General features: G+C 41.6%; 54 protein-coding genes and 6 tRNA genes (2 of these 60 running past the window's edge). 13 read left to right on the top strand and 47 right to left on the bottom strand.

Features of this window, described 5'->3' with window-relative positions; genetic code table 11:
• From phhA to pspA, 7 genes are all read right to left on the bottom strand, one after another.
• Positions 1-42 carry the start of a phenylalanine 4-monooxygenase gene (phhA, locus tag PAARA_RS15280; RefSeq protein WP_228074484.1) on the bottom strand. The gene continues 792 nt to the left of window position 1, outside the view, so the window shows 42 of its 834 coding nt (coding positions 1-42); the start codon lies at positions 40-42; its stop codon lies off the left edge, out of view.
• A gap of 189 nt (positions 43-231) precedes the next feature.
• Entirely contained in the window at positions 232-1,413 is a 1,182-nt protein-coding gene (gene megL / locus PAARA_RS15275) for a methionine gamma-lyase (RefSeq protein WP_062569865.1), read from the bottom strand.
• A gap of 134 nt (positions 1,414-1,547) precedes the next feature.
• Positions 1,548-2,582 (bottom strand): YcjF family protein, encoded by a 1,035-nt coding sequence (locus PAARA_RS15270; RefSeq protein WP_062569864.1) that lies wholly within the window; start codon positions 2,580-2,582, stop codon positions 1,548-1,550.
• Positions 2,579-3,991, bottom strand: coding sequence for a YcjX family GTP-binding protein (locus PAARA_RS15265; protein ID WP_062569863.1), 1,413 nt, complete (start codon positions 3,989-3,991; stop codon positions 2,579-2,581). Before PAARA_RS15265 ends, PAARA_RS15270 begins: the two co-directional genes overlap by 4 nt.
• 62 nt (positions 3,992-4,053) lie before the next feature.
• Positions 4,054-4,455 carry an envelope stress response membrane protein PspC gene (gene pspC, locus PAARA_RS15260; protein WP_062569862.1) on the bottom strand — a complete coding sequence of 134 codons (402 nt, stop codon included), beginning with the start codon at positions 4,453-4,455 and terminating at the stop codon, positions 4,054-4,056.
• The gene (gene pspB, locus PAARA_RS15255; protein WP_036969793.1) at positions 4,452-4,685 is read right to left on the bottom strand and encodes an envelope stress response membrane protein PspB; all 234 of its coding nucleotides are present in this window, start codon (positions 4,683-4,685) and stop codon (positions 4,452-4,454) included. The genes pspC and pspB overlap by 4 nt, the downstream gene beginning before the upstream one ends.
• A gap of 58 nt (positions 4,686-4,743) precedes the next feature.
• Positions 4,744-5,406 carry a phage shock protein PspA gene (gene pspA / locus PAARA_RS15250; protein WP_062569861.1) on the bottom strand — a complete coding sequence of 221 codons (663 nt, stop codon included), beginning with the start codon at positions 5,404-5,406 and terminating at the stop codon, positions 4,744-4,746.
• Positions 5,407-5,594: 188 nt separating this feature from the next.
• On the opposite strand from pspA, the gene pspF reads away from it, so the two are divergent.
• The 6 genes from pspF to PAARA_RS15220 are packed head-to-tail and all read left to right on the top strand — an operon-like array spanning position 5,595 to position 11,961.
• Positions 5,595-6,668 (top strand): phage shock protein operon transcriptional activator, encoded by a 1,074-nt coding sequence (pspF, locus tag PAARA_RS15245; protein WP_062569860.1) that lies wholly within the window; start codon positions 5,595-5,597, stop codon positions 6,666-6,668.
• A 15-nt stretch (positions 6,669-6,683) separates the two neighbouring features.
• Positions 6,684-8,291 carry an ABC transporter substrate-binding protein gene (locus tag PAARA_RS15240; RefSeq protein ID WP_062569859.1) on the top strand — a complete coding sequence of 536 codons (1,608 nt, stop codon included), beginning with the start codon at positions 6,684-6,686 and terminating at the stop codon, positions 8,289-8,291.
• Positions 8,291-9,325, top strand: coding sequence for an ABC transporter permease (locus PAARA_RS15235; RefSeq protein WP_062569858.1), 1,035 nt, complete (start codon positions 8,291-8,293; stop codon positions 9,323-9,325). Before PAARA_RS15240 ends, PAARA_RS15235 begins: the two co-directional genes overlap by 1 nt.
• A complete protein-coding gene (locus PAARA_RS15230) occupies positions 9,312-10,205 on the top strand; it encodes an ABC transporter permease subunit (RefSeq protein ID WP_062569857.1) in 894 nt (297 codons plus the stop codon). The genes PAARA_RS15235 and PAARA_RS15230 overlap by 14 nt, the downstream gene beginning before the upstream one ends.
• A gap of 2 nt (positions 10,206-10,207) precedes the next feature.
• Positions 10,208-11,200, top strand: a complete 993-nt coding sequence (locus PAARA_RS15225) for a peptide ABC transporter ATP-binding protein (protein ID WP_062569856.1) — start codon at positions 10,208-10,210, stop codon at positions 11,198-11,200.
• Positions 11,200-11,961 carry an ATP-binding cassette domain-containing protein gene (locus tag PAARA_RS15220; RefSeq protein WP_062569855.1) on the top strand — a complete coding sequence of 254 codons (762 nt, stop codon included), beginning with the start codon at positions 11,200-11,202 and terminating at the stop codon, positions 11,959-11,961. Before PAARA_RS15225 ends, PAARA_RS15220 begins: the two co-directional genes overlap by 1 nt.
• A gap of 96 nt (positions 11,962-12,057) precedes the next feature.
• Here PAARA_RS15220 and PAARA_RS15215 read toward each other — a convergent pair whose 3' ends face one another.
• The 13 genes from PAARA_RS15215 to PAARA_RS15150 all read right to left on the bottom strand — a co-directional run bounded on the left by PAARA_RS15215 (position 12,058) and on the right by PAARA_RS15150 (position 22,603).
• Positions 12,058-12,399, bottom strand: a complete 342-nt coding sequence (locus PAARA_RS15215; protein ID WP_062569854.1) for a cupin domain-containing protein — start codon at positions 12,397-12,399, stop codon at positions 12,058-12,060.
• On the bottom strand, positions 12,396-12,794 hold the full coding sequence (locus PAARA_RS15210; protein WP_062569853.1) for a GNAT family N-acetyltransferase: 399 nt from the start codon (positions 12,792-12,794) through the stop codon (positions 12,396-12,398). The genes PAARA_RS15215 and PAARA_RS15210 overlap by 4 nt, the downstream gene beginning before the upstream one ends.
• A 67-nt stretch (positions 12,795-12,861) precedes the next feature.
• Positions 12,862-14,763 carry a peptidylprolyl isomerase gene (gene ppiD / locus PAARA_RS15205; protein WP_062569852.1) on the bottom strand — a complete coding sequence of 634 codons (1,902 nt, stop codon included), beginning with the start codon at positions 14,761-14,763 and terminating at the stop codon, positions 12,862-12,864.
• A 200-nt stretch (positions 14,764-14,963) separates the two neighbouring features.
• Positions 14,964-15,254 (bottom strand): HU family DNA-binding protein, encoded by a 291-nt coding sequence (locus tag PAARA_RS15200; RefSeq protein ID WP_175580427.1) that lies wholly within the window; start codon positions 15,252-15,254, stop codon positions 14,964-14,966.
• A gap of 193 nt (positions 15,255-15,447) precedes the next feature.
• The gene (gene lon / locus PAARA_RS15195) at positions 15,448-17,808 is read right to left on the bottom strand and encodes an endopeptidase La (protein ID WP_062569851.1); all 2,361 of its coding nucleotides are present in this window, start codon (positions 17,806-17,808) and stop codon (positions 15,448-15,450) included.
• 143 nt (positions 17,809-17,951) lie between these two features.
• Complete coding sequence (clpX, locus tag PAARA_RS15190) at positions 17,952-19,235, bottom strand: ATP-dependent protease ATP-binding subunit ClpX (RefSeq protein ID WP_062569850.1); 1,284 nt, start codon at positions 19,233-19,235, stop codon at positions 17,952-17,954.
• A gap of 134 nt (positions 19,236-19,369) precedes the next feature.
• Positions 19,370-19,987: an ATP-dependent Clp endopeptidase proteolytic subunit ClpP gene (gene clpP / locus PAARA_RS15185; protein ID WP_062569849.1), complete on the bottom strand. Its 618-nt coding sequence runs from the start codon at positions 19,985-19,987 to the stop codon at positions 19,370-19,372.
• A gap of 274 nt (positions 19,988-20,261) precedes the next feature.
• The gene (gene tig / locus PAARA_RS15180; protein WP_062569848.1) at positions 20,262-21,566 is read right to left on the bottom strand and encodes a trigger factor; all 1,305 of its coding nucleotides are present in this window, start codon (positions 21,564-21,566) and stop codon (positions 20,262-20,264) included.
• 440 nt (positions 21,567-22,006) lie between these two features.
• Positions 22,007-22,083, bottom strand: a tRNA-Pro gene (locus PAARA_RS15170).
• Between the two features lie 124 nt (positions 22,084-22,207).
• Positions 22,208-22,284 (bottom strand) — tRNA-Pro (locus tag PAARA_RS15165).
• Positions 22,285-22,300: 16 nt separating this feature from the next.
• Positions 22,301-22,376 (bottom strand) — tRNA-His (locus PAARA_RS15160).
• 23 nt (positions 22,377-22,399) lie between these two features.
• Positions 22,400-22,476, bottom strand: a tRNA-Arg gene (locus PAARA_RS15155).
• A 50-nt stretch (positions 22,477-22,526) separates the two neighbouring features.
• Positions 22,527-22,603 (bottom strand) — tRNA-Pro (locus PAARA_RS15150).
• Between the two features lie 327 nt (positions 22,604-22,930).
• On the opposite strand from PAARA_RS15150, the gene folD reads away from it, so the two are divergent.
• On the top strand, positions 22,931-23,785 hold the full coding sequence (folD, locus tag PAARA_RS15145) for a bifunctional methylenetetrahydrofolate dehydrogenase/methenyltetrahydrofolate cyclohydrolase FolD (protein ID WP_062569846.1): 855 nt from the start codon (positions 22,931-22,933) through the stop codon (positions 23,783-23,785).
• A 45-nt stretch (positions 23,786-23,830) separates the two neighbouring features.
• Here folD and PAARA_RS15140 read toward each other — a convergent pair whose 3' ends face one another.
• Both PAARA_RS15140 and cysS read right to left on the bottom strand, forming a co-directional pair.
• Complete coding sequence (locus PAARA_RS15140) at positions 23,831-24,715, bottom strand: DMT family transporter (protein ID WP_062569845.1); 885 nt, start codon at positions 24,713-24,715, stop codon at positions 23,831-23,833.
• Positions 24,716-24,852: 137 nt separating this feature from the next.
• Positions 24,853-26,232, bottom strand: a complete 1,380-nt coding sequence (cysS, locus tag PAARA_RS15135) for a cysteine--tRNA ligase (protein ID WP_062569844.1) — start codon at positions 26,230-26,232, stop codon at positions 24,853-24,855.
• A 177-nt stretch (positions 26,233-26,409) separates the two neighbouring features.
• Between cysS and PAARA_RS15130 the strand changes: the two genes are divergently transcribed.
• The 3 genes from PAARA_RS15130 to PAARA_RS15120 all read left to right on the top strand — a co-directional run bounded on the left by PAARA_RS15130 (position 26,410) and on the right by PAARA_RS15120 (position 28,535).
• On the top strand, positions 26,410-26,901 hold the full coding sequence (locus tag PAARA_RS15130; RefSeq protein ID WP_062569843.1) for a peptidylprolyl isomerase: 492 nt from the start codon (positions 26,410-26,412) through the stop codon (positions 26,899-26,901).
• 53 nt (positions 26,902-26,954) lie between these two features.
• Positions 26,955-27,686 carry a UDP-2,3-diacylglucosamine diphosphatase gene (locus PAARA_RS15125; protein WP_062569842.1) on the top strand — a complete coding sequence of 244 codons (732 nt, stop codon included), beginning with the start codon at positions 26,955-26,957 and terminating at the stop codon, positions 27,684-27,686.
• Positions 27,687-27,776: 90 nt separating this feature from the next.
• Positions 27,777-28,535, top strand: coding sequence for a substrate-binding periplasmic protein (locus PAARA_RS15120; protein WP_167346346.1), 759 nt, complete (start codon positions 27,777-27,779; stop codon positions 28,533-28,535).
• 64 nt (positions 28,536-28,599) lie between these two features.
• Here PAARA_RS15120 and PAARA_RS15115 read toward each other — a convergent pair whose 3' ends face one another.
• Both PAARA_RS15115 and miaE read right to left on the bottom strand, forming a co-directional pair.
• Positions 28,600-29,724 carry a hypothetical protein gene (locus PAARA_RS15115; protein ID WP_062569840.1) on the bottom strand — a complete coding sequence of 375 codons (1,125 nt, stop codon included), beginning with the start codon at positions 29,722-29,724 and terminating at the stop codon, positions 28,600-28,602.
• 245 nt (positions 29,725-29,969) lie between these two features.
• Positions 29,970-30,728, bottom strand: a complete 759-nt coding sequence (gene miaE, locus PAARA_RS15110; protein WP_062570042.1) for a tRNA isopentenyl-2-thiomethyl-A-37 hydroxylase MiaE — start codon at positions 30,726-30,728, stop codon at positions 29,970-29,972.
• A 229-nt stretch (positions 30,729-30,957) separates the two neighbouring features.
• On the opposite strand from miaE, the gene PAARA_RS15105 reads away from it, so the two are divergent.
• The gene (locus tag PAARA_RS15105; RefSeq protein WP_062569839.1) at positions 30,958-31,557 is read left to right on the top strand and encodes a Yip1 family protein; all 600 of its coding nucleotides are present in this window, start codon (positions 30,958-30,960) and stop codon (positions 31,555-31,557) included.
• Between the two features lie 73 nt (positions 31,558-31,630).
• Here PAARA_RS15105 and purF read toward each other — a convergent pair whose 3' ends face one another.
• From purF to PAARA_RS14995, 22 genes are all read right to left on the bottom strand, one after another.
• Positions 31,631-33,157 (bottom strand): amidophosphoribosyltransferase, encoded by a 1,527-nt coding sequence (gene purF, locus PAARA_RS15100; RefSeq protein ID WP_062569838.1) that lies wholly within the window; start codon positions 33,155-33,157, stop codon positions 31,631-31,633.
• An 18-nt stretch (positions 33,158-33,175) separates the two neighbouring features.
• Positions 33,176-33,670, bottom strand: coding sequence for a CvpA family protein (locus PAARA_RS15095; protein WP_036969851.1), 495 nt, complete (start codon positions 33,668-33,670; stop codon positions 33,176-33,178).
• A gap of 307 nt (positions 33,671-33,977) precedes the next feature.
• Positions 33,978-34,607 (bottom strand): SPOR domain-containing protein, encoded by a 630-nt coding sequence (locus PAARA_RS15090; protein ID WP_062569837.1) that lies wholly within the window; start codon positions 34,605-34,607, stop codon positions 33,978-33,980.
• An 11-nt stretch (positions 34,608-34,618) separates the two neighbouring features.
• Positions 34,619-35,884 (bottom strand): bifunctional tetrahydrofolate synthase/dihydrofolate synthase, encoded by a 1,266-nt coding sequence (folC, locus tag PAARA_RS15085; protein ID WP_062569836.1) that lies wholly within the window; start codon positions 35,882-35,884, stop codon positions 34,619-34,621.
• 25 nt (positions 35,885-35,909) lie between these two features.
• The gene (accD, locus tag PAARA_RS15080; RefSeq protein WP_062569835.1) at positions 35,910-36,785 is read right to left on the bottom strand and encodes an acetyl-CoA carboxylase, carboxyltransferase subunit beta; all 876 of its coding nucleotides are present in this window, start codon (positions 36,783-36,785) and stop codon (positions 35,910-35,912) included.
• Between the two features lie 158 nt (positions 36,786-36,943).
• On the bottom strand, positions 36,944-37,738 hold the full coding sequence (truA, locus tag PAARA_RS15075) for a tRNA pseudouridine(38-40) synthase TruA (protein ID WP_062569834.1): 795 nt from the start codon (positions 37,736-37,738) through the stop codon (positions 36,944-36,946).
• 103 nt (positions 37,739-37,841) lie between these two features.
• Positions 37,842-38,174 carry a Na+/H+ antiporter subunit G gene (locus PAARA_RS15070; protein WP_062569833.1) on the bottom strand — a complete coding sequence of 111 codons (333 nt, stop codon included), beginning with the start codon at positions 38,172-38,174 and terminating at the stop codon, positions 37,842-37,844.
• Between the two features lie 8 nt (positions 38,175-38,182).
• Complete coding sequence (locus PAARA_RS15065; RefSeq protein WP_062569832.1) at positions 38,183-38,452, bottom strand: K+/H+ antiporter subunit F; 270 nt, start codon at positions 38,450-38,452, stop codon at positions 38,183-38,185.
• Complete coding sequence (locus PAARA_RS15060) at positions 38,446-38,982, bottom strand: Na+/H+ antiporter subunit E (RefSeq protein ID WP_062569831.1); 537 nt, start codon at positions 38,980-38,982, stop codon at positions 38,446-38,448. The genes PAARA_RS15065 and PAARA_RS15060 overlap by 7 nt, the downstream gene beginning before the upstream one ends.
• Complete coding sequence (locus tag PAARA_RS15055) at positions 38,983-40,500, bottom strand: monovalent cation/H+ antiporter subunit D (protein WP_062569830.1); 1,518 nt, start codon at positions 40,498-40,500, stop codon at positions 38,983-38,985.
• Entirely contained in the window at positions 40,497-40,841 is a 345-nt protein-coding gene (locus PAARA_RS15050; protein WP_062569829.1) for a Na+/H+ antiporter subunit C, read from the bottom strand. Before PAARA_RS15050 ends, PAARA_RS15055 begins: the two co-directional genes overlap by 4 nt.
• Positions 40,841-43,633 (bottom strand): monovalent cation/H+ antiporter subunit A, encoded by a 2,793-nt coding sequence (locus PAARA_RS15045; RefSeq protein WP_062569828.1) that lies wholly within the window; start codon positions 43,631-43,633, stop codon positions 40,841-40,843. Before PAARA_RS15045 ends, PAARA_RS15050 begins: the two co-directional genes overlap by 1 nt.
• Positions 43,634-43,845: 212 nt before the next feature.
• Positions 43,846-45,048 (bottom strand): hypothetical protein, encoded by a 1,203-nt coding sequence (locus tag PAARA_RS15040; protein ID WP_157066214.1) that lies wholly within the window; start codon positions 45,046-45,048, stop codon positions 43,846-43,848.
• Complete coding sequence (gene nlpI, locus PAARA_RS15035; RefSeq protein ID WP_062569826.1) at positions 45,032-45,910, bottom strand: lipoprotein NlpI; 879 nt, start codon at positions 45,908-45,910, stop codon at positions 45,032-45,034. The genes PAARA_RS15040 and nlpI overlap by 17 nt, the downstream gene beginning before the upstream one ends.
• Before the next feature lie 128 nt (positions 45,911-46,038).
• Positions 46,039-48,171, bottom strand: coding sequence for a polyribonucleotide nucleotidyltransferase (pnp, locus tag PAARA_RS15030; protein WP_062569825.1), 2,133 nt, complete (start codon positions 48,169-48,171; stop codon positions 46,039-46,041).
• A gap of 240 nt (positions 48,172-48,411) precedes the next feature.
• Positions 48,412-48,681 carry a 30S ribosomal protein S15 gene (gene rpsO, locus PAARA_RS15025; RefSeq protein ID WP_054553172.1) on the bottom strand — a complete coding sequence of 90 codons (270 nt, stop codon included), beginning with the start codon at positions 48,679-48,681 and terminating at the stop codon, positions 48,412-48,414.
• Positions 48,682-48,790: 109 nt separating this feature from the next.
• Complete coding sequence (truB, locus tag PAARA_RS15020; RefSeq protein ID WP_062569824.1) at positions 48,791-49,735, bottom strand: tRNA pseudouridine(55) synthase TruB; 945 nt, start codon at positions 49,733-49,735, stop codon at positions 48,791-48,793.
• The gene (gene rbfA, locus PAARA_RS15015) at positions 49,735-50,139 is read right to left on the bottom strand and encodes a 30S ribosome-binding factor RbfA (protein WP_054553174.1); all 405 of its coding nucleotides are present in this window, start codon (positions 50,137-50,139) and stop codon (positions 49,735-49,737) included. The genes truB and rbfA overlap by 1 nt, the downstream gene beginning before the upstream one ends.
• Positions 50,140-50,249: 110 nt before the next feature.
• Complete coding sequence (gene infB / locus PAARA_RS15010) at positions 50,250-52,904, bottom strand: translation initiation factor IF-2 (RefSeq protein WP_062569823.1); 2,655 nt, start codon at positions 52,902-52,904, stop codon at positions 50,250-50,252.
• A 25-nt stretch (positions 52,905-52,929) separates the two neighbouring features.
• Positions 52,930-54,429 (bottom strand): transcription termination factor NusA, encoded by a 1,500-nt coding sequence (gene nusA, locus PAARA_RS15005; protein ID WP_062569822.1) that lies wholly within the window; start codon positions 54,427-54,429, stop codon positions 52,930-52,932.
• A gap of 38 nt (positions 54,430-54,467) precedes the next feature.
• Positions 54,468-54,923 carry a ribosome maturation factor RimP gene (gene rimP, locus PAARA_RS15000; protein ID WP_062569821.1) on the bottom strand — a complete coding sequence of 152 codons (456 nt, stop codon included), beginning with the start codon at positions 54,921-54,923 and terminating at the stop codon, positions 54,468-54,470.
• 309 nt (positions 54,924-55,232) lie between these two features.
• A tRNA-Met gene (locus PAARA_RS14995) sits at positions 55,233-55,309 on the bottom strand.
• 243 nt (positions 55,310-55,552) lie between these two features.
• Here PAARA_RS14995 and PAARA_RS14990 point away from each other — a divergent pair.
• Entirely contained in the window at positions 55,553-56,014 is a 462-nt protein-coding gene (locus tag PAARA_RS14990) for a globin (protein WP_062569820.1), read from the top strand.
• On the opposite strand, the gene PAARA_RS14985 is transcribed toward PAARA_RS14990, so the two are convergent.
• The gene (locus PAARA_RS14985; RefSeq protein ID WP_062569819.1) at positions 56,009-56,782 is read right to left on the bottom strand and encodes a DUF4124 domain-containing protein; all 774 of its coding nucleotides are present in this window, start codon (positions 56,780-56,782) and stop codon (positions 56,009-56,011) included. The two genes, PAARA_RS14990 and PAARA_RS14985, sit on opposite strands and share 6 nt — an antisense overlap.
• 114 nt (positions 56,783-56,896) lie before the next feature.
• Between PAARA_RS14985 and PAARA_RS14980 the strand changes: the two genes are divergently transcribed.
• Positions 56,897-57,671 carry the 5' portion of a cryptochrome/photolyase family protein gene (locus tag PAARA_RS14980; RefSeq protein WP_062569818.1) on the top strand. 779 nt of this gene lie beyond the right edge of the window, so 775 of the gene's 1,554 nt are visible here — the first part of the coding sequence; the start codon lies at positions 56,897-56,899; the stop codon falls past the right edge of the window.

The following is a 57,671-nucleotide window of genomic DNA, read 5'->3' as shown; positions in this document are numbered from 1 at the left end:
AGCCATAATAACCTTCTTCGTTAAATCGTGATCAGCATCGATCAGAGTTTCATTAACTTGTTGGTTGATACTATTTAAAAGTAAGCAAAAGTTTAATAGCTAGGGTTGTTTTCGAGACTTTCAAAAACAACCCATATGTAAACTTAAGAATACACCAAAAGATCAATAAGTTTACACAACCTTAAAATAAAGGGATTTAGGGTCAAACTCATGTAAACTTTAAATTACACACTAACCAATAAATGTAAATGCAGTTTTAAGATCGTTAATTACATCGTTAACATCTTCTAAACCAACTGATAAGCGAATTAGGCCATCACTAATACCTGCGGCTGCTCTTTCTTCAGGTGTATAAGGCGAATGGGTCATTGATGCAGGGTGTTGAATGAGGGTTTCAGCATCCCCTAAACTGACCGCAAGGGTGCAAAGTTGCGTGTTATTTATAAATGTTTCACCATCTTCTAGACTGCCCTTTATTTCAAAGGCAATTACACCACCGGGCGCTTTCATCTGTGAGCCAATAAATTTATGACCCGGGTGTGATTTAAGCCCTGGGTAATATACTTGGCTCACTAACGGGTGTTGCTCTAAATATTCAGCGACGACTTGGGCGCTCGCGCAGTGGCGCTCCATTCGTACAGCGAGAGTTTTTAAACCGCGATTAATTAACCATGCATCATGAGGGCTAATCGTTGCACCAATATCTTTTAATACCGTCATTTTTATCAGGTTGATATGTTCCTCTGTACCACACACAAGCCCTGCCACCACATCACCGTGGCCATTAAGATATTTAGTTGCACTGTGCACCACAATATCAATCCCAAACGAAGTAGGTTGCTGTAGCAAAGGTGTTAAGAAGGTATTGTCGATAACGCTTATCAGTTGATGCTGCTTGGCAACGTCGGCAATTAAACTTAAATCAAGCACTGCCATGGTCGGATTGATTGGTGTTTCTGCAAAAATCATTTTTGAATTTGCTTTAACCGCGCCACGTAGTTCAGCTTCGTTAGTCATATCAACAAAAGTGACTTCGATCCCAAAGCGCGGCAACATGTGAGCAAAAAATGCAAAGGTACAACCGTATAGCGCGCTAGATGCCACTAGATGGTCACCTTGTTGTAAAAAGCTAAGTACAGACGCAGAGACGGCTCCCATACCTGTCGCTGTTGCAGCCGCTGCTTCACAGTTTTCTAACTGAGCTACTTTTTGCTCAAGCTCTTGCGTTGTCGGATTACCTAAACGGGTATAAATAAAGCCCTGCTCTTCGCCAGCAAATCGGGCTGCACCTTGAGCGGCATTAGCAAATGCGAAGGTAGAGGTTTGGTAAAGCGGCGCACTGAGTGCGCCATGTGGGTCATTTGGTTTTTCTGGACCATGAATACATTGTGTATGTAAGTGATGCTTAGTCATTGTGTGTTCTCGTTTTTATTATCAGTACTTCATACTCATAAATAAAACGTAGATACCCACAATGCACAAGCATGCCGGATGCTCAGATGGCTAAATATCACTCAGCCATTTTTATTAACTGTACACAAAAGTTGTCATTTTGTGTTTTCGGTCTCTTTATCACTGGTGCGTGAAGCAATTTTACGGGCAATACTATTGGCGGTTTCTTTTAGCAAGCTGCGTTTATGTTCCAAGCGAGGTAACGGACGGCTTAGTTCCATCGCTTTATAGCCTATGCGCGCAGTAAAAATACCTGCACTTAACCCTTGTGCTGCACGGCCCGACAATTTCCCCAGCAATTCAGCACTTAGTGCCGTGGCAGCTAGATCAGATACCAACTCTGCACTGCCAACAAACAACACTTGCTTCACCAATAAGCGATACAATTTAATACGGCTTGCGTAACCAAAACCAATACCGTAAATACGGCCAATTTGCTCAATGAGCTTAGTTCCACGCCATAACACGGCCATCATATCCACTAGAGCCAGTGGACTGAGGGCAACTAACAAAGCTGACTCAGTCGCAAAACGGTTAATCAGTTTTTTTGCTTGCTGATCTTGGCTCACCAATAAACTATCGGCGTATAAGGTCATGATTTCTTTATCGGTATGATGACTCGCAATTTGCTGCTTGAAGTTTTCAAAGCCTGTTAACGCTTGATGTTTATTAAGCTTTTCAAGCCACGGCAGTGCTTCACCTACTTGCTCGCTATTAAGTAAGCGGTCGGCCTCGCTGCGGTGTAATTGGTTGCGCTTCAGGCTTCTCAGCATGCGGTACTCACGCCAGATAACACGGGCAATTAATAGCACACCACTGAGAACAGCCGTTAAATACACCGAACCAAGAATAATTGATTGCTGAAACGTCACAAACAGCGACATTGCAAACTCAAGTAACACTAAAACTAAAAAGCTAACAACAAATACCCCTTTTAGGGTTTGCCATTTCGACTTTTTATACACGGGTTCTAACTCAATGTCGTCTTGCAATACTTCGGCATCTTCGACGAACTCAGCATTCTCTATTACTTTCGCAATGGTTAGCTCATTTTTAGGCTCTTCATTGCTCGCAGAGCTTGAAATACGGCGACCTGCCTGAAAGTTCATCTCTTTTGTATGCTCGCTCATGTTAGTTTGTCTCCTATCAGGTACTGCATGACATGATCTAAACGAATATGCCTTAACCGTTTATCAGGGCATGGAAGTGGCGAGAACGATAAGAACTCAAATCCCTGTTTTGGCCACTCTTGTTTGTTGAGAAGGCGTGATGGTGGCTGTGGTGGTAAATACGTCAGCCATTCTTGCTCGCCTAAAGGCTTGCCATAAATACAGGCTAACTGCTGGCCTTTTTCTGCTACTTGGCGCGGCTCTGTAGCGCAGATAGATGACATAGCCATGGTTTCAATTTGCACGCCTTCGAACTTCAAATGATTCGTTTGGTCATGCACGATTGAATCGAGCAATAGTGCTAAATCTTTATGATATTGAGCGCTAATATGGTCCGACTTATTCGCTGCAAACAGTAACTTATCGATGTTTGGTTTAAACAAACGTTTAAAGAAGCTGGCTTCACCATAATTAAAATGCGCCAGCAACTGGTTAATAACGCGGCTTTGCTCATGCAGCGTTTCGCTGCCTTCATTCAATGCGCTGAGCACATCCACCAGCACAATTTGTCGGTCAAAATGACGGAAATGCTGCTCGTAAAAAGGTTTTACAACCTCTTTTATATAGGCTTTATAGCGCTTTTTAAGATGCGCTAAGTTTGACCCTTCGGTTATGTCGTCAGGTACATTCGCAACTGGGAAAAACTGCAGTAACGGCGCTCCTTTTAGCTCACCGGGCATCAGCATGCGACCAGGTTGCAACATGGCAAGTTTGGTGTCTTTTTTAAGGCCAACCAATAGCTTTTGATAAAGCGCTGCGATATCAGCCAGCTTGCTTTCATCAACACTGGCTGATAAATCAAGTTCAGCAAGGGCGGTTAAAAATGGCTTAGCCTTCTCGTTACGGGCTGTTTGCTGCAAGAGAGAGTATTGTGACTCACACCAATCAGCAAATGATTGCTCCAGCATTGGCAAATCAAGTAACCACTCACCGGGGTAATCAATAATGTCTAAATAAAGTGTTGATTGCGGTGCAAAATGACCACGCAGCCCTGAGTTACTTTGGTATTTAATTGCCAAACGTAAGGTATTTATACGCTCTGTGGATGCAGGCCATGATGGCTCACCTTCAACAGGTAACAACGCCGATAATGCATTCGTGTACTCAAATGTCGGAATTGTCAGTGCTTGCTGTGGCACTATTTTTGTAGCGATATGGCGCTTTTCGCGCATCACATCAAAAAAGGGTAAGTTTTTATCGTCAGCTTGGCTGGTTAAATGTTTAACCAAGGCGGTAATAAATGCAGTTTTGCCGCTGCCACTTAACCCTGTGACGGCTAACTTCACGTGTTGATCTAAACTACGATGAAGCGCTTTTTGTGCTTTATTTTTTAACGAATTGAAGGTGTTCTTTGCAAATGATTGGCTCATACAATGTCTGGCACCTCATTTGCACTTGATTTCACGATGCAAACAAGGTGCGTTTATATCCTTTAAAGTTTGTTGATTTCACGGCTAACCGTAAACTCTGTTGATGTGACATAGCGTTCCATCTCTTGTAAACGACCATCAACTCGAGCAAGACGATCTTTTAAATCTTGTAATGCACGGCGAGGTGGCTCCCCTTTTTGCCATACCTTAAATTTTACTTCAAGCGGGTCCTGGTGAATGCTATCTGCGTTTTTAACTGTTTTTTCGGCTGGTTTTTTATCTAAAATAAACCACGCAGCAATGTAAGCAACCACAATAAATGGACCGCCAGATAATAATACTGCCGTCACGACTAAAATACGTACCAGCCAAAGCTCCATGTTAAAGTAGTCGCTGATACCCGCGCACACGCCGGCTATTTTACCACGCTCTGCGTCTCTAAATAATTCGCGTTTAGTACTCATACTTTACGTCTCCACTGTGGAGCCTCTTGATCAAGTAAGGCTTCTAATGTTTCAACACGCTCGGCCATTTTATCTGCTTTTTGTGCAAGCTCTAACAGCTGGCGATGTTCGTGTTCACTTAAACCTTGGCTCACTTGTTTTTTACTACGGTAATGTAAAATAAGCCAAAGTGGGGCAACAACCACCATAAATACAATAATGGGTGCCATCAAAACTTCTGCATCGAACATGATTCTCTCCTGTCAATCCGTTATGTGTTTAAGCATTGGGGGACACGCCCCCATTTTATTATTTTTTATCTGCTAATTTTTTCTTAAGCTCAGCTAGCTCATCATCAATCTTTTCGTCTTGCTGAAGGCCAGCAATTTCGTCTGATAATGATTTTTTACCAAGATCATAAGACTCTATTTGTGATTCTAGACCATCGATCTTGTTTTCGTAACGCTCAAAGCGGTTTAAAGCATCTTCAACTTTTGAGCTGTCGAGTGCTTTTTTCACTTCAAGACGTGACTCAGCAGAACGTTGACGTAAGATGATTGCTTTTTGACGCGCTTTCGCATCTGCTAGCTTCTCTTGTAACGTACTTACTTCTTGCTGTAGTTTTTCGATGTGAGACTCTACATGCTCAAGCTCTGTTTCAACTGCTGCCACTGCATCTGCTGATTTTTGCTTTTCAATCAGTGCTGCACGTGCTAAATCATCACGGTCTTTACTGAGCGCTAATTCAGCTTTTTCTTGCCAGTCTGCAACTTGAACTTTCAAAGTTTCAACGCGACGTACTAGCTCCTTTTTCTCAGCAAGTGTTTTTGCTGACGTAGAGCGAACTTCTACTAATGTATCTTCCATCTCTTGGATGATCAGGCGAACCATTTTTTCTGGATCTTCTGCTTTATCTAAGATGGCATTGATATTAGAATTAACGATGTCTGCAAAACGTGAAAAAATTCCCATAACATTTACCTCTTTGGTGTTTTAACTTAATCAGTTGGTATCTCTAGTATCAATATGCTTGCCAACTTTTATAGATGTAGAATAACTCAATACATTCAAACAGTTAAACTAAATTTATAAATTCCTTTAGTTCTCACAAATAATGAAATACACTAGATCTTAGTAAAAATGACTAAGAGTTAGGGAATATGAGCCAATTTCGCCAACAGGATAATTTACTCGGCCAATCTGACAGCTTTTTAAGCGTACTTGATCAAGTTTCACAATTGGCAAGTCTTGATAAGCCTGTACTTATTATTGGTGAGCGCGGTACAGGTAAAGAACTGATTGCTGCGCGTTTACATTTCTTATCTAAACGTTGGGAACAAAACTATATAAAGCTTAATTGTGCAGCACTGAATGAGAACCTGCTTGAAAGTGAACTGTTTGGTCATGAAAGCGGCGCATTCACCGGTGCCAGCAAACGTCATGAAGGCCGATTTGAACGCGCCAATAGCGGCACATTATTCCTTGATGAATTAGCCAATACCTCAGCCATGGTACAAGAAAAACTCCTGCGCGTAATTGAATATGGCGAATTTGAACGCGTTGGTGGTAAGCAAACTGTTAAAGTCGATACTCGCCTAGTTTGCGCAACCAATGAAGACTTGCCGACCCTTGCTGAACAAGGCGAATTCAGAAGCGATTTACTCGACCGTCTTGCTTTTGATGTTATTACCCTGCCCCCACTGCGCGAACGCCAAGAGGATATCATGCTGCTTGCAGAGCAATTTGCAATAAATATGGCCCGCGACCTCGAGTGGGAATTATTCAGTGGCTTTACGCGTAGCGCCATCGAAACGCTGCAATCCTATGAATGGCCAGGTAACATTCGCGAATTAAAAAATGTAGTTGAACGAAGCTTATACCGTCATGGCAATGAGCATATTCCCGTTCACCAGATTATTTTAGATCCATTTGCAAGTAAATTTAGACCCAAGCAACGTGTCAAAGCAGCAGTGAGTAGTGCCCCCGTTACAAACGTTGAAGCAGCGCCTATTGCCACATCACAAAATCAAGATGCTGTGACACTCAATAAGCCCGACATTCAATTTCCTTGTAATTTAAAACAGCTATCAAATGACTTTGAAATTGATGTGATAAAAAAGGCACTGGAATATAGTCAATTTAATCAAAAGAAAACTGCAGAACACTTAGAATTGACGTATCATCAATTACGTGGCTATTTGAAAAAATACAATTTATTAGATCAGCAGCAATAGTTAGAGGCTAATCAGGTGTTTAAACCGTTACTTGCTTTGTCTTTGGTGTGCTTAGTAGGCTGCCTAGATAGCGAAGAAAAAACCACAGAACAAAAAAACCAAGGCTTAGTGTATTGCGCTGAAGCTAACCCCGTGTCGTTTAATCCGCAAGTGACAACCACTGGTTCGACTATCGATATTATTGCTAATCAGCTATACGACCGCTTGCTCAGCATCGACCCTGTCTCTGCTGAGTTTCAGGCAGAGCTTGCCACTGATTGGAAAATAAGTCCTGATGGTAAAGCCATCACATTTATGCTCCGTAAAGGGGTAAAGTTTCATACTACTCGGTACTTTACACCGACCCGAGACTTTAATGCTGATGATATTATTTTTACCTTCAGTCGCCTATTCGATGTTTACAATCCTTACCATTTTGTTGGTGATGCTAACTACCCATATTTTCAAAGTGTCGGTATTGATCAATTAATTCGCCGTATTGTACGCGTTTCTGATTACCAAGTTCGGTTTGAATTATACAACGCTGAAAGTAGCTTTTTAGCAAATTTGGCCACGGATTTTGCTGTTGTGCTATCGAAAGAATATGCTATGCAGCTCAAAGATCGCAAACAAGAGAACCTGTTTGATCAATACCCTGTTGGTACAGGTCCCTATGTATATAAAGAATACCGTCGTGACCGCTTAATTCGTTACTATCGTAACCCTGATTATTGGAAACATCCCGTTGTGCTTGAGCAATTGGTGTATGACATTACACCCAATGGGACAACAAGGGTTGCGAAAATGCTCACTAAAGAATGCGATGTGACTGCGCACCCAAGTAGCGCACAACTCAGTATTTTGTCACAACGTGAAGATATCAAAGTTCAAAAAGAGCAAAACCTCAACATTGGTTATTGGGCCTTCAATACGGAACGTCCGCCGTTTGATGATGTGCGTGTTCGACAAGCCCTCGCAAGCGCCATTGATGTCGACAAAATTATGCAAGCTGTGTATTACGGTAACGGCATAAAAGCACAATCATTATTGCCTCCAGCATCGTGGGCCTTTGAAGCACAAAAAGCGATGCCCGAGTTTAACCCTGAGCTTGCTAAAACTTTACTTGCCGAAGCGGGCTATAAAGATGGCTTTGATATGAATATTTGGGCCATGCCAGTAAGCCGAATTTACAACCCAAATGCACGTAAAATGGCTGAATTAATGCAAAGTGATTTACGTAAAATTGGCGTTAATGTCAGCATTGTAGAATACGAGTGGAACACTTTTTTACAACGCATTGGTGAGCATCGTCACGACAGTGTACTACTGGGATGGGCAGCCGATACGCCTGACCCTGATAACTTTATGAGCCCGTTACTAAGTTGTACTGCTACTTTTAGTGGTAAAAACCCCGCTAACTGGTGTAATCCTGAATTCGATTTACTACTTACTCAGGCTCTTGATACCACTGACTTAGAAAAACGAAAACAGTTTTATAACCAAGCACAGCGAATAATTGTTCAAGAAATGCCGATATTGCCGATTGCACATGGAATGCGCTTTCAAGCGGCAAGTAGTGACGTTAAAGGTATTAGCCTAAGCCCCTTTGGAGGCATCTCACTGGCTAACGCGAGGAAAGAGTAATGATTCTGGACTATATTCTTCGCCGTTTAGCGCTATTATTATTCATGATGTTAACATTGAGTGTCTTCACTTTTTCGTTAAGCTTTTTATTCCCAGGTGATGCACTGACCAACTTGAGTGGCGTTACTAATAGTACTTTTTCTCAAACAAATGCACTTGAAGCGAAGTTTCATTTTAGCGAAAATTATGTAATACAATATTTTGCATTTTTAGAACGGATTATGCAGGGTGACTGGGGCATCTCTTTTGCATCGGGAGAAAGTGTCTTTACGCATATTATAGATTTGTTTCCTGCTACTCTTGAACTAAGCACCTACGCACTTATTGTGTCTGTGTTAGTGGGTGTACCTGGCGGAATATTAGCGGCGGCTTATTATAAACGTTGGCCCGATAAATTAATTAACTCAGGAACCTTAGTTGGCTATTCAATGCCTGTATTTTGGCTAGCTCTATTACTAATTATGGTGTTTTCACTACAATTAGGCTGGTTTCCAATGTCAGGCCGAATGGGGTTACTCTACGAAGTAGAGCCCGTTACGGGCTTTATCCTCATTGACATTATTGCCGATGATTTCCCTTATCATGGCATGGCATTTTTAGATGCGCTGCATCACTTGACCTTACCAACCATCGTGTTAGCCATGTATCCAACAACAGTATTGGTTCGCTTTACCCGTGATTCAATGCTCAAAGTGCTCGATCAAAGCTATATTAAAACAGCCCGTGCAAAAGGCTTAAACCGTGCGCAATTAATTATTCACCATGCACTACGTAATGCATTACTGCCTGTAATCAAGCAAATTGGTCTACAGTTTAGTACCTTGATAACGCTGGCAATGATAACGGAAGTTATTTTCTCTTGGCCAGGTATTGGTCGCTGGCTAATCGACAGTATTTATCAACGTGACTACCCAGCTATTCAAGGTGGCTTACTCGCTGTGTCTATGTTTGTTATTTTGGCTACCATAGTCGCCGAACTAACATATACGTTATTCGATCCATTATCGCGGAACCAAGCACATGGCAAAGTTTAATTTATTCTCTGAAGAGTCGAATAAATCGCCACTAGCGCGGTTTTGGCGAAAGTTTAAAACAAATCACCCTGCACTAGTTGGTTTGTGGCTGTTTATAGCACTTGCATTACTTGCTGCATCCGCTCCACTCCTTGCGCCTTACGGCGTGAATCAGCAGCATAGCGATGCTTTATTACTACCTCCTTCTTGGCATGATGCTGGCGATGTTAGGTTTTTGTTAGGTACTGACGATTTAGGCCGAGATGTATTGTCACGTTTAATGAACGGGGCAACTTATACCTTTGGCCTATCTGTTGTTGCTGCACTAATTACCACTGTTATAGGTGTATTAGTCGGTACATTTGCTGGTATTAGTCATGGTATTCGCTCAAGCTTTTTGAATCACTTACTCGATATCACGTTATCTATCCCATCACTGTTACTGGCGATAATTATCATCGCAATTCTTGGCCCTGGTTTAATGAATACAGTTTGGGCGATTATCTTAGCCTTATTACCACAATTTATTCATTCGGTAAGGAATTTAATTGTTGAAGAGCTAAGCAAAGACTACATTACCGCTTTTAAACTCGACGGCGCATCTAATTGGCATATTTTAGCACGCGGTATTTTTCCAAATATTTACGAACATATCGTGGTTATTTTTACCATGGCTTTGTCGACAGCAATACTCGATATTTCAGCGCTAGGTTTTTTAAAGCTAGGTGCACAACCTCCGACTACAGAATGGGGAGCAATTTTAGCTGAAAACCTAGGTTTAATTTATCTTGCCCCTTGGACTGTTGGCCTGCCAGGCGTATTATTATTTCTAGCGGTCCTGTCTACCAATTTAGTAGGTGATGGTCTGCGCCAAGTGCTTAAAGAACGTAAGGCTGAATAACTATGCAATTACTCGATATTCGCAATCTCACGATAGAGTTACGCACTTCTGACACAGTAATTCGTGCAGTTGATAAGGTCAGCTTAGCATTAAAAGAAGGCGAAGTTCATGCTCTTGTCGGTGAATCTGGCTCAGGAAAAAGCTTAATTGCAAAAGCGATTGTTGGAGTTTTAAATAAGCGCTGGCATATCACAGCAGATAGAATGCATTGGCGCGGCGTTGATTTAATGCGCTTGTCGACAGAACAACGCAGGAAGCTAGTCGGTCAAGATATTGCAATGATCTACCAAGACCCCAGCCGCTGTCTTGACCCTACAGCCAAAATATTTGATCAAATAGCTGAAACCCTGCCCGCACAAGCGACCAGTGGCTTTTTTTTAAAGCGTAATAGACAACGTAGAGACAGAGTAAAAGCATTGATCCACAAAGTGGGTATCAAAGATCATAAAAAGGTGCTCGACAGCTACCCTCATGAACTTTCTGAGGGGATCTGCCAAAAAGTGATGATAGCGATGGCCATTGCCCGTACTCCTAAATTACTTATCGCTGATGAGCCGACAACTGCACTTGAAAGCACCACCCGTGCACAGGTATTCAGGTTACTAAAGAGCTTAAACCAGCTAAAAAACATGTCGATACTAATGATCTCTCATGAACTGGAAGAGATCTTCGAGTGGTCGCATGGTATGCACGTTCTATATTGCGGACAGATGGTTGAAGCAGGCCCGACTAATCGTATTTTTAGTCAGCCTCACCACCCGTATACTCAAGCACTTTTGAAGAGCTTACCTGATTATGAGCAAGGCCTTGCCCACAAAGAGCCGTTTTATGCATTAAAAGGCACTATTCCGACCTTGCAGCACTTACCTATAGGTTGCCGTTTGGGGCCACGTTGTCCACAAGCACAAAAAGCATGTGTTGTAACACCTAAGCTGACTAAACATCATAGCCACAGTTATGCTTGCCATTTCCCCCTCATTAAGGCGATGAAATAATGCAACCTCTGTTAAAAGTTCAAGCGTTATCAAAGAGTTTTAATTTACGTGCAGGGTTATTCTCACGTAAACGCTTTTCAGTACTAAAAAATATTTCGTTCTGCTTAAGTCAAGGCGAAACCATTGCGATTATTGGTGAAACAGGTTCAGGCAAAAGCACCCTTGCTAAGCTACTTGCTGGAGCCGACAATGCCGACAAAGGGCAAATTTTACTGGACGGTAATATTATTGAAAATGATGGCTTACGTGATAACGACTGTCGTCATATAAGATTGATATTCCAAGACTCTGAAGCTTCACTCAATCCTGGTTTAACGATTGGCGATATGCTCAATGACTGCTTACAGTACAACACTGATTTAAACAAAGATGAACGTGAAGAAAAAATAAAGCAGACTCTCGCAAAAGTGGGTTTGCTATTAGATCATCAGCATTATTACCCACACATGTTTAGTAGTGGCCAGTTGCAACGCATAGCGCTTGCACGCGCTTTAATTCTAGACCCTAAGGTTGTAGTTCTCGATGAGGCTTTATCGTCTCTAGACCCGTCTGTACGCGCACAAACGGTAAACTTATTACTACGTTTACAAAAAGATACGGGCTTGAGCTATGTACTGATTACGCATCATTTAAGTTTAGTCCGCCATATTAGCGACCAACTCGTGGTACTCGATCATGGTGAAATTGTTGAGTACGGGCAAACTGAAGCAATCTTCCAAGATCCACAATCAAAAGTAACACAGAAGCTGTTGAATTGCTGATAGTGAGCTGTCAGCTATCAGTTTGGTTCGGCGTTAAAACGCCTCCTATGCGGGTGATTTGATCACTCAATTAACCTTACTCTTTCCCCTCGGCTTTTACACATCAATTCTGTCACCATGGCTTGGTGGTGTTGATGTAACGATAAAATGTAATGGTTCAGTACCTTGATTAGTTAGCTGATGAACTCGGCCAGCAGTTACATGCAAACCTTGTTGCGCAGTCAGTTGGTGTATTTGCCCATCAAGCTCGATAGTGGCACAACCACTAAGCACGAAGAAAAATTGCTCTGCATGCTTGTGGTAGTGCTTTACTTCAGCTCCACCCACAGGAACATGTTCTTGAATTACACTCAGTGCATTAGACTTTACCAAATGCCAACCGTCGCAATTGTTACCCCATGTGTAATGCTCTGCGCTGTGTTTGTCTACGATACTCAAAACTTTTTATACATCCCTTGGCTTTGTGGCGCGACAAACTTGTAGCCAAGCTTTTCGTAAAAACCTGGTTTATCAGCCACCATTGTGACATAGCTGCCCTCAAAGGCTGCCGATTCAATGTAACGGTCAACATGTTTCATAATCACTCTGCCTAAGCCTTGCCCTTGGTAGTCAGGTGCCACAGCAATATCAACCACTTCAAAATTACAACCACCATCGCCAATTACACGCCCCATACCAATCAGCTTTTCGTCTTTGCGGATACAAATAGCATAAAGAGAATTTGGTAAACCTGCTCTAGCCGCCGCGAGTGAACGAGCCGACAAACCCGCTTTGCGGCGCATTTCACAGTATTCTTCGGCACTCGGCAGTTGCTCAATAAAACTATATTGCATAATTACTCCTTCTCTGTGGTAACAAAAAAGGCGCCAGAGGCGCCTTTTACTTAAGTCGTTTTGCTACTTATTCAGCAGCTTGAACCACTTTTGGTACCTGAATATCAGCTTGCGCTTTAAGTGCAGCAATAAATACCATGTAGTTTTTATTCACTTGAGCCATGGTGATATTTTGCTTTTGTTGCTCATTAATTTCAGCTTTAGGTGCTTCATTAACAGCTTTTAATGCAACGATTGCTGTATCACCATTGCTTAGGTCAACAACATCAACAACTGGCTTATCTTCAGGGTGTGCCATTTTAAATGCTTGTTGAACAATTGCAGGCGACACCGTATAAGCTTGGCGAGCAAGCGCAGCTTCTTGACGAACAGTTAGTCCTTCAGCCGTTGCTACATCATTTAAGCTCTTTCCAGCTTCAATATCAGCATACAGAGTACGTGCTTTTTCTTTAGCAAGTTCCGATGCTTTTTGTGCTACTAATGTTGCTTTGATTTGCTCAGAAACGTCTTCTAGCGGTTTAGTTGTAGCCGCTTTATGATCGTTTACACGCACAACGATAGCATGCTCATCACCGACTTCAATCACTTCTGAGTTCATGCGATCTTCTAACACTTCAGGTGAGAAAATGGCAGCAACTACTTGAGGGTTGTTTAGCGGTTCAGGTAACGCATTACGTGTAACAAGTTCCGTTTTTTGTACTTCTACGCCAGCTACATCTGCGGCATCTGTTAAAGTATCTGAAATTTCAAACGCAAGTTCACCCATTTGAGTTTGCTTCTCATAAAACGCATTAACTTTCTTAGAGCGTTCAAGTTCAGCGCGAAGTTCATCTTTTACGTCTGCATACGGTTTTACTTGCTGTGTTTGGATGTCAGTAAGCTTAATGATGTGATAACCAAATTCTGATTCTACAACGCCTGATATGTCACCTTTATTTTCAAGAGCATAAGTTGCGTCTTCAAACGCGGGGTCCATCATGTCGCGTTCAATCCAATCTAAGTCACCGCCCATTTCAGCGCTAACAACATCATCAGATGATGATTCAGCTAATTCAGCAAAATCGGCACCGTTATTAAGCTGTGTTAATAGCTCTTCAGCTTTCGCTTTTGCGGCATCATCATCTTCACTGTTATCAATTAAGATATGCGAAACACGACGTTTTTCAGGCTCAACGTATTGTGCGCTGTTTTGGTCATAGTATGCTTTTACGTCATCTTCAGAGACACTTGAATCTAATTCAAGATTTGCTGCATTTAGGTCAATATAGCTTACCGATACTTGCTCTGGTGACAAAAACTGCGGTTGGTTTAAGTCGTAGTAATCCGCAATCTCTTGCTCAGTGACTTCAATACCCTCTTGCAAAGACTCTTTATCAACAACCACATAATCAATGCTACGTGTTTGTTGTTGCAGCGCTACAGTATTATTTAATTCGTTTTCTAAAACAAAATCACTGCCCGCCACTGCACCAACCAATTGGCTGCGTGTCATATCTTCACGTAAATACTCACGAAAAGCGTCTGGTTGGAAGTTCATTTGACGAATAACTTGTAAGTAACGGTCATTGCTAAATTGGCCGCCAACTTGGAAGTAAGGCATTTCTAAAATAGCTTTACGAATACTTTCATCACTGACGCGAAGACCCAATTCTGCCGCTAGTTGAGTTTGCAATTCTTGTTGTACTAAACGGTCGATGACACCTTGACGAATTTGCGCCATGTAATTTGGATCGGCAGCGATTTGTGCGAAGTATTCACCAAATTGTTGCTCTAAACGGCTGCGTTCGTTTTGGTACGCACGGCTGAACTCGGTTTGGCTAATTTTAACTCCATTTACTTCTGCAACGGGCTGCTCTGTGGTTTGTCCTAAATAACCACCAATCCCAGCTAAAGCAAAAGATAAAATCACCGCGCCTAAAATAATTTTGGCTGCAGGTCCCTGCGAACCTTCTCTGATTTTCTCAAGCATTTATTTATCTCTATTCTGATCAGGTAAAAATTATACCAATTAGCTTAATGAAGTATCATTGCGGCTTGGTATCAACCCTGCTCATGTAAAAAAAGCGTATCTTACCAGATACGCTTTTCCACTTGAAGTAACTGGCGCTAAGATACTTAATTTGATCTAAGTGCAATTAAGTATCTTTCACCTAACTAATCGTGTGTTGATTAGTTTACTGCGTCTTTCAGCGCTTTACCTGCTTTGAAAGAAGGAATATTTGCTGCAGCAATCTGGATAGTTTCACCAGTTTGCGGGTTACGGCCTGAACGTGCTGCGCGCTCACGTACAGAGAAAGTACCAAAGCCAACTAGCGCTACTGAATCGCCATCTTTAAGAGCGCCTGAAACAGCCTCGATGAATGAATCTAGTGCACGACCAGCAGCCGCTTTAGAAATGTCAGCATCAGCTGCGATTTGATCGATTAATTGAGATTTATTCACAATATCATCCTCTTTCATTGTTATTATCAAGAGCGATTGTTTTTAAATTAACATCACTGTTTTGAAAATTTATGAGCAAATTAAGTTTATGCTCAGTTTATTATATTTTTCTCAACCCTAGGCCACATAAGGCCTAGGCTTGAAAACTAGTGCTTAACTTATCATACCTTTGGTATTTGAAAAGCCCCTAAATGCACTTTTTTGCGGTTTTTTACTGGTTTTTTTCAGTTTCGACAGAAAAACTCTCAACTGGGTGCTTTAAAGCCAGTTTTAAAACGTCATCAATCCAAGTAACTGGGTGAATTTCAAGGCCCTCTAATACGTTATCAGGGATCTCTTTTAAGTCACGTTCGTTAATTTTTGGAATAATAACAGTTTTAATTCCACCACGATGTGCTGCAAGTAGCTTTTCTTTAAGGCCGCCAATTGGTAATACTTCACCGCGAAGCGTAATTTCACCAGTCATGGCGACATCAGAGCGTACAGGGTTCCCAGTTAAGCTCGATACTAAGCCTGTCACCATGGCAATACCCGCACTTGGGCCATCTTTTGGTGTTGCGCCTTCAGGTACATGCACATGAATATCACGCTTTTCGTAAAAGTCGCTATTAATGCGTAGTTTCTCAGCACGATTACGAACGACCGTCATCGCTGCCTGAATTGACTCTTGCATTACATCACCCAAAGAACCGGTATAAGTTAGCTTGCCTTTACCCGGTACGGCAGCTGATTCGATAGTCAGTAAATCTCCACCTACTTCAGTCCACGCAAGGCCCGTTACTTGGCCAATGCGGTCACCATCTTCTGCTTTACCATAGTCAAAGCGTTGTACACCTAAGAATTCTTCAAGGTTGTTATCGTCGATAAGTACCTTTTTGGTGCCTTTATCAAGCAAGATATTCTTAACCGCTTTACGGCATAGTTTTGATACTTCACGTTCTAAGTTACGAACGCCCGCTTCGCGTGTGTAATAACGAATAATACCAATAATCGCACTGTCTGCTATCTCAACCTCAGACTCTTTTAAACCGTTACGCTTCACTTGTTTTGGAATTAAGTGTTGTTTTGCGATATTCAGCTTTTCATCTTCGGTATAACCCGATAAACGAATCACTTCCATACGATCCAGTAATGGACCTGGGATATTAAAGCTGTTTGAGGTGGCAACAAACATAACATCTGATAAGTCGTAATCCACTTCAAGGTAATGATCAGCAAAATGGCTATTTTGCTCTGGATCGAGCACCTCAAGTAATGCTGAAGCAGGGTCTCCGCGCATATCCGATGACATCTTATCAATTTCATCTAATAAGAATAATGGATTCTTCACACCCACTTTGGTCATATTCTGGATTAACTTGCCAGGCATAGAGCCAATGTAAGTACGGCGGTGACCACGGATTTCAGCTTCATCACGTACGCCGCCTAATGCCATACGCACATATTTACGGCCTGTAGAACGCGCGATTGACTGACCCAATGAGGTTTTACCCACACCTGGAGGTCCTACTAAACATAAAATAGGGCCTTTTAACTTATTGGTACGTTGCTGCACAGCAAGATACTCAATAATGCGTTCTTTCACTTTATCTAAGCCGTAATGGTCGGTATCTAGAATCTTTTGCGCACCCGCTAAGTCTTTTTTCACTTTTGAGCGTTTTTTCCAAGGCACATTGATTAATGTATCAATGTACGAGCGCACAACAGTCGCTTCTGCCGACATTGGCGACATCATTTTTAACTTAGCAAGCTCAGCGTTCGCTTTTTCTTGTGCTTCTTTTGGCATGCCCGACTCTTCAATACGCTTTTTCAGCGCTTCGAATTCATCCGGTACATCATCAAGCTCACCGAGTTCTTTTTGGATGGCTTTCATTTGCTCGTTGAGGTAATACTCGCGCTGCGATTTTTCCATCTGCTTTTTCACGCGGGTACGAATTTTCTTCTCAACTTGCAATAAATCTATCTCGCCTTCCATCAACGCCATTAAGTACTCAAGACGCTCTGTTACATCGGCAATCTCAAGCACTTTTTGCTTTTCAGGTACCTTAAGTGGCATATGTGCCGCCATAGTATCAGCCAGACGTGCAGCTTCATCGATACCTGACACAGAAGTAAGTACTTCTGGTGGAATTTTCTTATTTAGCTTTACATAGCCTTCAAACTGGCTGATTGCGCTGCGAATGAAGATATCTTGTTCTTGCTCGTCGATATGGCTTGATTCAATGAACTGCGCTTCTGCAACAAAGAAATCATCATTATCTAGAAACTTCTCTACACTTGCGCGTTGTGTTCCTTCGACAAGCACTTTAACGGTGCCATCAGGTAGCTTTAATAACTGAAGTACTGTGGCAATAGTACCCACACGGTAAATATCATCTTGCTGCGGATCATCAACTGAGGCGTCTTTTTGCGCCACTAGGAAAATTTGTTTGTCCTTGTCCATCGCCGCTTCTAGGCATTTTATTGATTTTTCACGACCAACAAAAAGCGGGATCACCATGTGTGGATAGACCACGACATCGCGCAGTGCCAACACGGGGATTTCGACTCGATCTGTTCTCTCAAGCGTCATTATATTCTCTTCGCACTTCATTTATTTTAAAGATTACTCAAGTATATGGGGATATGTAAGGGAAAGTTCAACAAATTTATAAAAAAAGGAGCCTTTGGCTCCTTTTTAATGCTTAACTGCTTAATATTTGAACTATCAGGAGATTACTCTGATGCTGCTTTATCTTGATTACCACTTTGGTAAATCAAAATTGGATCAGACTCACCTTTTATCACTGTTTCATCGATAACAACTTTGCTTACTTCATCCATTGATGGCAGCTCATACATAGTATCGAGTAACACACCTTCAACAATCGAGCGTAAGCCACGTGCACCTGTTTTACGCTCCATTGCTTTATGTGCAATCGCTGATAAAGCATCTTCGCGGAACTCAAGCTCAACATCTTCCATCGCGAAAAGTGCTGAAAACTGTTTTGTTAACGCATTTTTAGGCTCGCTAAGGATTTGAATAAGCGCGGCTTCATCAAGTTCAGTCAATGTTGCAACAACAGGTAGACGACCAATAAACTCTGGGATTAAACCATATTTTACAAGATCTTCTGGCTCAACATCTTTAAATGTCTCACTTAAGCTGCGGCTTCCTGATGAGTTTTTAACCTCAGCACCAAAACCAATACCTGTGTTCTTATGACTACGCTGTTCAATCACTTTATCTAAGCCTGCAAATGCACCGCCACAGATAAATAAGATCTTAGATGTGTCAACTTGTAAAAACTCTTGCTGCGGATGCTTACGACCACCTTGTGGTGGTACTGATGCAACCGTACCTTCGATTAATTTAAGTAAAGCTTGTTGAACACCTTCACCAGACACATCGCGGGTGATTGACGGGTTATCTGATTTACGTGAAATTTTATCAATTTCATCAATATAAACGATACCACGTTGTGCTTTTTCTACGTCGTAATCACACTTTTGCAGTAGCTTTTGAATGATATTTTCAACGTCTTCACCTACATAACCGGCTTCAGTTAGCGTAGTCGCATCAGCCATAGTAAATGGTACATCAAGTAAACGTGCCATTGTCTCAGCTAGAAGTGTTTTACCACTGCCCGTAGGACCAATTAGCAAGATATTACTTTTACCCAATTCGATATCTGGGTTGATAGTTTGATTACGTAGACGCTTGTAATGATTGTAAACTGCAACAGATAACACTTTCTTCGCGTGATCTTGGCCAATTACATAGTCATCTAAGTGATTACGAATCTCTTTTGGTACAGGCAGTTTATCAGACGCGTTGTGCTTAGGCGCAATGTCTTTGATTTCTTCCCTGATAATATCGTTACACAGCTCAACACATTCATCACAAATGTATACTGAAGGACCGGCAATTAACTTACGTACTTCATGCTGGCTTTTGCCACAAAAAGAGCAGTATAACAATTTATTACTTTTGTCGCCGTCTGTAGGAGTGTCAGACATTCAGCTACCTCTTTTATTACGTTGGTAGCAGCATCTATCTGCTGCTAATTCACTATGTGTAACTATATCAAAGATTTTTAGTTTTCGCATAGTAAAGGTGATAGCTAATAATACGTAATTACTAGCTATTCAGGTTACTTAGTTTCACGATTCGTGAATACCGAGTCGACTAAGCCATATTCAACTGCTTCACTAGCAGTCATGAAGTTATCGCGGTCAGTATCGCGCGATACAACATCTAACGGTTGCCCCGTATGCTCAGCCATTAAACGGTTTAGCTTATCTTTAATTGACAGAATTTCACGCGCATGGATTTCAAAATCAGATGCCTGACCTTGGAAACCACCTAATGGTTGGTGGATCATGACACGTGAATTTGGTAAACAGAAACGCTTACCTTTAGCACCACCTGAAAGCAAAAATGCACCCATGCTTGCCGCTTGACCGACACAAATTGTGCTTACATCCGGTTTGATAAAATTCATTGTATCGTAAATTGCCATACCAGCAGTCACTGAACCACCAGGCGAATTAATGTAAAGATAAATATCTTTTTCTGGGTTTTCTGATTCTAAAAATAGCATTTGCGCAAGAATCAGGTTTGCCATGTTATCTTCAACTTGGCCAGTTAAGAAAATAATGCGCTCTTTTAAAAGACGAGAGTATATATCATATGAGCGCTCACCTTTCGCTGTTTGCTCAACAACCATAGGGACTAATGCGTTTAGAGGGTCTATCATACCGCTGTTCATTCTTGTTTAATTCCTTATCCGCTGCGACTCATCCTTACAATAAGGAAAGCACATTTATACTAATATTAATAAAGCTATCTATTTAATCTTTTAAACTATATAGGAACTTATCAGAACAAATTCAATCCTCGTCGAACAAAGTTCTGCAATAACATCAGCATTGTTGGTTTTTGTGAAACTAATATCCACAAACTAAAATGGCCCGGGTACGCTGTATAAATACAGAGTAACACGAGCCATTTAATCGCTAGCGAGAGCTTAAGTCAATGACTTATTAAGCACCTTGCTGTGGATTCATGATGTCGTCGAATGCTTTTTCAACGTCAGTCACGTTTGCTTTAGCTAGAATTGCTTCAACTGCTTGCTCTTCCATAGCAACGTTGCGCATTTGTTGCATAAGCTGATCGTTTGCTTTGTAGTATTCTACAACTTCAGTTGGATCTTCATATGCAGATGCAACCGTTGCAATTAGCTCTTCAACTTTAGCATCATCAACTTTAAGCTCGTTCGCCTTGATAACTTCACCTAATAATAGGCCAGTTTTAACGCGAGTAATAGCTTGCTCGTGGAAAAGCTCAGCTGGAAGCTCAGGCATGTTTTTAGCGTCGCCACCGAAACGTTGTGCAGCTTGCTGACGTAGAGCATCAATTTCTTGATCTACTAGCGCTTTTGGCACTTCGATTTCGTTATTTTCTAAAAGACCTTTGATTGCTTGATCTTTAACGTTAGCTTTAACCGCTTGGTCAAGCTCACGCGTCATGTTCTTTTTAACTTCTTCTTTAAGAGCGTCAACACCGCCTTCAGCTACACCGAATTTAGTTGCGAACTCATCATTAAGCTCAGGAAGCTCTTGAGTTTCAACTTTTTTCACAGTAATTGTGAAAGAAGCCGCTTTACCTTTCAAGTTTTCAGCGTGGTACTCTTCAGGGAAAGTTACTTCAGCAACAACTTCTTCGCCCGCTTTTTTGCCAACGATGTTGTCTTCAAAACCTGGGATCATACGACCTTGACCAAGTTCTAGAGGGAAGTCTTCAGCTTTACCACCTTCAAACTCTTCACCGTCGATAGAACCAACGAAATCGATAGTTACACGGTCATTTTCACCTGCAGCTGCGTCAACTTCAGTCCACGAAGCATGTTGCTTACGTAACGTTTCTAGCATGTTAGCTAAGTCTTCATCAGTGACAGAAACAGCTGGTTTTTCAACAGCGATTTTATCTAAACCTTGGATTTCAACTTCTGGGTAAACTTCGAAAGTTGCATCGAATTCTAAATCTTTACCAGCTTCTAACGCTTTTGGCGCGAAAGTAGGCGCACCTGCTGGGTTAATTTTCTCTGAAACGATTGCTTCAATGTAGTTGCGTTGCATTAATTCGCCAGCAACTTCTTGACGTACTGCTGCACCGTAACGCTTGTTGATGATAGACGCTGGTACTTTACCAGGACGGAAACCATCGATACGCTGGGTTTTAGACAGTTGTTGTAAGCGTTTTTTTACTTCAGTCTCAACGTTCTCTGCAGGAACGGTGATGGTCAGACGGCGCTCAAGGCCTTGAGTCGTCTCAACAGAAACTTGCATGATTTACCTCAATCTTCAATTTTGGCGACTGTTCGCCTTCCTTACAAACAAGGTGATCTCTATGAGTGATAGCAAGTTTTAACGCTGAAAATTTCAACTTAAAACGGCGCATTGTAACCATGAGATACCATTGCTGCTTTGCCTCTATGGGCACTATGTTAAACAATAGACGCGGCATTATAACCTAATATTTATGATAGTCGAGTCTAGGGGGCAATTATTTGGCGTATATAGCAGCAATCAGCGTTCAAATGCGTAAAAAACGAACGCAGTAAAATAACAACGATGAATTAAGCTGGTTTGAAGGTATGAAATATGAATTTAAGAAGCTTTTAGCGAGGAATTAAAGCTTAAAAGTGGTCGGCGATGCAAAATTTGCACCTGCGACTGAATTGGATATACCCAAATCAATCGTTCTTTGACCTTGAACTTTCTAAAAGTGGTCGGCGATGCAGGATTTGAACCTGCGACCCCTTGGACCCAAACCAAGTGCGCTACCAAACTGCGCTAATCGCCGATACTGAGAGAAGTTTTGAAAATAAATACCACAATTTATAGTGGTCGGCGATGCAGGATTTGTACCTTCGACTGAATTGGATATACCCAAACCAATCGCTCTTCGACCTTTAACTTTCTAAAAGTGGTCGGCGATGCAGGATTTGAACCTGCGACCCCTTGGACCCAAACCAAGTGCGCTACCAAACTGCGCTAATCGCCGATATCTTAGAGTAAATTGGGGTGACTGATGGGGCTCGAACCCACGACAACCGGAATCACAATCCGGGGCTCTACCAACTGAGCTACAATCACCACGGCATTTACATATTTTCAAATGGCGCACCCGGAAGGATTCGAACCTTCGACCAACGCCTTAGAAGGGCGTTGCTCTATCCAGCTGAGCTACGGGCGCATCGAAAACTTCAAAAGTTTGCCTGTAAGCACCGCTTCTTAAAGAAGAAGTGGTCGGCGATGCAGGATTTGAACCTGCGACCCCTTGGACCCAAACCAAGTGCGCTACCAAACTGCGCTAATCGCCGATGCTTACTATTGTTTGCGAGTGACCTCGTTAACAACGGGGTGCATAATAGTGATTTGGCTGGGTTAGGTCAAACATTTTTTTAAGAAAATAATTCAATCGGTCACTTTTAGTTCATAATGGTTAAATATTGCAAATATAAGCTAAAATTTGGACTCTTTTTTATAAATCGACGCTTTATATAAGATTGCATCTTGGCGCTATGATGCTTTTCTGCGAAAATACGCAACATAAAATAAATATGATTTATTTATCCACACCCCTTTATCGGATAATCATATTTAAATGTATCAGTATCAAGTTAACTAACCCCAATGAAAGGTCACCCATGACGGCAAACATCATCGATGGTAAGGCAATAGCTAAACAAGTACGCAGCAATGTAGCAGAACGCGTTGCAGAGCGTGTAGCGAACGGATTACGTGCTCCAGGACTCGCAGTCGTGTTAGTAGGTCAAGATCCAGCAAGCCAAGTGTATGTTGGTTCTAAACGTAAAGCATGTGAAGAAGTCGGCTTTGTATCTAAGTCTTATGATTTACCTGGCGACACCACTGAACAAGATTTACTTGCATTAATAGATCAACTAAACGAAGACAAAGAAGTAGACGGTATTTTAGTTCAATTACCTTTACCGCAAGGCCTTGATGCTGAAAAAATTCTTGAGCGTATCACTCCTCACAAAGACGTTGATGGTTTCCACCCGTATAATATTGGTCGCTTAGCGCAGCGTATGCCTGCACTTCGTCCTTGTACGCCAAAGGGGATCATCACCCTACTCGACTCTACAGGTGTTCGTTACAAAGGCATGCATGCTGTGGTTGTTGGCGCATCAAACATTGTTGGTCGCCCTATGTCACTTGAACTTTTACTTGCAGGCTGTACAACAACGGTGTGTCACAAGTTTACTCAAGATTTAGAAACGCATGTTCGCCGCGCTGATTTATTAGTTGTTGCGGTTGGAAAGCCTGAGTTTATTCCGGGTGACTGGGTTAAAGAGGGTGCCATTGTGATTGATGTGGGCATTAATCGTCTTGATTCGGGTAAGCTTGTTGGTGACGTTGAATACGATGTAGCAGAACAAAAAGCACATTTTATCACGCCTGTACCTGGTGGTGTTGGCCCGATGACTGTGGCAAGCTTAATCGAAAATACGCTTGAAGCTTGTGAAAAATATCACAGCTAAACGCTAAGTTTTGTAAAAGGGCTGCCAATTGGCAGCCCTTTTTGTTTATGCTTTTTGTCTACTAGAACGAATAACCTTCAACATCTGTGGCAGTACTGAAAATACGATCATCATGGCCATAATCAAGTATTGCCAATCTTGGTATTGCTCGCTAAGTAAAATAACAGCACATACGATACCCGCAATTGGGTTTGCAATAGTCCCGAATGAAAACTCAGCAACAGTCATACGCCCTAATAACCACACATACAGTATATAGGCGATGGCGGTATTGGGCACGATTAACCAAAAGAATGCAGAATATTGCAGCGTTGAGATAGGCTCAAATACCACTTGGTATTGCTCTGAGTGAAGTAAACTGCCATCAATAAACGCAGCCAATAATAAAATAGTGCCGCCAATGATTAACTGCCAGGTAAGTACAACCCACCAATGTATATGCACCGACAAACTTTGTACTAAGGTGCTACCAATCACAATAGTAAGTAAAGCCCCAAATAAAGCAGCCACTCCCAATACATTCAATGCTACGTGTGCTGGGTCAAACAACAACCACGCCAATACCACCAGCGTCATAGCGCAGAGTGCTTGAATTTTTGCAGGGCGCTGCCCTTTCGTAAGCCAAGCATATAACAAAGCCACAACAGGCACAGACACCATCCCTACCCCAGCAATGGCAGCAGGAAGATTCACTGCCATAATAAAAATAAACGCAAAAAACAGCGCAATATTCACAGCGCCTAAGGTCAATAAACTTGGCCACTGAGAGCGGGTCGGTAAACTAGGTTTAAGCAATAAAAGTAATAACCCTGCAGGTAATGCACGCACTGCGCCTAATAACAATGGTGGCCAATCTGGTGTGGCATATTTAGTTACTGCGTAAGTGGTACCCCATAAAAAGGCAGGGATCATGGCAAGTAAGATATTCAAAGTCAGTCCTTGTTAAAGCAAAGTAACGCCAAGGTAAAACCTCAACTTTAGTTGAGGTCAATATTAAAAATAAATTTTTAAAACAAAAAAGGTTGCCGACATTGGCAACCTTTTGATGTGTAATTTTAGATTGATACTTATGCTTTACGCCATGTTGTTTTGCCAGCAGAATCTTCCAGTACCACACCAAGTGCATTCAATGCATCACGGGCTTCATCAGCTGCCGCCCAATCTTTACTAGCACGGGCCTCATTACGTTTTGCGATTAACCCTTCGATATGTGCAACTTCGTCATCAGCTTGACCACCTTGTAAAAAAGCTTCTGGATCTTGCTGTGCAACACCTAATACCTCTGCAACACTGCGCAGTACATAAGCAAGTTTACCTGCTTGCTCTGCATCGCTGTCTTTAACACGGTTTAGCTCTTTTGCTAACTCAAATAACACAGGTAGCGCTTCTGGGGTGTTGAAGTCATCATCCATCGCCTTTCTGAATTTAGCCACATAGTCATTGCCTGTTAAATCACATTCAATTGGCGTTACGCCGCGCAGTGCAGTGTAAATTCGCTCAAGAGAGGAGCGCGCTTGCTCAAGGTTTTCTTGCGAATAGTTAAGCTGGCTACGGTAATGACCTGAAATTAAGAAGTATCGAACTGATTCAGCATCGTACTCTTTTAATACATCACGCACGGTAAAGAAGTTGTTTAATGACTTAGACATCTTCTCTTTATTAACCTGTACCATACCTGTGTGGATCCACGTATTCACGTATTTACCGTTATTTGCACAGCATGACTGAGCAATTTCGTTTTCATGGTGCGGGAACTGTAGATCTGAACCACCACCGTGAATATCAAAGTGCTCACCTAGGTGTTTAGAGCTCATTGCCGAACATTCGATGTGCCAACCAGGACGCCCTTCCCCCCATGGTGATGACCATGATGGCTCGCCAGGCTTGGCTTTTTTCCAAAGTACGAAATCAAGTGGATCTTGCTTATCTTGTGCAACTTCAACGCGAGAACCAGCCTGTAGCATGGTTAGGTCTTGTTGCGATAAAGCGCCGTATTGCTCAAAGGTTGATACATCAAACAATACGTCGCCATCTGCTGCAACATACGCATGGCCTTTAGTAATTAAACGCTCAACCATCGCGATGATTTCATCCATATGGTTTGTCACTGTAGGCTCAACATCAGGACGCAGCATATTTAAGCTATCAAAGTCTTCATGCATCGCCTTGGTCATACGCAAGGTTAAATCATTGATTGACTCATCATTTTCATTAGCACGCTTGATAATTTTATCGTCAACATCAGTAATGTTACGAACATATTTTAAGTCATAACCAATGTGGCGAAGGTAACGAACAATGACGTCAAAACCGACGAATGTACGGGCATGACCGATGTGACAGTAATCATAAATGGTGATACCACACACGTACATGTCGATTTTGCCATCAACAAGGGGTTTAAACTGCTCTTTTTGTCGCGTAAGTGTGTTGTAAATTTGTACCATTTATAAAATGTCCTTAACGGTGTTTTGAGATTCTTTATGGTAACACTTGCAAAGCCGCCGCTCTAGCGCTTTATCAATCGAATAAGCACTTTGTTAATCTGTCTCAATAAGCACTTTGTTAATCCAAGGCAACTACTATAAAATAGCCCCATTATTAAACCAGATATAGGAAACCTCATGGTTGTACTACACACAAACTTTGGTGACATCACTATCAAGATGCACGAAAGCGATGCACCAAACACAGTTAAAAACTTTTTAGAGTATGCAAACTCTGGCTTTTACAACGGTACTATTTTTCACCGTGTAATTGATGGTTTTATGGTACAAGGCGGTGGTTTTGAGCCAGGTATGGTTCAAAAAGAAGTAAACAACCCTATCGAAAACGAAGCTAATAATGGCCTTGCGAATAAAGTAGGTACATTGGCAATGGCACGTACGCCGGATCCACATTCAGCGACTGCGCAGTTCTTCATTAACGTTAACGACAATGACTTCTTAAACTTCAGCAGTGAAACATCACAAGGCTGGGGCTACTGCGTGTTTGCAGAAGTTGTTGAAGGTATGGACGTGGTAAACAAAATCAAAGGTGTTGCAACTGGCAGCGCTGGTTTCCACCAAGACGTACCACTTGAAGATGTAATCATCGAAAAAGTAACGGTTAGCTAATTTAACCGTTAAGTTTTTTAAGCGGGCCTTTGCCCGCTTTTTTGCGAGTAACCATGAAACAAAGTTATTTTATTGCCGATCTCCATTTAACAGAAAACCGCCCTGACATCACCGCAGCATTTTTTGATTTTCTTGATAACAAGATTATTAATGATGATGTTGATGCACTGTATATTTTGGGTGACTTTTTTGAAGTATGGGTAGGTGATGACTATCAGACTGATCTTTCAAAGAGTGTTGCCGCACGTTTAGGCCTAGTAAGTGAAAGTGGTACAGAGGTGTTTTTTATTCATGGCAATCGCGATTTTATTATGCGAGAAGGCTATGCAAAAAGCGCGAGTATGACTTTATTGCCTGAGCAGGTCGTTATTGATTTATATGGCACTCCAACAGTTATCTTGCACGGCGATGAAATGTGCACCCAAGATGTTGAATATCAAAAGTTCCGCAAAAAAAGTCGTGGTTGGTGGTGGCCTAAACTAATGCTTGCTATGCCGCTTTGGTATCGCAAAAAGATTGCCCGCAACGCTCGTGAAAAATCTAAACAAAGCCAAGCTGGCAAAGCGTTAGAAATCCTTGATGTAACTGAAGATGCGGTATTAGCAATGTTTGAAAAGCATCAGGTTGCTAATATGATCCACGGTCATACACACAGACCCAACGTACATCACTACAGGGTAAATAATAAGACATTGACTCGCACTGTACTCGGTGATTGGTATGAGCAAGGGTCGTACCTAAGGGTTACACCTGCTAATCAAGAGCTAATCAGCTCGCCACTTTAAATAATAGAAACTTTGACTATGCTTGAATAGAGTTTTTACTAAAAAGCGTGTGTCATGATTGTTCGGTTAACCTGTTTGTTTTGTTGTTTAATGCTAAGTTTTTCTCCTTATAGCCAAACTTGGCGATTAGTCACAGAACCATTCCCACCTTTCCTTATCGACAACAACGAAAAGCCGGGCTGGGTTCATGAACTCGTTGTTAGCGCACTAAAAAGTCAAAATAAAAATGTAGAGATTGAGTATACTCATTGGGCTCGCGCATTAAAGCTTGCGCAGCGACATAAACGTGTCGCGGTTATTGGTGCTTTTTATACCCTAAAAAGGGCGAAAATATTTACCTATTCTCTACCTCTTGCGACAGCTGATATTGTGCTTTTGAAACGTGCTGATAGTGAGATTACCTATTCAGGTTCCTTATACTCTCTGACTCCTTACACAATCAGCAAAGGAGAAGACTATGTTATAAGTGAGGAGTTTGAACACCACCCTCAACTTGCGGTTACGACAACACATAGTCTAATAGAAAGCTTAACCCTTTTAATACATGGCCGTGTAGACCTCGTTGCCGGCACAAAAGAAGTCGCATTATACTGGTTAGAAAATAACGAAACCTTGCAAAATTTCAAACACTCGGAAATAAAGGTCATCACCCCTTTCCTATCAACTCAAATGTTACACGTTATTACGGCCAAAGATCACCCTCAATCTGACTATTTTCAGCAAGATTTATATACAGGGTTACAAACTATTGTGGCAAATGGAGACGCCGAAAAAATATTAAAACGTTATGATTTTGACACGAATCAAACTGACAAAGTTTTAGCGTTGCTTAGCAAAAATTTTAATTAGCCAAGTTCGTAAGTCATTTATTTTGCTTAGTATAGAGGCTATAACGCCTCTATACTAAAATAACCTAACAGCCAGTGCTCACGGAATTATTTGTGCAAGTTGTCACCCCACCCGAGGTCGAACAGGTTGTATAATTTATTTCTCGAGTACAGTCACCCCCTCTAATAAGCGTCCCCCCTCCTGGGCCTGTAACAATCCCGCCAATTCCACCACCTCCAGGCGAACTCATTTGCGTTGTTGCACCTTCAATACTTTCTAAATTTTCGATTAAACAATTAGAAACAAGTGTATCTGTTAAAGTAACATTGATGCCACTCATAAAAGTGCCAATTTCAATGCCATCAACGAGTGAAGCCCCTCTATCTAGAGTGAAAGTAAGATTCAGATCTCTTGCCCCATTAGTTATTGATTGACCATGATAACCCACTTTAAACACTAATTTATTACTTGAATTACCATAAGAACGCGTTGCATACACACCGACTTTATCGTGGCTTAATGAAAGTGAAATCCCTGCACTATTTTTACCAATATGAATCCCCGAAACTTTCACTTGAGTATCAGTAATAAACTCATTCCAGCTACCTTTACCAAGGCGAGTGGCTATTTGAGCATGCATTTCTTTTTTAATACTTCTACGTGCATCAATGCTCGTTAAATAAAAAGATGGGTGATTGGCACAACTTTCATCAGAACTAGCAAGCGTGGAACGTGTTGAATCATCCCCCCAGTTTCCTGCATGTACAGTCACTGTTGAGTTAGTTGTAACAGTACCGGCTTCATTCACAGCCCGCCTAAATTCACTATCTATCTCATAAAAGTCATCAAGTGCAGCGGCTTCAGCGCTATTGAGTGTAGTATCTATTGCTTTGACTTTTACCGTTTTACTATACTGGGTTTGTTGCTCTGTAGTAATTATAAATTTAAACGCCACTCGCTGCAGTGCATTAGCGACAATAACCTCTTTTGAAGTTATATTACAAAGATAGGTCGTTACCCCAAACTCTGGCTTACCATCATTTAAATTCCTAACTTCACAGTTAGGCCTCTCATAATATAATTTTGCAATACGCAGTGCCTCTCTATAGTCACATGTATCACACGCTTTTGCTTCTGTAAGTGCTGCTGCAGCATCATTTGCAATAAACAATACGCTCACAGCCAACATTAATATCAACTTATATTTCATCTTATTTCCTTACCCTCAATATCAAGGGGTCATCCATTTTGTTTTAATCAAGGTTATAAAATACATACGTCAATACTTTGGACCATTTATGGGTATTTTAGATTTACAGCATTGTCAATATTTATTTTTTTATAAAGAATAAGGCTCTTGAAAATAGCTGGGGGTAGGGTTTATAAAATAAGAAAGTAAAATGATAGCAAAGAGCTTGTTAATAATCGCTCCTTGCTGTTGGATTACATCGCTTTTTAAACTGGCACGCCACTGTGAAACTTAAAATCGTCATCAGGCGTTGCAATCAGCTCAGCCTCAATTTGACCAAAAAAATCAACACGCTCGGTAATATCAAATTCACTGATTTCCTGTGCAAGGGTCAAGTAATCTTGGTAATGACGGGCTTCTGAGCGCAGTAATGAAATATAAAAATCCCCTAACCGCTTATCAACATGAGGAGCGAGCTTAGCAAACCGTTCACACGAGCGGGCTTCGATGTAAGCACCGATAATGAGTTTATCGACTAGCGCATCTGGCTCATAGGTTTTTACATGGCGCAGCATACCCTTTGCGTAGCGACATGGCGTAATGCTTTTATATTCAATACCATACTCATCCATGATCTCAAGCACTTGATAAAAGTGATGCAGCTCTTCTTTTATAAGCATGACCATTTTATCAATCAGATCTTGCCCGTAAGGCGAGTTCGATTTTGGGATCATTGATTTAGTTAGCTTGTTTTTATCTGCAAGCTCTCGCCAATCCCCTTCTCGTTTATAAATAAGTGTTTCAAAAGGTTTTAGCCATGCAAGTAATGCATCACCACTTTCTTTATCAACTGCATACTTACGAATTAAAAACATCGCTGACTGAGCAGCTTTCAATTCACAAATAAGGTGATCAATTAATACCACATCTAAGTTTTCTTGTTTGATTGCCGCAGCAATCCACTCATCTGGCGTTTCACACTTTAAAAAAGAATGGATAGGAGCGAGTAAAGCAGAGTAAGGCACTAAATAAATTCTCATCAATAAACGTGGTTAGATTTTACCATATAAATACACCGCCATTCTATGACCCATATCAGTGCAAAACTAATTTCTATATGTACTAAAGACTTATACATGGCCCGTCACTTCCAGTATTTCAGGTTCTTGACAATATTTAATAAGTGGACCATAACTTAATCAAAGCTGTACAAAAATAAAACAGCTCATATTCCTATTTACAGGGGCAACAATTATGATTTTGAACCACTTATGGGGCTTATACGCCCACCCACTCGAAGAATGGCAAACAATTGATAATCGCCATGAAAGCTTGCGTTATAGCTTATCGCACATCTTACTCATTGCATGTATTCCATCCATCATGGGCTATTATTCATCAGTCCATCTAGGTTGGAGCATTGGCTCTGGCGAGGCAGTATTTTTAACGCATGATAGCGCGCTTCTGATTGCGATAGCCATGTACTTTGCGCTTATAGTTGGCGTATTTGCACTGGCTTACTTGGCGCATTGGATGGCCGTGACCTTTGGTGCAAAACCTACCTTTACTCAAACCCTAGAACTTGCTGCTTACACAGCAACGCCGGTGTTTATGTCTTCATTTGCGGCGTTTCTACCAGAGCTTTGGTTTGTGGTGTGTGTAGGCCTTGTAGCCCTCGCCTACTCTGTTTACCTGCTCTACACTGGGGTGCCAATTTTAATGCACATTCCTGAAGAACGAGGCTTTATTTATGCCAGTTCAGTGGTCACTTGCGGATTAATTCTACTGGTCATAATCCTTGCTGCGACAGCAATTCTGTGGACAAACGGTATTGTCCACCCGATGTTTACCTAAATTATTTCCTTTCTTTCCACAAGCAAAAAAGGAGCTATCTAGCTCCTTTTTCATGTATTAGTCTAAAAACTAATTAGTCTGCACTGTTTTCTTCTTGGTTATGTAATTCTAAACCTGAAGACATTGCGTTTTCACGCGTTGATTTTGCAGAATCATTACGTAGACGATCGATATGGTTAAGATATTCTTGATCGATATCACCCGTTATATATTGTCCATCGAATACCGAGGTTTCAAAACGCGTGATTTCAGGGTTTTCTTGGCTCACCGCTGAGATTAAATCATCAAGAGACTGGAAAATGAGACCATCAGCACCAATGCTTGCATTAATATCTTCCACTTCACGACCATGAGCAATTAACTCAGCAGCCGAAGGCATGTCAATTCCATAGACATTCGGGAAACGAATTTCTGGTGCAGCTGATGCAAAATAAACATTCTTTGCACCCGACTCACGAGCCATCTCAACGATTTGCGCTGACGTAGTACCACGAACAATTGAGTCATCGACAAGCAATACGTTTTTACCCTTGAACTCACGGTCAATGGCATTCAGTTTTTGACGAACTGACTTCTTACGCATTTCTTGACCTGGCATGATGAAGGTACGGCCAATGTAACGGTTTTTAACGAAACCTTGACGGTATGGCAGGTTAAGCGCTGATGCAATCTCAAGCGCCACATCGCATGACGTTTCAGGGATTGGAATAACCACGTCGATGTCTTTATCAGCCCATTCACGTGCTATCTTTTCACCTAACTTAGTCCCCATGTTTACACGCGTTGCATAAACAGACATACGATCAATGGTTGAATCTGGTCGCGCAAAATAAACGAACTCAAAAATACACGGCGAATACGTTGCTTTTTCTGCACACGCTTGTGAGAAAAGCTGACCTTCTTCAGTTACGTAAATAGCTTCACCTGGCGCTACATCGCGGACAAACTCAAAGCCATCTGTTTTTAATGCAACGCTTTCTGATGCAAACATGTACTCAGTACCGTTCGCTGTTTCACGCTTACCAAATACAAGCGGACGAATACCGTTCGGGTCACGAAAGGCAACAATACCGTGGCCGATAATCATTGCTATTGTTGCGTAACCACCCGTTACTTTGTTATTTACTTGTGTTACTGCTGTGAAGATATCTTCAGCATCGAGTTTAAGTTTATTAGACTTACTTAACTCATGCGCCATGATATTAAGTAATATTTCAGAGTCAGATGTTGTATTAACATGACGGCGAGCTTCTGAAAATAATTGCTCTTTTAATGCTTCAGCGTTTGTTAAATTACCATTGTGTGCAAGTGCAATACCAAACGGTGAGTTAACATAGAAAGGTTGCGCTTCCGACGAGCTAGAAGATCCAGCTGTCGGATAACGAACATGACCAATACCAATCGTACCTTGAAGGCGTTTCATGTGACGGGTATGAAACACATCTTTCACAAGGCCGTTGGCTTTACGTAAGCTAAACGTATTATTTTCAATGGTAATGATGCCAGCTGCATCTTGACCGCGGTGTTGCAAAACAGTTAAGCCATCATACAGCGCCTGATTAACAGGAGAAGTTCCGACTATGCCAACGATACCACACATTAAATTTATCCTCGCCGATTAACGGTTTACCGAATTTAAAAAGCTCGAGTTGTTTTCGAGGTACGAAAAGAACCACTCAACAACAAAGCCAAATTCTGGAATCAAAATAGAGTTACCCCACCAGTGCGTATTAGGTGCACCGGTAAAAGCATCAAGAAAGAAGAGTAACGCGCTTACGACCAACACGCCACGAAGAGCACCAAACACTATGCCGAATACACGGTCGGTGCCAGATAAACCAGTACGTTGTACAAGCTCACCTAAAATATAGTTTAGTAATCCACCCAACAGGAGTGTCGCAAAGAATAATATGGCTATTGCGGCTGCATTTCTTAAAAGGGGTTCTGAAATACTTGTTAGGAAGGAAGCTAAATATTGGTAAAACAAACTAGAGATGATAAATGCACCAGCCCATACAGCTAATGACATTGCTTCTTTTACGAAGCCACGTATTAAGCCGATGATAGTGGATAGTGCAATAATGCCAAGTATGGCGTAATCAACCCAGATCATAAGAACCAACTAGTCGTTAATTTGGGGCGCATTCTATACCCAAACCACCTGTGGATGCAAGAATTCAGCATGAGATAAAACGCATTTAGGCAAGGCATTGATTGTAGGCAATGGTGTCCCCTTGTCAAAATCAATAACGCAGAATAAACGCGTTTTAGCCATGCCCTTCGGGCGCTTCACAGGGCTTCCACTACTGTGTTGTGGCAACTTGAAAGGTACCTACTACTGATTACCTCGACCTAAGTTCAAAGCCCTGTGATAGCGATGAAACATGGATCTACCGGTGGTTTGGGTATCCTTTGCCAGATCATTTTGTAATTTCAAACTGAGTAACTTTGCCGTTTAACTTGGTTAACTGCTTTAACTCAACAAGCTTACTTTCTAACTCTTTCTTGCTAAGTGAAGGACCTACAAAGACTTTTGTCAGTGTTCCATTCGGGGTTTTGATTGGACGAGTAAAGGTTTTAAAGCCATTCGCTTTGAGCTTTTCAAGTAACGACTTTACATTAGGCGCATGTGAGAAACTACCTAATTGGATTACATAAGCCATTTGCGTGAGGTTTTCTTCTGGCTTACGAGCAGGCTCCGATGTTTTTACTACTGGCTTGGCTACTTTAACAACTTCAACAGGATCTTGAGTTGATGCTTCAACCATTTTAGGTGCATCATCAAATTGCTCAGTTTGCTCTGCTGTAAGCTCAGCATCATTCGCTTGTGCATTTTCGACAGGTATTTCAGCAGGCTGCTCTGCAGAGGCAACTTTACTATCAATTTCATCTTGTAAGTCAATCGTTGTGAACTCAGGGCGTTCAGGAATTGCTTTAAAACCTTCTGTATAGTGAACTTTCTCTCCATCCAAAATATTTGGAATAAAGACAATAGCCGCCACAACCACAATGGTGGTCCCTACTAAGCGATTAATAAACCCTGCGTTCACCGAATTCCTCTCTATTTTTTAAAATAGCTGATTGCTGCAGCCACGGTTATAAATGAGCCAAACACAATTACTAAGGTGTTATTGTCTACATTTGGTAATAGTGTGTCTAGCGCAGTTTCAACACTGTCATATTGCGTACTAGGCGCTGTTGATGTCGTTTCAGCCAATGCCTTTGCAAGGTTTTCAACCTTATCGCCGCGAAAACAATCTAAACTGGCTAACGACCACTCGTGAACAACATCCGCCACAGCTGACATTGCTGCCACTTTATCTTTATCTGCAAGCATAGCGACTAATGCATGAATTTTAAACCCTTGATCTTTATACACGCTTAATTTACGCGCCAAATAACGGGCCGATTCAGGGTTATGTGCCACATCGGTAAAAATAAGAGGCTTTTCATTTAGCTGCTGAAAACGTCCTTCAACTGTTAAATTAGCTAAACAATCGCGTACTTGTTGCTCACTAGGTAGTAAGTCAAGTTTAGCCAATAAGGTCAACGCAGTGGCAGCATTTTGACAAGGGATCGCAGGTTTAGCTAAGCGCCAATCTTTACCTTTGTACTGCCAATTAAAACCTTCACTGTCTTCAGTGAATTTAAAATCACGGCCAGATAACACCATATCAGCGTTAATTTCATTACCATAATCAGTCACTGTATGCGGAATCGCTAAATCGCCAACAACAGCTGGTGTATTGGTACGGAAAATACCAGCTTTATCATACCCAACAAGTTCACGAGTATCGCCTAGGTATTCTTTATGATCTAGATCGATAGTTGTGATCACACAAGCATGCGGGTTCACGATATTCGTCGCATCATAGCGGCCACCTAAACCCACTTCTAACAATACATAATCAACAGCGTAACGTTTAAAAATTGCCAGTGCACCTAACGTGCCGTACTCAAAATACGTCAGTGGCGTCTCACCACGGCCCTTTTCCAGCATATCGAAAGCATCAACATGGAATTGGTCATCAAGCTCTTGGCCATTAATACGTACGCGTTCGTTGTAACGAATTAGGTGTGGAGAAGCATATGTACCCACACTAAAACCTTGTGCTAGTAATAGGCTTTCTAGGCAACGCGCTGTGGTGCCTTTACCATTGGTACCTGCAATTAAGATTATTTTGCTCGGTGTATCGAGTAAGCCAATTTGGTTTGCAACGCGAGCAACGCGCTCTAGACCCATCTCGATATTGGCAGGGTGAACACTTTCTAAATAACAAAGCCAATCATCAAGGCTTGATGATTGGCTAGGAAGGATTTCTGTCATAGCGATTAATCAGTTAAGCTGAAATTTACGCTACTCTATGCTCTTGTTCAGTAGAAGGCAAGTTCATAAATTTCGCTAAGATACGCGCAAGGGTGTCACGCATTTCACGACGGTCAACAATCATGTCGATTGCACCGTGCTCTAGCAAAAACTCACTGCGTTGGAAACCTTCAGGCAGAGTTTCACGGACTGTTTGCTCGATTACACGAGGGCCGGCAAAGCCAATAAGTGCTTTTGGTTCAGCAACGTTTACATCACCAAGCATTGCCAGTGACGCAGATACACCACCCATTGTTGGGTCGGTTAATACTGAGATAAACGGTAAGCCTTTTTCGCTCATTTTCGCCAGTGCAGCACTTGTTTTTGCCATTTGCATCAATGACATAAGTGCTTCTTGCATACGGGCACCGCCTGATGCTGAAAAACAAATAAGTGGCATATTATGCTCTAAACATTGATCTACAGCTTCAACAAAACGAGCACCGACTACTGACGCCATAGAGCCACCCATAAACGAGAACTCAAAAGCAACAGCAGCAACAGGAATACCTTTTAGGCGACCTTTCATTGCCACAAGTGCGTCTTTTTCGCCGCTTGCTTTTTGTGCTTGGGTAATACGGTCAGAGTATTTTTTAGAATCTTTAAACTTTAATACGTCTTTTGGTTCGTGCTCTGCACCAATTTCTTGACGATCAGCGTCATCTAAAAAGTTTTCAAGACGTTTACGGCCACTTAAACGCATATGGTGATCACATTTTGGACATACGTTAAGTGACTTTTCTAATTCTGCTTTATATAAAATTGAATCACAGTCTGTACACTTTGCCCAAACCCCTTCTGGGATTTCTTTTCGGCCTGACGATTTAGTCGTTTTAGGTAAGATTTTTTCTAACCAACTCATTTGCAACTCTCTTAATACTGTTCTGTGTCGCAGTCTGCTTAATTGGGAATACTGATTGATATTTCTGACAACCAATAAACAGACAGATTTTTTCAATTAAAACATGAATTACCCGCAGACGATATAAAAAACTGGTCTTAGTAGTGTACTACCAAGTGTTAACTGTCTGAATCAGGTAAAAACAAAGGCCCTAATGGTGTTTTAGGGATCTCAAACTGCTCAGGGTAATCCACATCCACTAAATAAAGACCCGCAGCTTTAGCTGTCGCACTGGCTTTGGCTCTCTCTTTTAAATCAAGTAACTCTTTTAACCAAACAGGTTCATGCTTATGTAAACCAATGTCCATCAAGCAACCAGTAATATTACGTACCATGTGATGTAAAAACGCATTGGCTTTAATATCAATGATCACATAATCACCTTGGCGTTTTACCGACAAATGGTGAATAGTACGATTTGCTGTATTTGCTTGGCAATGCAGTGCTCTGAACGATGTAAAGTCGTGTTCACCTATTAAATACTGACAGGCTTGTTGCATTTTAGTTTCGTCTAATGGGTGATGAAAATGAGTAACGCCTTCACTCATAATGGCACCGCGATAGGTATAATTATAGATTACATAACGATAACGGCGTGCTGTCGCACTAAAACGTGCGTGAAAATCTTCAGAAACAGGCTTAGCAAAACGAATAGAAATATCTTTTGGTAATAGGGTATTCATTCCCATCGTAAACGCGACCATTTCGCGTTCAGCATGAGTATCAAAGTGCACGACTTGGCCTGTACCATGAACGCCTGCGTCTGTACGACCCGCACAAACAATCTCAACAGGATGATTACAAATACGCGACAACGCTGTTTCTACTTCTTGCTGTACGCTATTGACGTGTGATTGACGTTGCCAACCACTGTAACGGGCGCCGTTGTATTCTACTCCAAGTGCTACTCGCATAATGATCTATTTACCTAGTGTGCTAAATGACGGGGCATTCTATGCGATCTGCCCGTGCAATAAAAGCCAAGAGCGCAGATCACATATTGATAAATACTACAGACTAATCCTCTTCGATGTTGTCTTGGCCCTTGGTGCCCTCTTTTGCGCGTAATTTATGGTGAATAGCCGATTTAATCAGCATGTAACCACTGATAGGTGCTGTAATGAGCAAAAAGATAGAAATAAGAATTTCTTTTACACTTACACCATCGTGTGTGAAAGTAAAATAAACCATCGCCGCTATTAACAGTGAAGCCATACCCAGTGTCGTCGCTTTGGTGGGCCCATGCAGGCGCATAAAAAAATCAGGCATTTTAACCAAACCGATTGAGCCTATCAGAATAAAGCAACCACCAATTAACAATAAGATTGAAACAACCCATTCACTCATCATTTGTTACCTTATTCAATAATATCGCCGCGTAGCAAGTATTTACATACTGCTACCGTACTCACAAAGCCAAGCATCGCAATTAATAAAGCCGCTTCAAAATATAAATCTGTATCCATGCTCATACCGTAAAGAATGATTAATGCAATGGTATTTATAAACATGGTATCAAGCGCTAAAATGCGATCTGGCACTGAAGGCCCAATAATAAGACGCCATAAATTCAATAAAAGTGAAATGGCAATCATCCCATACACAATGAGGAATACCGTATCTAACATCGGAAAATCTCCTTAAGCGGGGCTTCGTAACGCTGTTTAATCTTATTAATAAGTTCAGCTTCATCTGCTAAATCCAGCACATGAATTAGCAAATAACGTTGCTCAATTTCTTCACCTTCTGCAAGCGACTCTGGAATGGGATACACCTCAGCACTGACCGTACCCGGCGTTAAAGATACTGTACTTGCTAATATCGTAATGGGCATATCATGACTTAAATCAAGTGGCACCTTAACAAAGCCAGGGCGTAGCCTTTTAGTTGGCCCAAGGATCAGTAAGGCAACCTGCAAGTTAGCCGTTACAATATCGTACAAGACTAACAGTAAATGCCTAAATGCAAGGCCAGGTCGAACAATTAACGGCTGTGGATCCCGAAATGGAAAGGTGATCCATGGAATTGTGATCGCAAAAAGGGCTGCAAGCAGTAGATGCCCAGGCGACACACTATTGTTGAGCAACAACCACACGACGAAGAGTAAAACACTGCGAAACGGAGTGGGTAGCCAACGAAAACGGGCTTCTAAACGCATTTAGCGGCCTCCCTGTAGTACATTATTAATACTGGTGTTGATATCGAACAATTGCTCAGATGTCGCAAGCATAAAATCTGAAATTGGACCGGCAAAAATAACCATCAAAGGAGAGCAAACTAACAATAGTAACATCGCCGTGACTTTTAATGGGTGTGCCTTTATACCTTCAACAGCTTCACTTTCTTTGAATTTTCGGTCCCAAAAAAGGCTTGTGCCAGCACGAGAAATAGCAACCAATAAGGCTAAACTTGAAAGTAAGTAAATTGGCCAAAACACCATGCCCTTCTCACTATCTAAGGTACTTTTTAGAATCCAAATTTTACCTACAAAACCAGACAGTGGAGGCATGCCTACTACTGTTAAGGCAGCAATTACAAAGCTAATTCCTAATAAAAAAGGTTGTGCCACAGCACGCCCTGCAACAAGGCGATCGGCCACTTTTCCACGCTGATGCGCAATCAAATCAGCCAGTAAAAAGAGCACAGCACAAACAATCGTTGAATGAACTAAGTAGTAAAGTAACGCCGCAGTCGCCGCTACATTCTGAATAGCGACTAACGCAACCAATGTACCCACTGATACGATCACTAAGTTTGCAATGAGCTTTCTAAAATCTTGGCTTGCAAGAACGCCTATCGACCCCAGAATGATGGTCGCTAATGCAAGCCCCCATAACCAAGGTTGTGCCATGTGTGCAAGCTCACCCGCGTTATCACCAAAGATGACGGTGTACACACGAAGCATGGCATACACACCCACCTTAGTCATGATCGCAAATAAAGCGGCTACAACTGGGGTGGCACTTGCGTAGGTATTAGGCAACCACAAATGTAGCGGTAACAACGCTCCTTTAAGGGCGAAAACTACAATGAGTAGTAACCCCCCTATTTTAGCTAAATAAACATCATCACCTGTTAACTGAGGTACTTTCTGGGCTAAATCAGCAATATTTAAGGTACCCACTACGCCATATAAAACACCAAGCGCAATAAGAAATACACTCGAGCCAATCAGGTTAAGAATCACATACTGTAGAGCTGCACGGGTGCTGTGCTTGTCCCCGCCATGCATCAATAATGAATAAGATGCGATTAGCAGCACTTCAAAAAATACGAATAGGTTAAATACATCCCCAGTTAAAAATGCACCGTTCACACCTAAAATTAAGAAATGAACAAGAGGATGAAAGAAGCTTCCTTTTTTATCATCACCTGCGCAGCTATATAGCACAACAACCGCACCAAGTAAGCTGGTCAGCACTACCAGCAAAGTCGCTAGTCTATCTGCAACCAATACAATACCAAAAGGAGCCGACCAGTCACCGATGGCATATACCATGGGTGCCGTACTATTTACATGAAGTAGTAAAAATGCACTAACGGCAAGGGTTATAATCGACATTAATACCGACATCACACGGCGAATATGAAGATTCTTACCGCATGGAGGCATGAGTAAAATAATGCCTGTCAGCATGGGAATTAAGATAGGTAAAGAAGCCAAATGCTGAATCATTTTCGCTCCTTTGAAGACTTAACTAAATGTCCATCAACATGATCATTACCCAAATCGGCACGACCACGAATTGACAAAATAACGACAAAAGCGGTCATTGCAAAACCGATTACAATAGCCGTTAACACTAAAGCTTGAGGGAGTGGATCTGCATACTCACTGGCACTGCCCAAAACCGCTGCTTTATTAATTGTTAATCGCCCTGATGAAAACAAGAATAGGTTTACCGCATAAGACAGCATGGTTAAACCTAACACGACCGGAAAGGTTCGCGCTCTTAAAATTAAATAAATGCCGCATGCAACCAGCACGCCCACGCATGATGCGTACAATACTTCCATTAAATATTTACCTCTTGCTTGGGTGTATTAGCCGTTAGTTTTCCTAAACTAGCTAAAATCATCAGCGTTGCACCTACAACAGTTAAATACACACCTAAATCAAATACGATAGCACTGGCAAGTTCTGTTTTGCCAACTAACGGTATATCAAAATAATCAAACCACGTTGTTAAGAATGGACGACCAAATGCCCAGCTTCCAACACCTGTGAATAAAGCGATAGCAATGCCCGATGCGATAATCTTACGGTAATTCACATCAAACCGCTCTGCTATCCAATTAGAGCCATTCGCCATGTACTGTAGTATAAATGCAATGGCTGTGACTAAGCCTGCGATAAATCCACCGCCTGGTAAATTGTGGCCTCGTAAAAAGATATATGCAGAAACTAACAATGCCAAAGGTAATAAGCTTTGTGAAATACTTGCAAGAAGAATTGGATAACGCTCCCGCGCCCACGGACGCCCTTCACTATCACTTGCAGGCATAAATAAAGGTAAATTGATAAGCAATTTATAAATACCTAACGCGGCTATACCTAAAACGGTGATTTCACCTAAGGTATCAAAGCCCCTAAAGTCGACTAGAATAACGTTCACCACGTTTGTACCACCACCGCCAGTTTTAGCATTGGCAACAAAGAAGTCAGAAATTGACTCAAGTGGTCTTGTTAATAGCGCATAACAAATACTCGCCACAACCACACCTATAGCCGACGAAATCCCCAGATCACGTAAAATACGTAATGAGCTTGACTCTTTTGGAGTACGCTGTGGTAAGAAGAATAGTGCTAGCATCAGTAGCATCACAGTGACTACTTCAACCGTAAGCTGTGTCAGTGCTAAATCTGGCGCAGAAAAGCGAGTAAAGGCAACGGACACCATCAGGCCTACGATTGAAATCATGATTAAAGATATCATCCGTGAACGATGCCAAAATACGGTTGCTAATGCACCAATAATCAACAAACCAGCACCAATGGCATTATGAAAATCAATAGGCGTTAGCTCACTGGCACCAGCAAGTTGACGCATTTCAAACAAAGGCCATCCAGCGCACAGTAAAACAACCGTAATCATGACAAAAGCGTAGCGTTGCAACGAGCCATTTTCGATATGATTTATCTTCTCTTGTGACCACTTGATCACACGGTATAACCCCCCCTCAAAACCTTTTTTCGCACTGATTGTTGGCAATGATGCTTGGAACTGGAACAAATACTTACGCTGTACATAAATCAGTATTCCGCAGCAGGTTGCAATAAAGCTCATTAATAGAGGTAAGTTAAATCCATGCCAAACAGATAATTTATAATCGGGTGCAGCATCCCCCAGCACAGCGTAGGATGCTGAGGCCAAAATATCACTGACGGCAAAGTGAGGGAACATACCGACCAATAAACACAATACCACTAAAATTTCGATAGGTACGCGCATGTAGCGCGGCGGTTCATGGGGCTCTTTTGGTAAATCAATCGGGTCACCATTGAAGAAAACATCATGTATAAATCGTGCTGAGTACGCTACAGACAAGGCACCCGCTAAAGTCGCTAATACAGGAATAAGCCAAGACATAGAACCCAGTACCTGCTGGTGCAAGGTTTCAGCAAAAAACATTTCTTTTGATAAGAAACCATTTAACAGAGGCACCCCTGCCATAGAAGCGGCGGCCACCATAGCAAGTGTTGCTGTATATGGCATAAAACGCCACATACCATTTAACTTACGCATATCACGGGTGCCAGTTTCATGGTCAATAATACCCGTCGCCATAAACAATGACGCTTTAAATATCGCGTGATTAATAATGTGGAAAATAGCTGCCACAGTTGCAAGTTCGGTATCTAAACCTAACAGCAATGTGATTAGACCTAAGTGACTGATAGTAGAGTAAGCAAGCAGTCCCTTTAAGTCATGTTTAAATAACGCAATGTAAGCACCAACAAGTAAAGTCGATAAACCTGTCATCGCGACTAAAATAAACCACGTATCAGTACCTGATAGTGCAGGATAGAATCGCGCAAGTAAAAATATACCGGCTTTAACCATGGTTGCTGAGTGTAAGTATGCACTAACGGGTGTCGGTGCAGCCATAGCATGAGGTAGCCAGAAATGAAAAGGAAACTGCGCAGACTTAGTAAATGCACCTAATAATATAAGTACCAGACCCACTTCATATAAGTCGTGTGATTGAATTAATGCTTTACTAGCAAGAATGACATCAAGGTTATAGCTACCAACAATATCACCAATTAAAAGTAAACCCGCTAATAACGCAAGACCGCCCGCCCCCGTAATTGCTAGCGCCATTCTTGCACCTTTTCGTGCTTCTGACTTATGCCACCAATAACTAATTAATAAAAACGAGCTAATACTTGTTAATTCCCAAAATAGCCATAGTTGAATGACATTGTTAGACATCACAATGCCAACCATGGCCGTCATAAATAGCATAAGGTAACAATATAACTTGGGCAGTGAGTCGTTATTACTTAAGTAATAGCGTGCATAGAAAATGACTAGAGTACCAATACCCAAAATCATATAAAGGAATAATAAACTTAACCCGTCAAGTCGAAATGAGACTTGCATATTCAACAGTGGGATCCAATCTGCTGTATAGCGGATAGTTTCACCAGAAAAAACGGCTGGTGTATAGGAAAATACGATTCCAAGAGCAATCAAAGGCGCTAACATGGTCAAAGCAGTGCTTTGATTACGTGTTAGTTTTGAAGTGCAGGATGAAATAACACTGCCAATCAAGGATAACAGGGGTATCCAGAGCAAAGTCATAATAAGGAGCCTTTTAGTGTCATAAGAATATCAATACCGCTGCTAGTTATAATTAGTTGCGTACTGTTCATTTGGATGGTTAAAAGTTGGCTTCAAAAAAAGCTTACAATGCGTATAGTTATACTGATTGGGTGCTATTTTGTCTATAGGAGACACACCTATTCGGCCAACTTTTAACCACTTTACGTATTAAAATAGCAATAAATAAGCGATTAGTCAGAAAATTCTTTAGAGCTTAAAGCTGTTGTTATTACAGGCTTTACACCAATAAAGGCAAAATAATCAGTGTACCTTACTGGCTTTGTTAAGGGGGAGTTAATTTGTTTTAACCAAAGTTGGCGATATTGTTCAGATAATCCCACCTTTTGGTATTGCATTATTGACCAATGAAGACTGGGTTTATAAGCCATTTGGTTTTTGCAAGCCACACTTTTCTGCCATCCTTTTGGCGGCAAACTGTTACTTGCAATAAATAAATTAGGCGCCACTAGCCCTTCTTGCTGGCACAACCATTGCTGTTTTTGTTCTGGCAATGGGTATTCATCCTCAAAACCATTAAAGTGCATTAGCTCATGTAGAAATACTGCATATGATTGGGATGAATTAATATGCATAATACCACCTTGTACGTTTGCACTCCCCTCTTTCGACATCATGACAATAAAGTCAAAACCAGCTGGCCATGTGTGGTTCTTTGCTTCTCTCCAGTCACATTGCAATGCGTTATTATTTTCCTCGCAGCGATATTGGTTGCCTACATAAACAACATCGCTAAAACAAAAGCTATTCATGGCAGGCTCTGGATTAGACTGATATTGGCCTTTAAAAGATTGTAAAGCAGCAATACCACTTTTATGATCCGCCATCATTAACACATTAAAATGGCATGTTGGATTTGTTGTAACAGCGTCTAACGACAAGGCAAAATTATGTAAATTGGCATACTCGCTTGTTATTTTAATAGTAGGCATGCTTTGTTGTAAAAGCCATGTTTGCTTAGCGTCACCATCGGGTAATCGATTTGTCTTCCATAATGACTCCAGAGCATTCCACTGCTCGTTTATTACTAATTGCTTAGCGAGGTTTTGCTGCTGTTGCAAGTCAAAGAAGTCAAACTGGGTTTGCCACCACAATTGCGCCGCAGAAACATTACCTTGCTGTAAAAAACGCAAAGCTAGCTGATATTTGGCATCGGTATTATCAAGCTCAGCCAAATGACGAAGTTGTGAAGTACTGAGTCTAGCTAATTGCGTATTAACAACATGAGGTGCTAAATAGTAAATAGCAGCAGTTTGGGAAGGTGTTTTGCCAATATAATAAAGATAAGACGGTGAAAAGTAGGATACTGAGCTTGAGAGTCCAGACAAACTCAGTAATAACCCTACTAACAGGTACTGATTAGCTCGCGTCTTCACCAGCCATTAACTCAAGCTCTAAACGTGCGTATTTATATTCAACAAACTCATGCACATTTGTAGAAAGGGCTAATCTAAAGTAATCAGCAGCGAGGTAGCTATCACCAGCAGCTTGATGTAATTTAGCTAAATAAAAGTAGGCTTCACATAAACGATGAGCATACTCTTGTTCTGACGTTACGCCTTCGATAATGCCAGATAAAAACTCAAATTCGCTAATATCGCCCAAATAAAGTGCTAGAAGTTGATAACCCCATTGTGATTCATCAACCCCTTGTGCATTCGCTTTAAGATCAAGCAACGCTTGCTCTTTATTTGCTTCTGCTTGAGCGAGATACAACCAAAGCACACGATAAGGATCACTCGGCGCTCGATTTAGAAACTGTTGTAAATCATCCGCAGCCAGTAATGGACGTTCGCCATAATAAAGCGCAATACCGCGGTTTAAATAGGCATATTCATGCTGCTCATCTAACTCTAAGGCTGAATCGAAAAACTCATACGCTTGTTCGTATTGCTGCATAAGTGTGTGATGAATACCTAAAAAATTATAGACTTCAGCAAGATCTGGTTTAAGCTTTATAGCACGATTAAAGTCTATTCGTGCCAATGTTGACATCCCTAAGCTATCAAATAGCACACCGCGATCGTAATATAGTTTTGCTTGCTGCTCTGGGCTTAGATCCGTTCTATTTAATAACTCTGAATAGCGTGCAATCGTAATTTCATTGCGAAAATCAGAAGCCAACGGCGCTGTGAATGGCACATTAACAATAGGCAAAGACTCAGGTTGTGACGTTGTTTGACATGCACTTAAAGAAAAAAGAGCCACGGCGGTCAATGCTAAGTGTTTAAAATTCATTAAAATCCTTAATACCTGAAGAATGCTCTGTAGACAAAGTCGAAGCTAATAGGTTTCATTAAAGCATAAAAAAAGGGGCTAAACAGCCCCTTTTTCTGATATCCAGTAAATTACTGGTCAATCAATCATTATTCAGCGTCTTTTGGCTCTTCTGCTTTTTCTTCAGCAGCTGGTTCCATCGCTTCTTTAATGCTTAAACGTACACGACCTTGGCGATCAACTTCAAGAACTTTTACTTGTACTTCTTGGCCTTCGCTTAGGTGATCAGTTACGTTGTTAACACGCTCTGTGCTGATTTGTGAAATGTGCACTAGACCGTCTTTACCCGGAAGGATATTAACGAACGCACCAAAATCAACAATACGTACCACTTTACCTGTGTAGATGGTCCCTACTTCTAGCTCTGCAGTTAATTGCTCGATACGCTTGATAGCATCGTTTGCGCTTATGCCGTCAGTTGCAGCGATTTTGATTGTACCGTCATCTTCGATTTCAATCGTCGTGCCAGTTTCTTCAGTAAGTTGACGAATAGTTGCGCCACCCTTACCAATAACTTCAGCAATTTTCTTCGCAGGAATTTGCATTGTGTAGATGCGTGGTGCGAACTGAGATAACTCTTCAGAAGGAGCTGAAATCGCTTCGTCCATAACACCTAATATGTGTAGACGTGCTGCTTTCGCTTGTTTAAGCGCGATTTGCATGATTTCTTTAGTGATACCTTCAATTTTGATATCCATTTGTAGTGCTGTGATACCGTTTGAAGTACCCGCTACTTTAAAGTCCATGTCACCTAAGTGATCTTCATCACCTAATATATCAGAAAGAACAACGAAATCTTCGCCTTCTTTAACTAGACCCATCGCAATACCAGCAACAGATGCTTTAATTGGTACACCGGCATTCATAAGCGCTAATGACGTACCACATACTGATGCCATAGACGATGAACCATTTGATTCAGTGATTTCTGAAACAACACGGATTGAGTATGGGAAGTCAGTAAGCGTAGGTAGTACCGCTGAGATACCACGCTTAGCTAGGTTACCGTGACCAATTTCACGACGCTTAGGTGAGCCTACAAAACCAGTTTCACCTACGCAGAACGGAGGAAAGTTGTAGTGAAGCATGAAGTGATTTTTGTTAGTACCAGTTAAATCGTCGATTAACTGTGAATCACGCTCTGTACCCAATGTTGCAGTCACAAGTGCTTGTGTCTCACCACGGGTGAAGATTGCTGAACCGTGAGTACGCGGTAACACACCTGTCATTACGTCTAGTGCACGAACCATATCTGGTTCACGACCATCGATACGTTTTTCACCAGCGATGATACGGCCACGAACGATTTCTTTCTCTAAAGAACCGAATAGCTTGCCAACTTCTTGCGTATCTAGCTCTTCGCCTTCAGCAAGGTTAGCAGTTAATGTAGCAACTACTTCTTCTTTCGCTACACCTAATGCTTCTTTACGCGCTACTTTGTCAGTGATGCGGTATGCTTCACCTACTTTGTCAGCAGCGATTGCAGAGATTTTCTCAGCAAGAGTGATGTTTTTCTCTGGTGCTGTCCAATCCCAAGCAGGTTTACCTGCTTCTGCTTTGAATTCGTTGATTGCGTTGATGATAGCTTGAGATTGCTCATGACCATAAACAACCGCACCTAGCATGACGTCTTCAGATAGTGTTTCAGCTTCTGATTCAACCATAAGTACTGCGTTATCAGTACCAGCAACAACTAGGTCTAATTGGCTTTCTTCAAGTTCAGCAAGTGTTGGGTTAAGTACGTATTCACCGTTGATAAAACCAACACGTGATGCACCGATAGGACCATTGAATGGAATACCAGAGATAGCAAGTGCTGCTGACGTACCAATCATAGCAACCATATCAGGTTGGATTTCTGGGTTAACAGAAACAACTGTCGCGATTACTTGTACTTCGTTTACAAAACCGTCAGGGAAAAGAGGACGGATTGGACGGTCGATTAGACGAGCAATAAGCGTTTCGCCATCGTTAGGACGACCTTCACGCTTAAGGAAACCACCAGGGATACGACCCGCAGCGTACATACGCTCTTGGTAGTTAACTGTTAGTGGGAAGAAGTCTTGACCTGGTTGTGCATCACGCTTACCAACTACAGTAACTAATACTGAAGTATCGCCAATGCTTGCTAGTACTGCGCCGTCAGCTTGACGTGCTATAGCACCTGTTTCTAGAGTCACAGTATGTTGACCTAGTTGAAATTCTTTAATAATTGCTTGCACTTAAAAATATCCTTTAAATGTAAAAGCAACTCAGAGCAGCGCTCCGAATTGGTAAAAATAGTCCATCAAAGTACCAATTACAGTACTTAATTGAACTTGTGCAAAATCAATTAAGTACTACAATTGGCAATGATGTTTTTGATATCTAGGAAGCATCCACTCCCTAGGTGTGCGCTAGTATACCTTTCATACGCGCACAAAAAAAGGGGCTAAATAGCCCCTTTTCTCGTAATCTAGTTCTTAGCGACGTAGGCCAAGCTCTTGGATTAACGCAGTGTAACGTGCAATGTCTTTACCTTTAAGGTAATCAAGCAGTTTACGGCGTTGGCTTACTTTGCGAAGAAGACCACGACGTGAGTGGAAGTCGTGCTTGTGGCTAGCAAAGTGACCTTGAAGCTTGTTGATATCGAAAGTAAGAAGTGCAACTTGTACTTCAGGTGAACCAGTGTCGCCTTCAGCGCGTGCAAATTTAGCGATGATTTCAACTTTTTCTTGATTGCTTAGTGACATAGTAACTCCAAAAATTAATTTAAATTGTGTTTTAGCCGATCACTAATTCAGCCAAAACGATTGAGCGGGCGTATTCTACCCAGCTTTGCTAATAACTACAAGGTAATCTTTACTCAGGCAGTTGATTTGATAAACCGCGCTTTGATTTTAAGTGACCATCTTTATGGCGCTCACCGGTACCAATGAATACCCCATCAGCCATTACTTTTACCGCACCATCTGGTACAGGCTTACCAATCACTACAGTTTGACCATGACTAAATGCCACGCCCTGCTCGTGTGTAATTTCAATCACAGGTAGGTCAACCAAAGCAGTATCCATTGGCAGTAGGAGTTCATCGAGGTAGCTTGAAGGCGCAACATCATCTGCTTTTGCTTGTTGTAACTTTTCTTCAAGTTGTTCAAGAGTGACCATTTTCTCACTTGGATAATGGCCAACTGCACTGCGATGTAACATGATCACATGCGCACCACAGCCAAGCTTTTCACCTAAGTCGTCAACAATAGTACGAATATAAGTGCCTTTAGACACATGTGCCGTCATTTGTACTTCGTTATTCGCTTCATCGAACTCATCAAGCGTTAAACTAAATACATTAATTTTTCGACACTTTCGCGGCACTTCAATGCCTTCGCGGGCATATTTATACAAAGGCTGACCTTGGTATTTAAGCGCAGAGTACATCGAAGGATATTGATCCGACTCACCTAAGAAACTGGCAATTTGCTCAGCTAATTGCTCAGGTGTTACCGAGACTTCACGCGTTTCAACCACTTCACCATCTGAATCAGACGTTGTAGTTCGCTCACCTAGCTTGGCACGAACGACATAAGTTTTATCGGTATCTAGCAAAAACTGGGTAAACTTAGTCGCTTCACCAAAACAAATAGGCAGCATCCCCGTCGCGAGCGGATCAAGCGCACCGGTATGGCCCGCTTTTTGAGCAAAGTAAATTCCCTTTGCTTGCTGCAACGCTTTGTTTGATGAAATACCTTGCGGCTTATTAAGTAATAAAATGCCGTCAATAGCACGACCTTTAGTGCGTCTAGCCATTAGTCTTTAGTGCCTTCTTCGCTGTCATCTTCGTCTACATGCTTGGCATTGTCTTCACGAATAACAGAATCAACCAAGTTTGAAATACGCATACCTTCCATAAGCGAGTTATCGATTACAAACCGTAACTCAGGCATGATGCGCGCACGAATGCGTTTACCTAATAAAGAACGAATATAACCCGTTGCTTCATTTAAGATTTTAGCACTTTGCTTGGCTTTATCTTCATCATCAGTATTAAACACTGTGATAAATACTTTTGCGTAAGATAAGTCGCGAGATACCTCAACCGCAGACACTGTCACCATGCCTAGGCGAGGATCTTTGATTTCGCGTTGAAGAATAACAGCAATCTCTTTTTGAATTTGCTGAGCAACACGATCTGTGCGAGAAAATTCTCTCATTTCATTTCACTCTAAAATAATAACTTATTGATGTTAAAGAATAAGTTAATTTAATTACGAATACACAAATGGGGGCTAGGCCCCCATTTAAAGCAATAACTTAAACGAAATTAAAGTGAACGTTGTACTTCAACCGTCTCGAATACCTCGATTTGGTCGCCAACTTTAACATCGTTGTAGTTCTTAACGCCGATACCACATTCCATACCGTTACGAACCTCAGCAACGTCGTCTTTAAAGCGACGCAGTGACTCAAGTTCACCTTCATAGATAACCACGTTATCACGAAGTACACGGATAGGCGCGCTACGCTTAACGATACCTTCAGTAACCATACAACCTGCGATTGCACCAATCTTAGGTGACTTGAACACGTCACGAACTTCAGCAAGACCAATGATCTCTTGCTTGAATTCTGGTGCAAGCATACCTGACATCGCTTGTTTAACTTCTTCAATCAGGCTGTAGATTACGCTGTAGTAACGTAAGTCTAGGTTTTCTGACTCAATTACTTTACGAGCTGATGCATCAGCACGTACGTTAAAGCCAACAACGATTGCGTTTGACGCCGCTGCAAGCGTTGCATCAGTTTCAGTGATACCACCTACACCTGAACCAACAATCTTCACTTTAACTTCATCAGTAGAAAGCTTAGTTAATGAATCAGCGATTGCTTCGATTGAACCTTGTACGTCAGCTTTAAGAACGATATTAACTTCAGATACATCGCCTTCAGCCATGTTCGTAAACATGTTTTCAAGCTTCGCTTTTTGTTGACGAGCAAGCTTCACTTCACGGAACTTACCTTGACGGTAAAGTGCGACTTCACGCGCTTTACGCTCATCTTTAACTACTGTTGCTTCGTCACCCGCAGCAGGGATACCAGAGAGACCTAAAATCTCAACTGGGATAGATGGACCCGCAGACTTGATGTCTTTACCGTTCTCATCTTTCATCGCACGTACACGGCCATATTCAAGACCACACAGTACGATATCACCTTGATTCAGTGTACCTGATTGTACAAGAACTGATGCAACTGGACCACGACCTTTATCAAGACGTGATTCGATTACAACGCCCGCCGCCATACCTTCTGCAGGCGCAGTAAGCTCAAGAAGCTCTGCTTGCATTAGGACTGCTTCAAGTAGGTCATCAATACCTAAACCTGTTTTTGCAGAGATATGTACAAACTGCGTATCACCGCCCCACTCTTCAGGGATTACGTCAAGTTGAGCTAGCTCATTCTTAACGCGATCTGGGTCGATACCTTCTTTATCCATCTTATTTACTGCGATAATTAAAGGAACGCCAGCAGCACGGGCGTGCTGAACCGCTTCTTTAGTTTGTGGCATTACACCATCATCCGCAGCAACTACAAGGATTACGATATCCGTTGCTTTTGCACCACGTGCACGCATTGATGTAAACGCGGCGTGACCTGGCGTATCTAAGAAGGTAATCATGTTACCGTTAGTTTCAACGTGGTATGCACCAATATGCTGGGTAATACCGCCCGCCTCACCAGATGCAACTTTTGCTGAACGAATGTAGTCAAGTGTTGACGTTTTACCGTGGTCAACGTGACCCATTACGGTTACAACTGGAGCACGAGGTACAGCTGTACCTTCTTCACTACGGTCGTTGAGTACTTTCTCTTCTAATTCATTTTCTTTAACGATAATAACCTTGTGGCCCATTTCTTCAGCAACAAGTTGTGCTGTTTCTTGGTCAATCACTTGGTTGATGGTAACCATGTCACCCATCTTCATCATTGTTTTAACAACTTCAGCACCTTTAACAGCCATACGAGATGCAAGTTCAGCAACTGTGATTGTTTCACTAATGCGTACTTCGTTTTTAACATCTGCAGTTGGCTTTTGGAAACCATGCTGTAGTGAAGTTGGTGCTTTTAATTTGCCTTTTTTACCCTTAGGTAAAGGAGCCTTCTCTTTTTGAGGTCCTTTTTTCTTTTTCTTACGACGGGCACTTTGCTCTTCACGTGCATCAGATTCATCTTCTGCTTCACGCGCGTAAGTTGAAGTCGTAAGATGGTGATCAGCGTTTTCTTCACGCTGCTTACGCTCTTCTTCTTCTTTCTTCCAGCGAGCTTCATTTTCTTCAGCTAGCTTTCTTGCCTCTTCTGCTTGACGTTTCGCTTCTTCTTCAGCTTTTCTCAATGCGGCCTCTTCTGCTTCTTTTTGCAGACGCTCAGCTTCGGCACGATCTTTTTCAGACTTAGCACTTTGCTCTGGGGTCATCTGCTTTTGTTTCGCTTTACGCTCAGCTTCAGCTTTGCGTTTAGCCTCTTCTTTGGCTTTACGCTCAGCTTCTTCTTTAGCTTTACGTTCTGCCTCTTGTTTCGCTTTAAGCTCTTCAGCTTCTTGCTGGGCTTTAAGCTCTGCTGCCTTACGGGCAGCTTCTTCTGCAGCTAAACGCTCTTCTTCTTGCTGTTGCTCAACGGCGCTTTTCTTTACGTAGGTACGCGTTTTACGTACTTCTACTTGGACTGACTTCGCTTTACCTGTAGAGCCAGTTACACTTAACGTGCTCTTGCTTTTACGTTGCAAAGTCATGCGAGCAGGGCCTTCCGAGCCCGTGCCACCATGCTGCTTACTCAGGTGATCAAGTAACGTTGACTTCTCAGTTTCTGTTACCATATCACCTGCTTGTTTTTTGATACCGGCTTGTTCAAGCTGCTGTAATAATTTATCAACAGTTGTACCAATATCTCCGGCTAGTTTTTCAACATTTACTTCTGCCATAGTGTGTAATACCTCCGTTAATAAATTACTCGTCTGCGAACCAACAAATGTTACGCGCAGCCATAATAAGCTTGCCAGCTTCTTCTTCTGAAAGGTCAGTGATATCCACTAACTCATCAATACCTTGCTCAGCTAAGTCTTCAAGTGTTATTACACCTTTACTTGCCATAACAAATGCAAGGTGACGTTCTAGACCTTCAAGTGCTAGTAAATCCTCTGCAGGCTCTGCACCATCAAGGCTTTCTTCTGTCTTAAGCGCTTTTGTTGTTAATGCGTCTTTTGCACGAGAACGTAAAATATCAACTGTTTCTTCATCTAAACCGTCAATTTCTAAGAATTCAGATGCAGGAACATAAGCAACTTCTTCAAGTGTTGAGAAACCTTCGTTGATAAGCAATGTTGCAAACTCATCATCAATGTCTAGGTACTCAGTGAATAAGTTGATTAATTTGTCTGATTCAGCTTCGTTCTTCGCACGCATGTCATCAACAGTCATGACGTTTAATTCCCAACCAGTCAATTGACTAGCAAGACGCACGTTTTGACCGTTACGACCAATCGCTTGTGCTAGGTTATCGGCTTCTACAGCGATATCCATTGAATGTGTATCTTCGTCCATCACGATAGATGCCACTTCAGCTGGCGCCATTGCATTGATAACAAATTGCGCAGGGTTATCATCATAAAGAACGATATCAACACGCTCACCGCCAAGCTCAGTTGACACAGCTTGAACACGTGCGCCACGCATACCAACACACGCACCTACAGGGTCGATACGTTTGTCGTTAGATTTTACTGCAATCTTTGCACGCGAACCTGGATCACGTGCTGCGGCACGTAATTCAATCATTTCTTCGCCAATCTCTGGCACCTCAATGCGGAAAAGTTCCATCAGCATTTCAGGCTTAGAACGCGTTACGAATAGCTGTGCGCCACGTGCTTCTGGTTTAACTTCGTAAAGTAAACCACGGATACGGTCACCTGGACGGAAGTTTTCACGCGGTAACATGTCATCACGGTAGATAACCGCTTCAGCATTGTTACCTAGGTCAAGTACAATAGCGTCACGCGTTGCTTTTTTAACAACACCTGTCACCAACTCACCTTGTTGATCTTTATATTCTTCAACAACTAACGCACGTTCAGCTTCACGTACTTTTTGCACGATAACTTGCTTTGCCATTTGCGTTGTAATGCGGTCGAACTTGATTGACTCAATTTGCTCTTCTACGTAATCACCTAGTTGTAACTCAGGGTCTTCAACTTGCGCTGCTTCCAACGTAATTTCGCTGTAAGGGTGTTCTAACGAACCGTCTTCTTGAACTTCTGCAATTTTCCAGCGACGGAACGTGTCGTAATTACCTGTTTTACGATCGATTGATACGCGAACATCGATTTCGCCATCGTGTTTTTTCTTTGTCGCAGTCGCTAATGCGAACTCTAACGCTTCAAAAATCTTTTCTTTTGGAACCGCTTTCTCATTGGAGACGGCTTCAGCAACCAATAATATTTCTTTTGCCATGGGTTATGCCTCGCTTGCCCTATTCCTTCGCACTCGAATTAAAACTTTGCGATGATGTTCGCACGTTCAATGTTACTTAGCATAATCATATGCTCAGTGCCATCTGCCGAAAGTGTGATCATATCACTGCTAACTGATACTAAATCGCCTTTAAAATTACGGCGACCATCTTGTGGAAGCTTAGTACGCACGCGTACCTCTTCTCCTTGCGCCTTCTCGTAGTGATCTTGTTTGAATAATGGACGATCAACACCAGGAGACGAAACTTCCAAATCATATTCGTTTGTAATCGGGTCTTCTACGTCTAAAATCGCGCTAACTTGACGACTTACATCGGCACAATTATCAACCGTAATCCCTGCATCGTGATCAATGTAAACACGTAATGTAGAGTGGCGACCAGCTTGCACAAACTCAAGACCATGTAACTCAAAACCTAACATTTCTACGGCTGGTGAGAGCATGGTTACTAAATCTTGCTCAAGTTTTGTCACGAAAATCCTCCATACAAACAAAAAAAGGGCATATAGCCCTGAATACTGAGTTTAATAATGATTTATACCACTGGGGTATTAAGTAAATCATGCTAGACCAGATACAACAACGCCCCGAACCAAGCGGGGCGTCACACCTAAAGCATAAAACTGTGTGGCCTAAGGCCAAGCTTGGTTGCGAGTCATTTATCTGACTAAATTAAACTAGATAGCCTAAACGCAAAACGCGCATTACCCAGAATGCGCGACTTCAATACAGTAAGCTAACTTACTGTGTATGTTTATCACATTACTGTGTAAACACTGAGTTGGTTGCGGGAGCCGGATTTGAACCGACGACCTTCGGGTTATGAGCCCGACGAGCTACCAGGCTGCTCCATCCCGCGCCAATGGATATTAAAGCTAATTGCTAAATATCGCAGTTTGAGTGACAAGCACCTCAAATCAATGGCGGCTATTATAAGCCCGTAGCGCTCAATTAGCAACCTCATTGGGTGAATTAGTTAGACTATTTTGTAGATAAAAACATTATGACAGCCCTGTCATTAATTTCCTATTTTCGAGAAAAGTGGTCTATAGTTGGTATTATAATAAGAAAAACTATAGCGAGTGCTATTAAGCGATAATTAATGAGTCTATCTATTTTTCAAAAAAAGCTTTTACAACAAAATGTTGAGCTGATAAAACCGGATTTTCATCAATTTACAAAGACATTTCATTCGTTAATGAGTGAAAAGCCGCTGCAAATGACAATTCCAAGTCAAGAAAGCATTAATCAGCAAAGCTACATTTTATATTGTGCACTTAATAAGGTAATAAATCATTTAGATGATTTACCCCTTGTGATCCCATTTATTCACTATATGGCAAACAATCTCAGCTTTTTAAACGTTAATTGTACTGACATTGACTTACTTTGTGATGCTTTTTGGGACACCCTTCAAAAACAATCAATTAAATTGAATAGTCACCTAAGTCAGGCATGGTTACAAGCAATATTAATATTTAAGAATATCGTTAAAAGCTATCTTTTTTCATATAGTAATGTTGTGTCTTTAGCGCAAAGGCAAGCAACACAGCTAAGTTCATAATTGCCCTAATTCAGTGTTTAGCCTATCAATCTGGCGTTGCTCAACCGCAATTAGAGTATCAAATTGACTCGTTACAGCGCTCATTTTCTCAGACAATGCTTCGTCTGCACTCACATCTGTCAAATTTAAAGCACGGGGACGGGTTTGTTGTTCAAGTTGACTCAGTTGACTATTTAGCTGTGCATAGAGTGTGTCAATCTTATTTTGATGCTCAGTGATTTCTCGTTTTATTTGCTGTGTTCGAATAAAACTATCAACCTCTGTATCTACAGTTTGATCACTTTGCGCTAAAAGCGTCGCTTTTTCAGTATTTAGTCTATCGATACCTCGTTGTTCATTATCGATAAGTAATTTGTAGCGCTGAGATGTAGCAGTCATTTGTTTTGCAATTGCAGCTACTTTTTTATTCCCCACTACATTATTCAATTGTGTGTCAGCTTGTTTACTTAAGCTGGCAATATCATTATCTAAGCGTTGGGTTAAAGTGTCTATTTTGTTGTGGTGCTGTTGAATTTCGGCATCAATTTGCTTTACTCGGATATAGCTATCTACACCAGAATCAGGCTTTACAGGTGCTGATTCAAATAGATTAGAAACATGCGGATTTTGCTCTTGAATGATTACTAATCTAGCGTCCTTTCCACATGGTTGCTGGCTAAACTCAACCACGCCGTTTTTTTCACACTGGTAAACCGCCGCGTTTACTACATTCGTAAACATTAAATACGCACAACTCAAAAATATCACTGTTTTAAACTGAATTTGCATGCCATCACCCTTTTAGAGTTTAGTTCCTTATATTAACACACTAATTAATTTCACGATCTATATCTGCATTTACTTCGTATCGATTTATTTAGTCACAAGTCAATTAGGTTTACTATAGTGCAATACTCAACTTTACGGTTTATTTTTGGCGACCAACTTAACGCCAGTCATAGTTGGTTTAAAGAAGACGATCAGCAAGATGTGTTGTATGTATTGGCCGAACTAAAACAAGAAACCGACTATGTAAAACATCACCTACAAAAGATTGCCGCTTTTTTTGCTGCTATGGAAAATTTTGCATGTGCATTAAAAAAAGCAGGATTTAATGTACTGCATCTTACCCTTAATGAAACCTCTGGCAGTTCTTCGCTAGCTACCCTTTTGACAAATTTAGCTAAACAATACCATTGCCAAACTATTGAGTATCAATTTCCTGATGAATATCGACTTAAACAGCAACTACTCGATTATACAAAACAAACCTCACTTAAGGTAAATGCGTACGATACAGAACACTTTTTGCTACCGTTTAATGAAATACCTCAATATTTCAAAAAAGATAAACATGTAAAAATGGAGTTTTTCTATCGAGCCATGCGTAAGCGCTTTAATATTTTAATGGATAAGAATAATGAACCGCTTGATGGGCAATGGAATTTTGATCAGCAAAACAGAAATAAGTTAAAACAAAGCGATCTTAAAAATATCTCTGAACCTTTGTGCTTTAGCCATGATGTGAGTGATATTCTAAAGCGTATAGAAAAACATAAAATAAATACTTTTGGAGAGTGTAACGAAACCTTAATCTGGCCAACTACGCGCTCGGAAGCAAAACAATTACTCGACTTTTTCTGTAAACACTTACTTGTTCACTTTGGCCAGTTTCAAG

This window comes from Pseudoalteromonas arabiensis, assembly GCF_001550155.1.
Taxonomy (GTDB): domain Bacteria; phylum Pseudomonadota; class Gammaproteobacteria; order Enterobacterales; family Alteromonadaceae; genus Pseudoalteromonas; species Pseudoalteromonas arabiensis.
This window is presented reverse-complemented; position numbering and strand designations above follow the sequence as displayed.

What these genes read in the sequence shown, in the direction of transcription:
- PAARA_RS15230 (WP_062569857.1), top strand. Translation starts at nt 9,312, where the DNA reads ATGGCAAAGTTTAATTTATTCTCTGAAGAGTCGAATAAATCGCCACTA.
- pspC (WP_062569862.1), bottom strand. Translation starts at nt 4,455, where the DNA reads ATGAGTACTAAACGCGAATTATTTAGAGACGCAGAGCGTGGTAAAATA.
- ppiD (WP_062569852.1), bottom strand. Translation starts at nt 14,763, where the DNA reads ATGCTTGAGAAAATCAGAGAAGGTTCGCAGGGACCTGCAGCCAAAATT.
- PAARA_RS15065 (WP_062569832.1), bottom strand. Translation starts at nt 38,452, where the DNA reads ATGTTAGATACGGTATTCCTCATTGTGTATGGGATGATTGCCATTTCA.
- megL (WP_062569865.1), bottom strand. Translation starts at nt 1,413, where the DNA reads ATGACTAAGCATCACTTACATACACAATGTATTCATGGTCCAGAAAAA.
- PAARA_RS15060 (WP_062569831.1), bottom strand. Translation starts at nt 38,982, where the DNA reads ATGCGTTTAGAAGCCCGTTTTCGTTGGCTACCCACTCCGTTTCGCAGT.
- PAARA_RS15115 (WP_062569840.1), bottom strand. Translation starts at nt 29,724, where the DNA reads ATGAAATATAAGTTGATATTAATGTTGGCTGTGAGCGTATTGTTTATT.
- PAARA_RS14985 (WP_062569819.1), bottom strand. Translation starts at nt 56,782, where the DNA reads ATGCAAATTCAGTTTAAAACAGTGATATTTTTGAGTTGTGCGTATTTA.
- truA (WP_062569834.1), bottom strand. Translation starts at nt 37,738, where the DNA reads ATGCGAGTAGCACTTGGAGTAGAATACAACGGCGCCCGTTACAGTGGT.
- pspB (WP_036969793.1), bottom strand. Translation starts at nt 4,685, where the DNA reads ATGTTCGATGCAGAAGTTTTGATGGCACCCATTATTGTATTTATGGTG.
- purF (WP_062569838.1), bottom strand. Translation starts at nt 33,157, where the DNA reads ATGTGTGGTATCGTTGGCATAGTCGGAACTTCTCCTGTTAATCAGGCG.
- PAARA_RS14990 (WP_062569820.1), top strand. Translation starts at nt 55,553, where the DNA reads ATGAGTCTATCTATTTTTCAAAAAAAGCTTTTACAACAAAATGTTGAG.
- folD (WP_062569846.1), top strand. Translation starts at nt 22,931, where the DNA reads ATGACGGCAAACATCATCGATGGTAAGGCAATAGCTAAACAAGTACGC.
- truB (WP_062569824.1), bottom strand. Translation starts at nt 49,735, where the DNA reads ATGGCTAGACGCACTAAAGGTCGTGCTATTGACGGCATTTTATTACTT.
- rpsO (WP_054553172.1), bottom strand. Translation starts at nt 48,681, where the DNA reads ATGTCACTAAGCAATCAAGAAAAAGTTGAAATCATCGCTAAATTTGCA.
- accD (WP_062569835.1), bottom strand. Translation starts at nt 36,785, where the DNA reads ATGAGTTGGTTAGAAAAAATCTTACCTAAAACGACTAAATCGTCAGGC.
- PAARA_RS15270 (WP_062569864.1), bottom strand. Translation starts at nt 2,582, where the DNA reads ATGAGCGAGCATACAAAAGAGATGAACTTTCAGGCAGGTCGCCGTATT.
- PAARA_RS15045 (WP_062569828.1), bottom strand. Translation starts at nt 43,633, where the DNA reads ATGACTTTGCTCTGGATACCCCTGTTATCCTTGATTGGCAGTGTTATT.
- infB (WP_062569823.1), bottom strand. Translation starts at nt 52,904, where the DNA reads ATGGCAGAAGTAAATGTTGAAAAACTAGCCGGAGATATTGGTACAACT.
- PAARA_RS15125 (WP_062569842.1), top strand. Translation starts at nt 26,955, where the DNA reads ATGAAACAAAGTTATTTTATTGCCGATCTCCATTTAACAGAAAACCGC.
- PAARA_RS15105 (WP_062569839.1), top strand. Translation starts at nt 30,958, where the DNA reads ATGATTTTGAACCACTTATGGGGCTTATACGCCCACCCACTCGAAGAA.
- clpP (WP_062569849.1), bottom strand. Translation starts at nt 19,987, where the DNA reads ATGAACAGCGGTATGATAGACCCTCTAAACGCATTAGTCCCTATGGTT.
- PAARA_RS15050 (WP_062569829.1), bottom strand. Translation starts at nt 40,841, where the DNA reads ATGGAAGTATTGTACGCATCATGCGTGGGCGTGCTGGTTGCATGCGGC.
- PAARA_RS15220 (WP_062569855.1), top strand. Translation starts at nt 11,200, where the DNA reads ATGCAACCTCTGTTAAAAGTTCAAGCGTTATCAAAGAGTTTTAATTTA.
- pspF (WP_062569860.1), top strand. Translation starts at nt 5,595, where the DNA reads ATGAGCCAATTTCGCCAACAGGATAATTTACTCGGCCAATCTGACAGC.
- tig (WP_062569848.1), bottom strand. Translation starts at nt 21,566, where the DNA reads ATGCAAGTTTCTGTTGAGACGACTCAAGGCCTTGAGCGCCGTCTGACC.
- nlpI (WP_062569826.1), bottom strand. Translation starts at nt 45,910, where the DNA reads ATGAATTTTAAACACTTAGCATTGACCGCCGTGGCTCTTTTTTCTTTA.
- PAARA_RS15225 (WP_062569856.1), top strand. Translation starts at nt 10,208, where the DNA reads ATGCAATTACTCGATATTCGCAATCTCACGATAGAGTTACGCACTTCT.
- PAARA_RS15210 (WP_062569853.1), bottom strand. Translation starts at nt 12,794, where the DNA reads ATGCAATATAGTTTTATTGAGCAACTGCCGAGTGCCGAAGAATACTGT.
- PAARA_RS15235 (WP_062569858.1), top strand. Translation starts at nt 8,291, where the DNA reads ATGATTCTGGACTATATTCTTCGCCGTTTAGCGCTATTATTATTCATG.
- rbfA (WP_054553174.1), bottom strand. Translation starts at nt 50,139, where the DNA reads ATGAGAGAATTTTCTCGCACAGATCGTGTTGCTCAGCAAATTCAAAAA.
- clpX (WP_062569850.1), bottom strand. Translation starts at nt 19,235, where the DNA reads ATGTCTGACACTCCTACAGACGGCGACAAAAGTAATAAATTGTTATAC.
- pspA (WP_062569861.1), bottom strand. Translation starts at nt 5,406, where the DNA reads ATGGGAATTTTTTCACGTTTTGCAGACATCGTTAATTCTAATATCAAT.
- PAARA_RS15130 (WP_062569843.1), top strand. Translation starts at nt 26,410, where the DNA reads ATGGTTGTACTACACACAAACTTTGGTGACATCACTATCAAGATGCAC.
- PAARA_RS15120 (WP_167346346.1), top strand. Translation starts at nt 27,777, where the DNA reads ATGCTAAGTTTTTCTCCTTATAGCCAAACTTGGCGATTAGTCACAGAA.
- lon (WP_062569851.1), bottom strand. Translation starts at nt 17,808, where the DNA reads ATGACGCTTGAGAGAACAGATCGAGTCGAAATCCCCGTGTTGGCACTG.
- PAARA_RS15265 (WP_062569863.1), bottom strand. Translation starts at nt 3,991, where the DNA reads ATGAGCCAATCATTTGCAAAGAACACCTTCAATTCGTTAAAAAATAAA.
- PAARA_RS15070 (WP_062569833.1), bottom strand. Translation starts at nt 38,174, where the DNA reads ATGATGAGTGAATGGGTTGTTTCAATCTTATTGTTAATTGGTGGTTGC.
- PAARA_RS15055 (WP_062569830.1), bottom strand. Translation starts at nt 40,500, where the DNA reads ATGATTCAGCATTTGGCTTCTTTACCTATCTTAATTCCCATGCTGACA.
- folC (WP_062569836.1), bottom strand. Translation starts at nt 35,884, where the DNA reads ATGACAGAAATCCTTCCTAGCCAATCATCAAGCCTTGATGATTGGCTT.
- PAARA_RS15095 (WP_036969851.1), bottom strand. Translation starts at nt 33,670, where the DNA reads ATGATCTGGGTTGATTACGCCATACTTGGCATTATTGCACTATCCACT.
- cysS (WP_062569844.1), bottom strand. Translation starts at nt 26,232, where the DNA reads ATGGTACAAATTTACAACACACTTACGCGACAAAAAGAGCAGTTTAAA.
- PAARA_RS15200 (WP_175580427.1), bottom strand. Translation starts at nt 15,254, where the DNA reads ATGAAAGAGGATGATATTGTGAATAAATCTCAATTAATCGATCAAATC.
- nusA (WP_062569822.1), bottom strand. Translation starts at nt 54,429, where the DNA reads ATGGCAAAAGAAATATTATTGGTTGCTGAAGCCGTCTCCAATGAGAAA.